A 56546-nucleotide genomic window follows, 5' to 3' on the forward strand; every position below is an offset into this window, starting at 1 on the left:
GCTGCGGCTGAGTCTGCGCCGGTTGCCCTGACGGCTCCTGCTATCAACGCCTAGGCTTAGCGTGGGCCTCGCCGCGAGGTCTGAATAAGTGAAGGCGAAAAGCTCTTCCCGCCTGGGGAGGGCTTTTTGTTTGGGGGGTGCGATCGCGCGTTCTGATTTTGATGGGGACGCGATCGCTCACTGCAATGGGGATGGCTTCCCCGTTGTCGCCAAGCACAACGTAGGTAGAGCTGATACTGAATGGATCAATCGTGCCGTTAGTCATTAGCCTGATTCCAGATTTTTCGACTTAAACCTGATAAAGCTGTATCAGGTTTCCGCAAGTATCATCCAAAACGGCAGTGGCTACCTCACTGGCTGTTGTGTCGTCACTAGCATCCCCATAGCGGCAACACAAACCACTCGAAGCTGGTCTTTGGGCTGAAGGCGAGATATAAATTTATACAACAATTTGCTCCAGTCGCTGATATGGCTCCATAATGAAACCAGCTGATGTTTTTCTCTTCAGCTTGGTTTTGCCATTCCATTGCCGCTTGGGAACTGGAGTTTTTTTGCAATCTTGCAAGATTTACTTTATGCTTTTCAGCCTAGAAAGGTAGCGCAATGATGGATCCTAAAGTCTTTGACCAACTGTCTTTGACGACACTTGCAACCCTAAAGGGAGCCAGTCCTAGGCAAGTGACGAGCCTTTTTTTGTCGTGGCTGACCGAAGTCGCCAGACCAGACAGAGTTAATTACGCCGTCGCCGGCTTAGTACAGGTCGGAATCGAAGTCCGGGGATTGGACAAAGCGGTCTTTGAATGGTGCCAGGAAGACCCGGAACAGAGGCTTGAGTCCGCAGCCAGCTTCGCAGGGGAGTACTGGGCGTCTCAAAAAGAGGTCTTTCCTCCCCTTGCCGAACAGATTATCGCGCGACTCGAGAAACCTTCCCCACGGCTCCAAAGTGATGAGTTTGAATGTTTGAAGGCGGCGATTTCGCTTTATCGGCTTAACCCTGAATTCCGACCTGGATTTCAAAGCGAGAACCTAAAAAGGTTGCTAGAAAGCTACGAACGAGAACTCCGGGCGATTGGGAACCAACTTGGGCTACTGAAGTGGCTACAGATTGTGCTGGGCGAAGCAGAGGCGCAACCTCCTGTGACTACTCTTGAAATGACTTCGCAAATGTTTGACCACCTCTACGATAAAGACCTGCCGCAATTAAGGAGAGCTGACCCAGAGCAGGTTAAGCAGCTGTTTTTATTGTGGCTGACCGACCTGGCTCACAAGCGGAGACAAAGTGATAATGCCTTCTTCACCGGCTGCGCCTTAGGAAATAGTGGGATCTCAGGATTAGACGAGGCGGTTTATCAGTGGCTTCTGGAAGATCTAGATTGCAGACTGATTTACGCGGCTGACTTTGCTAGGGGCTATTGGGGTTTTCAAGAAGACGTGTTTCCTCCCCTTGGCGCAGTGATCATCGCCCGACTCGGACCCGATAAGCTGGACGAAAGTGATGAAGAGATGTCTTGTTTGGAAGCGGCAATGGTGCTTTATCGAAAGCCTCTGTTTCGCGGCGAAAGACTCAAATCGTGGCTTCACTATTATGAGCTAATCTATGATTACTCAGATCGACAACCGGGGTTGGTAGCCGCTATACGTAGAGTGCTTTACGAAGATCGAGATGCCAATGACTGCTGACACCCGCTAGGCTCAAGCAGGCCAAAGCTGCTTCACCTTTAGACCCTCGGGCGTCGATAAGACACACCTAGAGAGGTATTATTTTGTGCTATGCTCTAGCAGAATTTCCTGTGAAGCTGATCCAGTCCCGTCCCTGACTGCTGGTCGCAGGGGTATGGGTGGGGTTTACTTCGTCCCAATTTGCACAAGCGATCGCAGCTCAGTTATTCGTCAGCCTTGCAGTGGACAAATGGCAGGCTCGTAATATCTACAGCAAGCTAGGGGTGAATGACCGCACCCAAGCGACCGTCAAAGCGACCGTCAAAGCCACTGTCAAAGGTAGAGAGCTGACCCTCTTGCCGTCTAATACAGCTCTTAGAAATCAACCCTAATGCCCCTCGATTCAGTAAAATAGACCCATCAACCGTAAGGCAGCACCCATGGTTCAAACGCCTCCCATCCCCCAGGTTTTGTATCCAGACTCCGACGGTAAACCCATGGCTGACAATACCGTCCAGTATCGTTGGATTGTCCGTCTGGTAACTAATCTCAAGCAGCTCTTAAAAGATCAAACTGCTTTTTCTCGCAGGGGATTTGCTCTGGTACACCGTCAAAGTTGAGGTTCCATCTGTGCCTGCGCAAGCGCCAGATGTGATGGTCGTGCTAGGGCGTCCGTATGGGGACCGTGGCAGCTATAAACAATGGGAGGAAGCCGACATTGCCCCGCAGGTTGTTTTTGAGATTCTTTCACCTAGCAATAGTGCCAGAGAAACGCTAGCAAAGCAGGCATTCTATCGGCAGTACGGGGTTCTAGAGATGTTCTTTTATGACCCAGACTCCCATGATTTCTGGGGATATGTGCGTGACCGTCAGACGCAAGGTTTTTCCCTGATTACCCCGCTTAACTTCCCGTGGGTTTCGCCGATATTAAACATTCGGTTTGAACTGTTCGAGAATGACCTAATGGTGCTTCATCCCAATGGCGAACGATTTAAAGAACCCGGAGACTAAATTGAGGAGCGCAACCAGACCCAGCAGGAGCGTACCAGGTACAGCACGAACGCGATCGCGCCTATGCCAGGCTTCGCGAACTGGGGATTGATCCCAGTCAGCTTTAAGCGATTTACTTGATGCTCATTCACTTTATCCACTATTATTGGAGGGCGAACCCTGATCTCAGTTTCTTCATTTAGCGACGGACTGTTTCCAGCTCTGACCTCAGATTTGGCCTCAGATTTGGGAACTCTGGAAGCTGAAATCAGAGCAAGTTCGCCATGCTGAAACGCCTCCGAGCATTCTTTTCTTTTAGACCAGACCGGCTGGTTATCCGTAGCAAAGGCCAGCAAACCTGCGGCGTTTCCAGGGCGCAAATTCGAGCAGTGATCGAATGGCTGGGCTTGCGAGCCACGGATTATGGCGCCATGGCACATCTGATTTGGGACAACCCGGAGATTGCGATCGCGGATTTGGACGCCAGGGTTAAAGATGGTCTACAACGCAAGCAGCCGATTTTCCTCTATCGCTGCGGCGATCGCCCGTCAGTGACTCCACCGGCAGGCTACGACTGGCGGCTTGTACCGGAGTATCCCAGCCTGCGATTGTATCGGCTGGAGAAGGATGAGTGATAGATGAGATCGCGCTAACCTGTTACTGCAGCAGAGGATGACTTGGGATGGATAGTAATGCTGACTATGTGATCTGGCTGGACAGACTCACCCATCGGGATGTGGAGCGCGTCGGCGGTAAAAATGCTTCGCTGGGAGAGCTGACGACGGCCCTCCAGCAGGAAGGTGTGCGGGTACCTGAGGGGTTTGCGACCACGGCCAGCGCCTATCGGGCCTTTATTGAGACCAATCAGCTGGCGGCAGAGATCCAGGCTCAGATGTCTGCGCTGGAACAGGGCAAACAGTCGCTAGAAGCCACGGGTAAGGCGATTCGCCGACTGATCAAGACAGCGGACTTCTCAGAGGAGCTATCTAACGCCATTCGGCAGGCCTATCGCGAGCTGAGCCAGCGCTACGGTCGGGATGAGGTAGACGTAGCGGTGCGCAGCAGCGCCACGGCGGAAGATTTGCCAGACGCTAGCTTTGCCGGTCAGCAGGAGACCTTTCTCAACATCAGCGGCGAGGCCGAGCTGTTGGAAGCCTGCCGCAAGTGCTTTGCCTCCCTGTTTACCAATCGGGCCATCAGCTACCGGCAGGAAAAGGGCTTTGACCACAGGGCGATCGCGCTTTCAGTCGGCGTGCAAAAAATGGTGCGGTCTGACCGGGCCTGTGCCGGGGTGATGTTTTCCATCGATACCGAGACCGGCTTCCCCGATGCGGTGCTGCTCACCGGGGCCTGGGGGCTGGGTGAAACCGTTGTCCAGGGCAGCGTCACGCCGGACCAGTTCACCATCTTTAAGCCGCTGCTCCAGTCGGGGCAGTTTCGGCCAATCATCGAGAAAAAGAAAGGCTCGAAAGCCAAAAAGATGGTCTACTCCAGTGAGGGCACCAAGACGACCGTGGCGACCATCGGCACCAGCGGCAAAGAGCGCCAGGCGTTTGTGCTGGACGACGATGAGATTTTGCAGCTGGCCCGCTGGGCGGTGCTGATTGAGCGCCACTACGGCGGCCCGATGGATATGGAATGGGCTAAAGATGGCGATAGCGGCGAGCTGTTTATCGTCCAGGCCCGGCCGGAGACGGTGCAGTCGCAGCAGTCCGGCGGTCTGTTAAAAACCTATAAGCTGAAGGAATCGGGGCCACTGCTGCTGACCGGGTTGAGCATTGGCAGCGCGATCGCGGTTGGGAAAGTCTGCCGGGTGCTCCATCCCAAAGACATCGATAAAGTGGAAGCGGGCAGCATTTTAGTCACCGAGATGACCGACCCCGACTGGGTGCCGGTGATGAAGAAAGTCGCAGGCATTGTCACTGACTACGGCGGTCGCACCTGTCACGCCGCCATTGTTAGCCGCGAGCTGGGCATTCCCGCTGTCGTCGGCACCGGCGACGCCACCCGGCGGCTGTCCTCTGGGCAAGAGGTGACCCTCTCCTGTGCTGAAGGCGACCAGGGCCAGCTCTATGCAGGCCGACTGGACTTTGAGTCGATTGACGTCGATCTCAACGATATTCCTGAAACCCGCACCCAGATTATGATGAATATCGCCAGCCCGGCGGCGGCCTTTAACGGGTGGCAGCTCCCGGCTAAGGGGATTGGCCTGGCCCGGATGGAGTTTATTATCAATAATCTGATCAAAATTCACCCAATGGCCCTGGTCCACTATGACGAGCTAGAAGATCGCGACGCCTGGCAGACGATTCGCGACATGACCCAGGGCTATGACGATAAATGTGAGTACTTTATCGACCGGCTCTCCCAGGGGATTGGCAAAATCGCCGCGTCCCAATTTCCCCATCCGGTGATCGTGCGGCTCAGTGACTTCAAAACCAATGAATATGCCGACCTGATTGGCGGCCACGCCTTTGAGCCGAAGGAATCTAACCCAATGCTGGGCTTTCGCGGCGCGGCCCGCTACTACAGCGATCGCTATCGGGCCGGGTTTGCGCTGGAATGCCAGGCCCTGAAGCGGGTACGAGAGGAAATGGGCTTCGATAATATTGTCATCATGGTGCCCTTCTGCCGCCGCTTAGATGAAGCCGACAAGGTGCTGAAGATTCTGGCTGAGCAGGGGTTAGAACGGGGTAAAAACAACCTACAGATCTACGTCATGTGTGAGATTCCAGCCAACGTATTGCTGGCAGACCAGTTCGCCGAACGCTTCGACGGCTTTTCCATCGGCAGCAACGACCTGACCCAGCTGATCTTGGGCGTTGACCGCGATTCGGCGGAGCTGGCCGACCTGTTTGATGAACAGGATGAGGCGGTGAAGACCGCAATTCGGCAGGTGATTGAAAAGGCCCACGCCGCCGGGCGCAAGGTAGGCATCTGCGGCCAGGCCCCTAGCGACTATCCCGAGTTTGCTCAGTTCTTGGTGGAAGCGGGCATCGACTCAATCTCACTCAATCCGGACAGCGTCGTCCAGGTGAAGCGGCGAGTCGCCGAGCAGGAAGGCTAGACCAGCGCAATATCACTCGCCCTCATAGCCTGTCTGACAGGCTGCGTTTGTCTACCCAAATTTAGCCCAAATCTATGTCTGGGCTAAATTTGGATATCTTGTATCAGACGGCTAAGGCGTTACCAACGAAGCATGATGCTGGCTTAAATGGTCCCCCAAGGAATCATGATCCCAGTCGCTCTCTAAATCCCGGAAAGAAGCATGTACGTGATTTGCTTCGACCTCGCTACTCACCACCCCAAAAGTATTGGACTGAAGGAGCTCAATCAAATAGCGGTCGCTTTGAACACGAATATAGAGTTCGCCATGCTCATCATCGCGATCGCCAAACCACCAGACGCGAGATTCAGCTAGTGACTGCTTTAAGGCTTCCTCATCCACTTCATGATTGGGCTGTAGCTCCAAAAACTCATAGGCATAATCCCAAAGGAGCCTTTGCTGTATGGGACTCAGCTCAGCCACTGGGATGCCTGGCTTCTCACCTTCTAGGTAGCTGGCCGCATCTAAAGGAACATCGGCTCCACCTGCTAATACCACATCGGGTAGCCTTGACCAGGCCCCTTGTTCCATCGCTTGCGCGTCTAAAGCCTGCAAAAATGAACGGGCTAGCCAGGCTTCTCGATGGAGCATTTGCTGCCCTTCCTGGGCTTGCCACTGGCGATACTCTCCTTCCTCAGGCGATGGACTTGCAGGCACGATCATTGGACTTGATCCAAAAAACATAGGCATTGCGCTAACCAGCGGCTGAGCCCCTTTGCCATCGAAAGTAAGATTGAAGCTGAGGTGATGTCCTTCAAATCGAATTCCCCATGGCTCGGCCAACAGGCGACTGTCAGCGGCGTCAGGTTCTCCAAAAATAGCGACGAAATACTCAGATCCATCGCGATAAGGGGGTGGGGTCCACTCGGGCACCAAAGGACTGCCGACGACCTGATATTTCTCAGGATTAGCCCGATGGGCATTTTCCATTTCTCCAATCAGCCCTTCGTTGTTCATCGTTTGAATAGCCCTTGAATACCCTGCGCTGCTGAGACTTTTCATTAACACATTGTTCAGCGCAATTTTTTGGATGGGGCTGAGTTGCGACATCCGTAGACCGACATAGTCGTCTTTGCACCGGGCGAGCACATAGCAAAAGCCTCGGGTTCGATAGGGATTGTCGAAGGACAAGGTAATCGCTGTCCGCTGCTCTTCGTCTAGCAAGGCCAAGAAGTCCTGGGTCGCTGCGACTACTTCTCGATAGCGAACTGATTCAATGGATTGAGATGATTGAGATAGTCCTGGATCAAAAACATTGAGAGAATTTTGGAAATAGCTTTGAGTGTCTGTCTGATGGGAGTGACTTTGGTAATTTGACTCATTATGATGATTAAACCGGTCTGCATAACGGATAGTTCCTACCGCTAAAAGCGAAACGGCTAAGTACAGAGATGTTTGTAAAGGCGAGAAAAGCGAGAATTTCATAGTTGAGGCTAACTTCCTGATTTATTCAATGATTGAGTCATCAGCAAACTAATAGCGATAAATATGCATTGGTTTGCTGCTGGATTAAAAGCCCCCAGTATTGAGGGCTTGAGGGCACACGTAGACAGACAACCTGTTTGACTTTCTTGAACCCATGATGTTGACCTACTTAAGCATGGCTACTTAAAACGCAATCTGAAATATCAAGTTTTCCCTTGCAATTTCCAGGATTGCGGGGCTTGGGAAACGCACGCAGAGATACTCACTAATTGAGTCAATCTATCGATTAACCTTTGTTTCGTTTATAACAGTTTGCGCTTAATCTATGAGAAGAAAAACAAAAGTTAATCCGGCTTGTAGGCTGTCATTTAAGGAAACGAGCAGCCAGCTGAATACTTACAAGTATATACCTGAAATTGTGCGTCTCCAGCTGAGAAATTAAAGATCTAGATAAAGCAATAGTAATAATTACAGCATGGGTAGTTTGGCTCGGCAGAGAACACTTAATTGCTGAGCGATGGTAGGTAATTTACCAGCCCTGGAAAGGCGATAATCAACACCAGCACGATCAGCTGCAAAGCGATAAACGGCAGGACGCCCCGATAGATATTGCCCGTTGTGACTTCTGGCGGGGCTACCCCGCGTAGGTAAAACAGGGCAAAGCCAAAGGGCGGCGTTAGGAATGAGGTTTGCATATTGGCCCCCACAATTACGCCATACCATACCAGGCCGCTGAGGCCATACAGCTGCTCGGCAATGGGCGCAAATAGGGGAACGACAATAAAGGCAATCTCAAAAAAGTCAATAAAAAATCCCAGCAGAAAAATGGTCAGCATGCTGACCAGCAGAAACCCAACCTGACCGCCCGGCAGCTGGGTGAGCGCATCAAAAATAAAGCGATCGCCCCTGAGCCCGCGAAAGACCAGGCTAAAGGCGGTCGAGCCGATCAGGATAAACGTGACCATGCTGGTGGTTCTCAGGGTACTGTCGCAGACCTCCCATAGCCCTCTCCAGCTCAGCTGACGGTTGATTAGCGCCAGCAGCAGCGCCCCCAGCGCTCCCAGCGCGCCTGCCTCAGTCGGCGTCGCGATGCCAAAAAAGATACTGCCCAGCACCAATAAAATCAGCACCAGCGGCGGTATCATCACCTGCACTACTTTGAGCAATAGGCTGCGCCCTTTGACCCGCAGCAGCTCCACCGGCAGCGGCGGCACCAGTTCGGGACGAATCACAGCAATGACCGCAACGTGGGCAATAAACGCCAGCGCCATCAGCAGTCCGGGAATCAGGGAGCCGATAAACAGATCGCCGACGGAAATTCCCAGCTGGTCGGCCAGCACAACCAGCACAATACTGGGCGGAATGATCTGCCCTAGCGTACCCGAGGCGGCAATCACGCCTGCCGACAGGTCCTTGCTATAGCCGTAGCGCAGCATGGTGGGCAGCGAGATCAGGCCCATGGTGACGACGGTAGCGGCGACGACGCCGGTGGTGGCCGCTAGTAGGGCACCGACAACGATAACCGCGATCGCGAGTCCGCCCCGCAGCCGACCAAACACCTGACCCATCGTCTCCAGCAGGTTTTCAGCAATGCCCGATTTCTCTAGCATCGCCCCCATAAAGATGAAGTAGGGAATGGCCAGCAGCGTGAAGTTGTTCATGATGCCGAAAATCCGCTGCGGCATCGCGGTGAGAAATACCGGGTCAAAAAGGTCCAGCGATATGCCAATCAGGCCAAACAACACTGCAACGCCACCCAGGGAAAACGCCACCGGATAGCCCAGCGACAGCAGCAGCAGCGCCCCGACAAACATGCCCGGTCCGAGCCATTCGGCCATCAGGGGCGGCCTCCCGGCGGTTCGCGATCGGTCCGGGTTTCAGGCCCGGTTTCAGGCCCGGTTTCAGGTAAACTTGCAGGCGGACTGGCGGGTGGATGAGCCGGGCGATGCCCCGTTAAAATGGCTAAATTCTTAATCGCTTCTGAAATACCCTGGCCAATCAGGGCTATAAAGCTGATTAGAATTAGGGACTTAATCGGATAGCGCGGCAGCCCGCCCGGGTCGGGCGACAGTTCTGAAATGCGCCAGGAGGCCAGCACCCACTTCCAGGAAAAGACCAGCACCAGCGCACAAAAGGGCAGCAAAAATAACAGCGTTCCCACCAGGTCGGCCAGCGCCCTGCGCCTGCCGCTCCAGCCCGACTGAAATATGTCTACTCGCACATGATCATTGCGCCGCAGCGTATAGGCTGCCCCCATCAGAAACACCACGCTGAACAGATACCACTGGGTCTCAATTAGGGCATTGGAGCTGAGATTTTGGCCCACGGCCTGCCCAACGTAGCGGCCAATCACATTCCAGCAGCCGACCCCGATCATCACCAGCACCAGCCAGCCTGCTAGCCAGCCAATGGCCGAATTGATGCGGTCGATCCAGCGCGAAAGGGTGAGCAGCTGATTCACCGGCTATGCGTTACCTTGATTCACAAATCGATTGAAGCTCAGCTCGTTGATCCGATTCCAGCCATAGACGTTTTCGCGGAACGCGGTCCACTGATCGTAGATTTCCTTGAAGGTGGCATCGCGGCTAGCGTTGGCTTCGTAAATTTCAAAGGAGGCTTGCTCCGCCGCTTTCATAATTTCGTCGCTGTAGGGGGTGAGCTGTACCCCTTTATCCACCAGCCGCTTCAGCGCCGCCCCGTTGAGCGAATCATACTTTGATAGCATATTCAAATTGGATTCAAAAGCCGCCGTTTTGAGCACTTCCTGGTACTCGGTCGGCAGGCTGTCCCAGGCTTGTAGGTTGACCTGTAGCTCTAGCGTAGCCCCGGGTTCCCACCAGCCCGGGTAGTAATAATAGTCAGCCGCATCGGCCAGCCCCAGCTTTTCGTCATCGTAGGGGCCGACAAACTCAGCCGCGTCAATGGCATTGCGATCCAGCGCCAGAAAGATCTCCCCGCCCGGCAGCACCTGCACATTCACCCCCAGCGCCGCCATCACTTCACCGCCTAAGCCAGGAATGCGCATTTTGAGCCCTTGCAGGTCAGACACCGAATTGACCTGACGCTTGAACCAGCCTCCCATCTGGACGCCGGTATTGCCTGCTGGAAAGTTAATCACGCCAAAGTCTGAATAGAGCTTGTGCATTGCTTCCAGGCCGCCGCCGTGGTAAAGCCAGGCGTTTTGCTGCTGGGCGTTGAGGCCAAAGGGAACGGTGGTGCCAAAGGCCAGGGCCGGGTTCTTGCCGACGTAGTAGTAGCTGGCGGTATGGCCACATTCGACGGTCCCAGCCTGCACCGCGTCCAGGACTTCCAGCCCCGGCACGATTTCGCCGGCGGCGTAGGGCTCGATGCTAAAGCGTCCGCTGGTCATTTCGCTGACCCGATCGCTGACCGTTTGGGCCCCGCCGTAGATGGTATCGAGCGCCTGCGGCCAGCTCGTCGCCATCCGCCAGGAAACGGTCGGCAGTGAAGCCGAATCGCCTCCACCTTGGGCGACCGTGGATGGGGAACCATCGCCACAGGCAGTGAGACCAAGCGCAGTGCCTGTGCCGGCTGCCAGATAGTTGATGAGATGACGACGTTTCATAGCGGCCTTTAAAGAGAGGATTTGTATTGGCTGATACCTATGAAATTATTGATCAGGCACTTGAGCCGCCCTGTCAAGCCGTCAAATGTTAAGAACCAATAATCTCCAGTTTTTGAATAAAATTAAGCGCTCTCTAAATGTTGAATGCCCAAAGTGTAAAAGTGTAAGGTGAGTTCTGTGATCAGTATTGTTCTGTCGCGATCGCGACTGGCTACAGGACAAAGTAAACCCTTAGACCAATATCTGGATTTAGAGTTTCTTGAAATATCTAGCCACTGGGAACAGCTCGAAGCCTACTTTTTCATAGGTGTGACGGGCCGGGGCATGACCGGGATCGGCTCCGGTCTCCACCATCGCAATCGACATTCCAGCCTCTTTCAGCCAAGCCAAAGCAAACGCTATCAGCTCGCTGCCAATGCCGCGTCCTTGAAAGTCTGGATCGACTGCAACCATGTAGATTTCACCCATACTGTCATCCGAGTGTTGTTTCACGGCTATAAAGCCCACGGCAGAATCTGCATCAACAGCAACCCATACCTTTGTGTCTGCCGCCGCGCAAACATCTTCGACAGCCTTTTGCTGGCTTGCCCGCCAGCTATCGGGATAGAAGGTCTGATAGACATCGGCGTTCATCGCTTTCTGAAGCGAATCAAAGACTGGCTCCCAAGCTCGAAGCGAAAGCCGAATGACGGCATCCAGCTGCTCAGCCGCGTAAGGTTGAATCCGCATGCTTGTATGAATCCTGATTGATTAACTTCAGTCATATACCATCATCGGTCCCTACAGCTAGGCTGGCTCAGTCTGATGGTTTAGGTGCACCAGTAAGGACATTGGCAATGTCCCTACTGGTGCGATCGCGCCTCGCCTATTTGCTGCCACGGCTGTCCCGGTTGTGCCGAATCAGGTCAATAAAGGTTGCATCCTCGGAGATTTCATCAGCAGAAGAAACCTGCTGATCCTTCGTAGAATTCTCCAGGATAGCAATAGATTTCGATCCGCCCCGGTCTAGCACTTCATAACGGCGCTGCTGGAGGCTGTCAGACTCAAATTCAGCAGCGTTGGCAGCCGGGATGGTGCCAGCAGCGGCAATGGTCAGGGCAACAGCGGTAAAGAAATAGCGTTTCATGATGGGTCTCCTTAAGTGATAGGGATTTCGATTGCTTCGATACCCACTACCCTAAAGACCAATCGGGAAGTTCCAGAGATGGTGAAATTTCTTTTCTGATGGCTAGCAAACCTGTTACCTGAGGTTTATGCTGTAGTGCAGGCTCGCTCTTGGCCTAAACTGGGTCTCAAAAGTGCGATCGCGCTGTCTCCTCGTCGATCTGGTACGACATAATCGACGGGCGCGAAATAAAAATTAGTCCAGCCCTATACGGTCGTTCGAGGAGATTGCGATTGCTAGCTAGAACGACCGCATATCAAAGGCTGGAACCTTTTCCTCCTGCATGACCGCGAGCGAAAACGGCTGACTTCTTTCACTGGCCAGTTGCGATTGGGAAGGGGTAGCTCCGGGGGGCAAGAAATTAGCCTGCAATCACGACTGAAAACTTCTAGGGAACCGAACTGCGTCTTTATAAAGGGCAGAATACTATAGAGCTAGAAGTCTAGTAGCCACACAGGGCAGAGTTTGAGCAGTTGCACAGTGCTGCCCTCGTAAGCTAACAGAAACTGGCCAAACGGGTCCAGGCAGCATGGCATGAGCTGACGCGCAATGAAGCTCCCTACTAAGACTTCTCTTCCTCAAGTCTGACGGGGCTGTGTTGCGATCGCACCCCCCATTCATTCTTCTGCTCCATCTGACCTTGGCTATTAACAACGAGTCGGTCTGGCTAGGAAGAAAACAATGCTCGAAGGCGTCTTAGCATAGGGGACTAGATCTGGGTTCAGCATCCAGAGTCTCTCTAATCTTCTTGCCACCGTTCCTGGCTGAGTAAATCGATGACGCGATCGCGCAGTAGAAACTCATGTTCTGCCAGGTTTAGCTCTACGCATTCCCACTCTCGCCCGGTGATGTAGCGGCATAGAGCATAGAGCGGCTGCTGGCGATCGATGAGTCCCTGCTGAACTAGCTCATAGGCTTCATCGCGAAGCATATCGAGGGAGTAGAGTTGCTCGTACGGCGTGGTGATCATAGTGCGGCCTGAACGATGATAGCGCGGGAGAGTTACTGCTCTCTAACCCTCAAGATAGGCAGCAATAGTGAGGAAATCATGAAGAAATGGTATAGATAAATACCGTTTCCCCGCCTACTCGCCGTTTAGGCTGTCATCCGGGCGTTGCGCACCAGATAGCGATCGCCAAACAGAATTGGTAGCGGATCGCCGTCTAGGGGGGCGGCGGCACTGCCGGGGCGTTGCGCGTGGATATGCAGATGGGGTTCAGACGTACTGCCAGAATTGCCGACGTTTCCCAGCGGCTGTCCCACTGTTACCGGCTGCCCAGGGGCGACCTTAACGCTGCTCTGCTGTAGGTGAGCCAGCAGCACATCGGCGGTTTCACAGCGCAGCAGCACATGGTTACCTTCTCGATGGACCGAGTCAGCCTGGGGGGGAATCAGGTCGGGTAAATCATTGGCCGTCGCAATCACACTGCCGCCGCAGGGCGCATAGACGGCCTGGCCATAAATCTCATAGTTAATTAAATCCTTCGGCAAAATCCCGGGGCTGCGGACGCCGAACGGATTTAGCTTGGTGAGGTCTATGCCGTAGCTCTGGCCTCGATAGTCGCGGGCCTTGGCCGCCGCTAGCGTTTCGAGATGGGCATTCACTAGCAGATTGCTGCCGCCATTAGCCACGTAGTAGGTGCCATTTTTGAGCGGAAACGTCAGCGAAATAGGAGCGGCGGCGGGAAGCCGATAGCCCAGGGCCGCTTGCAGCGTCACGGCCCAAAATAGTCCGGTCAGCAGGCCGCATCCGAACACTCGGCTCAGTATCCAGGCATTGCGTTTGGGCCAGCGGCTCTGGCGTCGAGCGTCGAGCAGGGTCAATATCGCCAGCACGCCCCAGACCGCCCAGTAAAAGTAGGGCGTCCACCAGGGTAGCAGCACGGCCCAAAGGCCAATTAGGGTAACCGCGCCCAGGTATCCAGCCACCATCAGCGTTTTGAGCAGCCAGCCCAGCAGGCTTTGGGAGCGGGAATAGGCCTGCCAGAGCAGCAGGCTGAAGGGAATCAAACCCTGGGTGATGAGAATTGAACTGTCCATGGCTCATGCGATTTCTCAGACAATCGGAAACCCGGCCTCGGCTATGAGCCTGAGTCTTGATCACCTGACGCATCCGGCCCCTGACGCTCAATCACAACGGTGAGATGAGCGACCATGGCCCCAATCACGCCCGCAGCGGCGACGACTGGAAAAACGGCGGTGCCGATCGCGCCGCCAATCACCCCGACCGTGAGGGGAATCTCGATCAGCGTGCGACCCTCTTCGTTTTTGATAATGATGCGGCGAATATTACCCTGGTGAATCAGATCTTTGACCATGGCGACGAGCGAATCACCGGAAATTTTAAATTCCTCTACGGTCACTTTTTGATTGGGGTCTACTGGGGGCTCAGTAGGCGCGATCTCAGATCCATCGACTGCCGCTGCACCCGTAGGTTGTTCAAGGTTCGTATCCATAGCGGTTTCTAAGCGGGCTACTCCTCTAGGCTACAGGGTACTTATGAGGAAGTTATGAAGGCTGAAGCTGTCTCCAGCGCAGAGCACCAGCTATTGGACTGCTTTCAAGATAGAGACTTCGAAAGGCGCTAGCCGCTTGGGTAAGGCAATCACCTGGCCGGGCGCTATGTCCGTCGTTGACAGTAAGACCTGCCAGCGTTTGGGCTCAATTGGCTGGTCGGTGACCAGGTCTTTGTCGTAGGAAAAATTGATCACGATCAGGACGGTCTCACTATCGGTCTCTCGCAGATAGGCTAAATGCTCATAGGGATAGTGAATCAGACTGCGCCAGCAGCCTTGGCGGAGGGCCTCATGCTCTTTCCTCAGCCGGAGCAGCTGACGATAGAAGGTTAAAATCGAATTTTTTTGATCGATCTGAGCCTTGACGTTGAGGGTCATGTAGTTAGGGTTGACCGGCAGCCAGGGCTGAATAGCTTTACCAAAGCTAAAACCGGCTTGGGGGGAAGCATCCCACTGCATGGGGGTACGGGCGCCATCGCGGGAGGGCAGGGATTCGCCGTCCACGTTTAGCACGGCCTGGTCTCTAGCCTGCTCTGGGGGAATGTCTTCGTGGTTGACCATGCCCAACTCTGCGCCGTAGTAGAGGATGGGGGTCCCACGTACCGTCAGCAGCAGGGCCGCTGCTGCTTTCGCGATCGCGGTTGAGTCGATACAGAGGCTGCATTCGATCCACCGGGACAGGTGCCGGGGAATGTCGTGGTTGTCGAGAAAGTAGGCAGGCCATTCGCCTGGGGGCGTGACAATCTCCTTCTTCTCGATTTCCCGCTGAAGATAGCCGGGATACCAGGGGCTAAAGGCAAATTCAAAGGTGAGGGGAAGGTGGAGCTCATTTCCTTCGGCCCCGTAGAAGATTGTAGAATCATACAGGCGGCTGTCAATGAAGGTTTCGCCAATGATCACCCGCTCATCGTATGATTCGACCACTGCACGCATCTCCTGAATGATGCGGTGGTTTTCAGGCAGATTTTTGTTGTAGAGATGGTACTGGTTGTTGTAGTCATTGCGATCGGTCGCTTCAAACTTGACCGGATTGTTTCGAAATAGCTCATCTTTACTGTAGACGCTAGAGGCATCTAGGCGGAAACCATCGACCCCTTTGTCTAGCCAGAAGCGCATCATGGCGTAAATCGCGGCTCTGACATCGGAGCTGTGCCAGTTGAGGTCGGGCTGGTTGGCGTTGAAGGAGCAGTAGTAATACTGCTGCCGGGTTTCATGGAAGGCCCAGCCAGAGCCACCAAAATAAGACAGCCAGTTGTTCGGCGGCCCTCCGTCCGGGGCCGGATCGAGCCATAGATACCAGTCACTTTTCGGATGATCCTGGCCGCTGCTTGACTCCAAAAACCACTCGTGCTGATTGGAGGTATGGTTGACAACCAGGTCTAGAATGACTTTGATATGACGCTGGTGGGCGGCCTCCAGCAGGGTTTCAAAATCCTCCAGGGTGCCAAAGGTGGGGCAAATATCATAGTAGTCGCTCACGTCGTAGCCGTTGTCGATCATCGGAGATTGATAAATCGGTGAGAGCCAGATCGCGTCAACGCCTAATGCCGTCTGACTCTGGGGATTACCATCATTCAGGTAGTCCAGCCGCTGAATAATTCCTTGTAGATCGCCCAGCCCATCTCCGTTGCCATCGGCAAACGTAAGGGGATAAATCTGATAGATCACGCTATGCTTCCACCAGCTAGGCGCTCGGAACGACATTTTTGCTCCTCATACAGACATTCTCTTAACCTATCATCTAACCGATAGAATCTGGTCCGAAGTTCCTGAGAAGAGGCTAAGGAGAGGCTAAGGAGAGCATAAAAATTTGTTATGCTCTAATTCTCCTTTTAGAGGATAGAGAAAAAGTTATTGCGAGTAGAGGCACCCAAGCCGTTGATGAGTTGCTCAATTCTCAGCATTTTCTTATGGCGGCTTAACCTGGGTAGCAGCAAGTCAAAGTAATTTAGAAGATACAACTGCAACCCGTTGTCAGGCAAGGTTCTCGCTGTACTAAGCAGGACTCAACCGGGTGAGCTGTGTTTGTTAAAGACAATCGCTATGAATATGAGAAAGATGACCATTGGAGCGCTGGCGGCTACCACACTGTTAGCGACTGCTGCCATTGCGCAGGCGGGAGGATGGGAAAACTTTAAGCTCAGGTATTTCTCTCTGACCCAGATTTTCCACGATCAGAGTCGGGAACTGGGCGATCTGCGTCAGCAAAACGTTGTACCGGAAGACAACAGCCGCATTGATTTAGATCAGCTCCTCAATGGCGGACCGCCTAAGGATGGTATACCCAGTATTGACGATCCTCAGTTCGATGCGGCTGAGGCAACGCCGTTTCAGGCAGAGGAGACCGTCATTGGCGTTGTGATCAATGGCGAAGCGAAGGCCTATCCCTTTAACGTGATGAACTGGCATGAAATCGTCAACGACAGCGTGGGCGGGGTTCCCATCACCGTATCTTACTGTCCCCTCTGCGATACGATTGTGGCCTTTGAACGGGGCGAGACCACCTTTGGGGTATCGGGTAAGCTCTATCAGAGCTGCCTGGTCATGTATGACCGGGCGGACGATACGCTGTATGCCCAGCCTTGGGCTACTGGAGTCGTCGGTCCTAAGGTGAACCAAATACTAGATCGGGTGCCTGCGGTAAAAACGTCCCTGGGTGAATGGCTCGCCCAATACCCCGACAGCCAGATTCTGTCTACTCGTACCGGCTACAGCCGGGACTACCAGGGCTATCCCTACGGGACTTACTATACCAACGACCAAATTCTCTTCCCTGTTCGTAATCAGGAGCAGCGGGAACGCCATCCCAAAGCGATTGTCAGCTACGTGTGGGAGGCTAATGATCAAACCCCCCACAATCAGTTTTCAGGCGATAGCCACTCGTTTGCCCACGAAGCACTGGCGCAGATTGGCAGCCAGGAAGTACAGCTCGCCGGGCAAACCATTCTAGCCCGCTGGGATCCGGCCCTGTCTACGGTTGTGGTAGAAGCAGCGGACGGGACTGTGGTCCCGAGCACCACCGCCTTCGCCTTTGTCTACCCGGCATTTTTTACGGGAGATGAAGGATTGGGGAGAGCCGATGAGCCTTGAGTACTGGTTTATGTTTCCGATTTCGGTGCTGATTGCCGCGCTTTTTTTACTTCCCAGCGACGTGCTGAAGGGCGTCTTAGGCGTCGGGCTGTTTGCGATCGCGACCCGTTTTTTGCGCTCTCCCGAGCCAGATGACCTGGCGACAGCAGACAAAGGTATCCAGGCCCACCAGGCTAAGGACCCCCAGACCTGCATCACCTCAACCGCAGGAGAAACCTTCTGCTACACGGTCGCCAACCGGACCGAGGGCCGTCTGCTGTCGGGCATTGGAGCGCTATTTATCGGTATGGTTTCCACCGGCTTAGGCGAGCTCAACGGCTATTTCTTAATTCAGCGCTGCCGGGTTCCGAGCAAGGTGGCTGTCGCCACCAGCGTATTCATCGTCGCGATTACGGCCCTGGTCGCATCCATCGGTCACGTTGTGCAGTTTGCCCAGGTGGGCGGCGAAACGCTGGCAACGGTTCTGAGCCTGGTCATCTTTACCGCCCCCGGTGTCCTGATTGGGGCGCAGCTGGGCTCGATGGTCGCCAGTCGCCTGCCGCAAAGGGTGCTAGAGCGCAGCATGGGAATTTTATTCATTCTCGTGGGCACGACTGTACTTGGGGAAATCTTGCTGCAAAGTTGATCGCCTGAGAAACTCACGCCAGTATCAGAGCACCGAGGCCAAGGAAACCGGCCTCAGGCAGCTATCTGCCTCTACGTCCGACAGCTGCCGATGACTTTCCTCGGTCTACTGTGGCTAATTCAGGCGGTGAAAGCACTCAATCCAGTCAGGTCAGAAGTCGGCTCAGCTGGCTTAGTCACTATGAAAGTTAGCTAGGTCATTAGCCTATCGAGGTTCATAACCCAACGTCGTTGGGAACCTTTAGTCAGGGGCGTATGTACGCCTCGCCTGCCAACAGATACCACTACGCTCACTCGTTAGCTTTACGGATTAATAGCCCTATGGAATCTACCAGTTTTCGTTCTCTGACGACCGTAGACCAGCAGCAGCACTGGTGGGTTGAGATTCAAACCCAGGTGCCTGCCTGTACCTATTTCTTTGGCCCCTTCGACAGCGATAGTGAAGCCCTGCTATTGCAGGAAGGCTACATTGACGATCTGGTTCAGGAAAGCGCTCAGAACATTACAACTGAGATCAAACAAATTCAACCCCAGATGTTAACTATCGATAACAACGGTTAAATTCTAAGGCGTCGCAAGATGGAAGCAGGTGCTCGAAAGCTAGACTCGTCAGCGCATTTGGCTAAAATAACACGGGCTGTCGCGCTGGCCTGCGACTATCCCAGCGAATATGACTACCGCAAGTCAGTTCATTTTGTGCCTGCCGGTAGCCTAAGCATTATTCATCCTGGCGAGATGCATTCTGGGACGGGGCGGGATATCGGAGATCGCCAGACGCCTGCTATATTTCGCATGATGTATGCTGAACCTCGGGCTGTCAGTCAGGTCTTTGCCGATGCGTTTGGGCAGAGCAGCCTGCCTTTCTTTACCAGCTTAATCATTTTGGATGATGCGCTAGCCTCTCTATATCTGAGATTTCATCAGGCGTCCCAGGGAAAAGCCTCACGGCTAGAGCAAGATGAGCGGCTTCAGGCGTTTTTGACAGAACGGAACTAGGCGGGCCACAGACTGAGGAAGCTAGATCAGAAGCTGACGAATGGCTGATAGCTAACTACCACCAGCTACCGGTAGGACTGCTAGAACCCGAAGACATCGCTGGAATCGTCATTTTTCTCGCCTCACCAGCGGCTCAATACATCACGGGCATTACTGTAGATATCGCCGCAGGTGCTAACGCCAGATATACTGCTTGAGATATCTTGGTCTGTTATAAAACCTTAAGCGGCTTTGCGGAAGGAATAAGGTGAGTTTGATATTTCGGCCCCTTGAGAGTGAACAGGCGCTAGCAATCCTTTGCTGGCGCTACCCGTCTCCCTATGACTGTTACAATTTTGATGTCAACAATACAAAAGGAGACTTGCTCTATCTACTTGACCCAAACAACGCCTTCTATGCAATCTTGAACCTACATGGAGCGCTAGAAGGCTATTGCTCTTTTGGGATAGATGGTCAAGTGCCGGGCGGAGACTACAGCACTGAAGCTCTCGACATTGGGATGGGAATAAGACCCGATTTGGTGGGACTGGGCCGCGGAAAGCATTATGCTCAAGCGATAGCAAGGTATGGAGTTTGTCAGCACGGGGCACAGGTGCTGCGGGTAACGATAGCAGCGTTCAACCAGCGAGCGCAGCAAGTATGGAAGCAGCTAGGATTTGAGCAAGTCGATCAATTTGTCAAGATCGGTAGCAAAGAAAGATTCGTAGTTATGGTCTGTGCAGGAACTCAATGGCTTGCTGACTAGACGCAGCTACTTTACTCAACATCTTCGAGCGACATTTGCCTTTCAACATTAGGCAGAGGTCTCACGTCAATGTAATCCTGAGCGAACCTTCTGAGACCTATATCTTCGCTGTAAATGCAATCTGCGCCTCTGGCAAGTGCTGTGGCAGCAATCATAAAATCGGCTTTCATTTCTGATCTCGATATTCCGTTTTCCTGGATTCGCTTTTTATTTCTCCATAGCTCTGCAAAGCGAAGCGCGGCCTGCGTATCAAAAGGTGGAACGACAAACCGGCGGTGCATCAATTCGCTGACATTGCTATGCAGTCTAGGCTCTAAAGCACATAAAATTTCTGCAACAACTACAGACAGTACCATAATCTTGACACCGTCCTTCTCACATTTATTGATTAGGTATTTAGCTTTCTCAATATTATTTTCCTGGCCAGCGGTCGCTTCCCCTCTGATACCCCAGATAATGATATGTGTATCAAAACAGACCAACTTCATCTACGCCTCCGAGCGTCCATAGCGTATCTCGGAGATAAATTGATCTACATCGTTAATCTTGTCAAAAGAATCACCAACCAGCTCGGCCAATTCTTGAAAGGCTACCGTTGGTAAAGCCTCTTCATAGTCAGAAATGTCATTGATGTGAAAGTTCTCAACCTCATGTGTTTCAGAATTCCATTCTGCAGTGCCGTGCAACTCTACCTTGGTATAGAGTTTTGTACCTGCCTTCTTAGCCATGGGCTTGCTAATACTGCAATAAATAGTCTTGTTGTCTAAAGTTTTAAACTGGACTCTGGGTTCGGCTCCGCCAACGCGCGTTATTTCTCCATGTATAGTTGTTTCTCCAGACAGCGGATAGCTATCAGGTATTTTAGTTTCCGGGGTAAGAACGGCTAGCGATTCTAGTTTGCCATTTTGAGTGAAAAACTCAGCGTTGCACTGGTGCCGCCGCGTAAAGGTAGAGAGCTTTCTCAAAGAGCTGATCGTGCTGATTGGCAATGCGCTGAAGTCATTCTCGGCAATTGATTGGGTAATGCGAAGGGTCGCAGGCAAAGTTAGTTCTGGCAAATTTGGACAGAACTCTAGGCCAATACTACCTTGATGAATGTTCTGTAAGCCTATGACGATACGTTCTTTTTTTAGATCTGGGTGATCGCGAAGCACCATAGAAGCTATCATCTCCTCTACGGATTCAATCAATTCCGCAACTTCCTTGGAGCGGATTTTGCCTGGTGACATTCCCTCACCAGTCAGCAGTATTTCGACAGTTGTATCGTGAGCCATGCAGCGATCTCACCACCTTATAGGTATAAAAGTATTATATAGTTCTAACGTATTTATGGAACACAAGGCAGCTCAAGTTTCTATTACCGCCTGGGCATCGAACGGCATTTTGCTAGAGCGATATGCCTATGGGGCGGGTGCCGTGGAGCCGTTGCCAAAACATGCCCACGAGGAGTATCAATTTGGGCTGAGTTTTGACTGTCAGGGCGAGTATCGCTATCGAGGGACGCGACATGCGATTCCGACTGGGAGCCTGAGCGTCATTCATTCGGGGGAAGTGCATGCGCCGAGCGATCGCACGTCCCTCCCAAACCCAGCTCATTTTGCCATGATGCACATTCATCCCGGTTGGCTACAGACCGTTTTGGCTGAAATGACTGAAAAATCTGCGGCGCTGCCCTTCTTTCCCGCGGCATTTTTCACTGACGCAAAGTTGAATCGGCTGTTTCTGGCCCTAGCGGCGGCGGATTGGCAAAATTCCAAACTGGAACAGAATGTCGCGCTTTGGGAATTCCTTTCCCATCTGATTCGGCACTACGCCTCAGACCGTGCTGCCGTCTCTTCCTCTCCGCCCGCCCATGGCGCTGTGGAATTAGCCCGTGACTATCTACATGCTCACTACGCCAGCGATGTTTCGCTAGAAGAGCTAGCCGCGATCGCGGGTCTAAGCCGCTTCCATTTCTGCCGTGTTTTTCATAGAAAAGTCGGCGTATCTGTCAGCGCCTACCAAACTCAGCTCCGCATTGCCCAGGCCAAAAAGCTTTTGCTCCAGGGCTTGCCGATTGCTACGGTGGCCACAGCGACCGGCTTCTACGACCAGAGCCACTTTGGCGGGCAGTTCAAGCGGCAGGTCGGGGTGACGCCCGCCAGATATGTCAGCAGATTAGCAATAATTTCCTAGACGCTTCTCAGGCTTCTACCCTATGCTGAGCTGATCGTCAGTGTTGAAGGGGTGAGATACATGTCAGCAGTCAGTCGCCGTCAGATACTTACGGTTGGGGCGCTGGGAGCCGCAGGGTTGGCAGCGGCACAATCGGCTCGGGCCAATACTCAAAATCCGCCTGAGCCTCAGGCTAGCGTCAATCCCGATGGGTGCTTCGCAGGCAAAGTCGTCCTGATTACCGGAGCCACATCGGGGATTGGTGAAGCCACTGCCCGAGCCTTTGCCGCTGAGGGAGCCGCCGTACACTTTGCGATCGCGCCAGGTGCCGTCGATACCCCCATGCTCCGACGCGCTTTAGAGGCTTGGAATACGGACTTTGAAACGGTTTCTCAGGAATATCCGATCAGGCGAATTGTCATGCCCGAAGAGATCGCCAGAAGCGTCATGTTCCTCTGCTCTGACCAGGCCAGCTGCATCACAGGCATGGATTTAGACGCAACCGGCGGCTATTTGACAAAGTAGATCAGGCTAGAAAAGGTGTTAGCCACCTGAACTTATAGACCTCAAAAAACTGGATCTATCGCGATGAAAAAACTTTTAATGCTTGGGCTAGCCGCGCTGTGTATCTCGTTTTTGACGTTAGGACAAACGGGACTGGCCAGCGAATCTGACATCAGCCAGGAACAAGCCAATATTCAGGTGATTCAAGACTACTACGCGGCCTATGCGGAAGGCGATCTTGAAAAAATCAAAAGCTTCTTTGCACCTGATATCGTCTGGCGAATTCCTGGCCATCATCCCTTGGCTGGGGAGAAGCAGGGACCCGATGAGGTTGCTGCTTTTTTTACTCAGCTGGACAAGGGAAACTTCCAAGCAGACCCGATCTTCTTTCAGTCTCAGGGCGACTACGTGGTAGATATCCATCGCGGCTGGAGTAACGTTGAGGATGGCGGCGCTCAGGTCGATCAATTGTTCACCCTGATGTTCAAAATTGAGAATGGCAAGATTGTAGAGGCGCAAAATTTTCTGAGCGATCAGCACCAGGCGGATGATTTTTTCTGGCGGGTCTATCCTCTCAAGCCTTTACCCGAACGGCTAGCACAGTAGAAGAATATCCAAAACAGCAGAAGCTAAAGGAGCAGCGAATTTATGGACTATTACACCCTGGGAAATACAGGTCTCAAAGTCAGCCGCTTGGCGCTGGGCACGATGACCTTTGGCGATGACTGGGGCTGGGGCGCAGATGCCGCCAATGCTCGCCAGATATTTGACACCTATCTGGAAGCCGGAGGTAACTTCATTGATACCGCTGATATGTATACCAACGGTAACAGTGAGCGGATGCTGGGTCAGTTTGTGAAAGAGAGTGGAAGTCGCGATCGCGTCGTCATCAGCACTAAATTTAGCTACAACGCTGAGCCGGGCAATCCCAACGCGGGAGGCAACGGACGTAAAAACATCCTCCGAGCGGTGGAAGGCTCTCTAGAGCGGCTGGGTACGGACTACATCGACGTTTATATGCTGCATACCTGGGACCAGGTGACCCCGGCGGCGGAGGTCGTCAGCACGCTCGATAGCCTGGTAAGCTCGGGCAAAGTGCGCTATGTTGCTCTGTCAGATACGCCCGCTTGGTATGTCGCTCAGGCTCAAACTCTGTGCCAAGAAAGACATCTAGAACCGATCAGCACCGTGCAGCTGGAATATTCCTTAGCAGAGCGCAATATTGAGTTTGAGTATGCGGCTCTGGCCAAGGCGCTGGGCACGAGTATTATGGTCTGGTCGCCGCTGGCTAGCGGCCTGCTGTCGGGTAAATATAAGCCTTCTGAAAATGGCACAGAAGGGACTGGGCGTCTATCGATGCTGGCTGATAGCGGCAACCCGGCTTTTGACAAATTTACGGAGAAGAACTGGGCGATCGTCGCTGAGCTGGAGCAGGTTGCCCAGGAACTCAGCCGCTCTATGGCTCAGGTTGCGCTCAACTGGGTCGTGAATCGCCCCGTCGTTGCTTCAGTCATCATCGGAGCCACTAAGCTCCACCAGCTCAAAGACAATCTCGGCGCTTTAGAATTTGAAATTCCCGCCGAGCTACAGCAGCGTTTAGACCAGGTCAGCCAGCCCGAAGCGCGGTTTCCCTATACCTTTTTCGACGATAGCCTACAGGGCATGATCAACGGTGGGGCAACCGTAGGGGATAAGCCTGCCAGCTATCACCAGCCCATCCGAATTGAGGGGGCTGGAGCTGGGGTGACAGGCGCCCATGGAGTTTCTTCCGGCTAATGTCTTCCTTTGCGTATCTCAGTCAGCTGCCCGTAGACTATATCAAGATTGATGGCAGCTTTATCAATAAGCTCAATGATCCCATCAACTATGCCATCGTGGGCTCAATCTGTAAAATTGGGCAGGCTATGAATATTCATGTCATTGCAGAGTGGCTAGAAGATGACGCAGTCGGAGCGCAGCTCCAGACGTTAGGTGTGGACTCCGTCCAGGGCTATGGCGTCGCCAAACCGGCTCCATTTTTCCTCAGCTAGCGTTAGGGGTGCTTAGGTCGAAGGTTATGCTCGCCCCTTCGCTAGCGCCCTAGAATTTGACTTTTATCAATGATATATTTTTTTTGATAGACTTTAGTATATGATTCTAGAGGTTAGCGTCTAGGGCTTTGTCTCTGAATAGAGCGACACCTGGCCCGTCCTACGGCGCTATGGAAGTTGAGCAGCGGAGAGAAACAATGCAGCAAGCAGCGACCCTACTGGAAGCATGCGTCTTTGCGACGATACTCTGCGGATTTTTCGGCATCATTCTCAAAAAGAACCTGATGATGAAGATCATCTCGATGGACGTTATGAGTACGGGTGTGATTGCTTACTACGTCTTGGTTTCAGCCAGAGCGGGACTGCTGACGCCCATCCAGGCGGAGGCTAAGTCTGGAAGGTATGCCGATCCGGTGCCCCAGGCGGTGATCTTAACTGCAATCGTGATTGGCTTTTCGATTCAGGCGCTGATGCTGGTCGGGGCGATGAAGCTGGCCCGAGACAATCCGACACTGGAAACGAGCGAAATTGAGCGGCACTATACGCCATGAGTACCCTGACGCTGTTTGAAGGCGCGCCTGCCGCGATCGCGTGGATTGCCCTTCCGTTTTTAGCCGGATTCAGTATCTATCTTTTCCCCAGAGCAGACCGCTACCTGGCATCGGCGGTAGCGCTGATTTCGTTTGGCTATGGGTTCCAGCAGCTATTCATAGGGTCCCGGACCTTTGAGCTGCTAGATCATTTTGGCGTTACCTTGGCGATTGACCCGCTCAGCGGTTTTTTCATTTTGACCAATGCGCTGGTGACGGCAGCGGTCATTGTTTACTGCTGGAATGGAAATAGAACGGCTTTTTTCTACGCTCAGATGATTATTTTGCACGGTAGCGTCAACGCCGTTTTTATCTGCGCTGATTTTATCAGCCTATATGTGGCCCTGGAGGTGATTAGCGTTGCGGCGTTTCTGCTGATCGCCTATCCGCGCACCAACCGTTCGATCTGGGTGGGGCTACGCTACCTGTTTGTCAGCAATACGGCCATGCTGTTTTATCTGGTGGGCGCGGTGCTGGTCTATCAGTCTAGCCATTCGTTTGCCTTTGCTGGGCTGAGGGGGGCACCGACCGAAGCGATCGCGCTGATTTTCCTCGGCCTTTTGACCAAGGGCGGCATTTTTGTCTCGGGCCTATGGCTTCCCCTAACCCACTCTGAGTCCGAGACGCCCGTGTCGGCGATGCTGTCGGGGGTCGTCGTCAAAACCGGTATATTCCCGCTAGTCCGCTTTGCGCTGATGGTGCCTGAGCTCGATCCCGTCGTCCGCATCTTTGGGGTGGGGACGGCGCTCTTCGGCGTCGGCTATGCCGTTTTTGCTAAAGATACTAAGCGGATGCTGGCCTTTCACACCATCTCTCAAATCGGCTTCATCCTCGCGGCTCCTGAAGTGGGGGGCTTCTACGCTCTGACCCACGGTCTGGTCAAGGCGGCCCTGTTTATGATTGCCGGCAATCTGCCCAGCCGCGAATTCAAAGTCTTGAAGCAGCAGCCGATCCCAACTTCGGTCTGGATAGTGCTGGTCGTCGCCAGCTTCTCGATCTCAGGCTTTCCCCTATTGTCTGGCTTTGGGGCAAAGGTGCTGACGATGAAAAACCTGTTGCCCTGGCAGGTGATTGGGATGAACCTCGCAGCGTTGGGAACGGCAGTCTCATTTGCAAAATTTATTTTTCTGCCCCACGGCGGCAAGGAGAAGGTGGGGCCTGGTTTTTGGACCGCTATGGGGCTGTTACTCGGTGGCCTTTTCGCAGCCAATGTAGGCTATTACGAAGCCTATACGATTGCCAATACGATCAAACCGCTAGCGACGATTGGGGTCGGTTGGCTGGCCTATCTTTTAATTTTTCAGCGGGCGACCCTCAAGCTGCCCCGGATGATGGAGCAGTTTGAGCACCTAATCGGGGTGATGAGTCTGGTGTTAGTTCTGGTTTTCTGGATGGTGCTGGCATGATTGGTTACCTGGATTTACTGCTGCGGTTGACGATCTGGTTTTTGCTCACCGCCGACCTGAGCCTGGCTAACATTGTCATTGGCGTTAGCGTTGCCCTGCTGCTGCCGCGTAGCTACACGTCACTGGCGGTATTAAAAGACCTGCTGCGGATACTGGGAGAAATTATTATTGCGATTCCAAAAGCTTATTTCGAAGCGTTTGAGATGATGTTTCGTCCGCACGGTCGAGAAGATATCATCATGGAGCGGGCCAAGCCCCGACGGACGCCTGGGCTGATATTTCTGGATATTTTTCTCATCACGTTCACGCCAAAAACGATTGTCTTGAAATATCACGAGGACGGGTGGTATGAGGTGCATCGGGTAAGGAGGAGAAGAGGCAAGAGGGAAGAGGCAAGAGTGAAGGGAGGGACTGGGTAATGGTGTGGGGCTAGGTTTTTCTATTCGTGCAGCAAGGGTTTCAGGTAAGAGGCGGTCGATGGGGTAATGGATGATGGACTGGGTGCTGTTGGCGATGATTTTGGCATTGTTGATTCCGATTTACGAGGCCTGTCAGGATGAAGACATTTGGCAGAAGATGTTGGCTTTTGCCAGCATTGCGACGAAGACGTCGATGATGATTTTGGTAGTCTCGGTACTGCGCGACGACTGGATGATTGGGGTAGTTGGCGTGCTGATTTTGAGCGTCGGGAATGCGGCTTTGATGCTGTTGGCCCACGTTCTCAGGCGGATGAACCTGGGGCGGATGAATCTCGGACGGATGAATCTCGGGCGGATGAGCGAACGATGATCAATATCTTGAGCAATATTTGTATCGGACTAGGACTGGTTTTTTGGTTTTGGGGAACGTTTCCGCTGCTGGGCGAGCGCTCTGTCCTATTCAAACTGCACAGTCTTTCCATCGCCGATACGCTGGGTTCAATGAGTATCATCGTCGGTCTGCTGTTCAGGATTCCCCGAGAATGGCCGCTGCTGATTCTGGCGCTGATTTCTTTGGCAATCTGGAACACGGTACTGGGCTATGTGCTGGCCTACTGTTCGAGCACTGGAGGAGAGAATGCCTGAAGATTGGTATATGGTCGCGATCGCGGCTCTACTGCCCCTGACGGCCTGTATGCTAGTTCTACAGGTCAACCCTTACCACGCGCTAGTGATTCGCGGCATTTTGGGCGCTGTTGCCGCTCTGGTCTATGCCCTCTTTGGCGCTGCTGATGTGGCGCTGACTGAAGCATTGGTGGGCACGATGCTGTCAATCACCCTTTATGCAGTGGCGGTGCGGTCGTCTATGAGTATGCGACTGGGTGTTCTAGAACCGCAGGCAGACCCACCTGAATCCCTACTGATGGCTTTGCGTGAAGTGCTGAGACAGCATCAAATGCGCCTTGAGCGGGTGCCTTACGCCAATCTGTCAGCCTTACGAGCGGCGTTGGAAGCCCAGGAAATTCACGCGGCCTGTATTCCAGGTCTTTCGGTAGCACAGTCGATGGCGGAAGAGGAATCTACCCCGCTCTCACAGGCCGATCGGCTTCCCCACCTGCAAATTCGAGTCCGGCGGCTTCACGACATTATGCAGGCAGAGCTGCCGCCGGGTCAGACCCGGCTCATTGATACAGCCCCATTCAATTTGGCTAAATCATCAGACATTAGCACTGCTGACTCTATTGGGGGACAGCTATGAAGTGGGTCTACGTGGTCGCAGGAATAGCGCTCTATATCAAGATGCTGGTCTTTCCCGATTTGGCTATGGACGCCGCCGACCTACCTGCAGTGGAGTCGGTGGTGCAGGATAGCGGCGTCCCCAATGCCGTATCTGGCCTGATTTTCAGAAATCGGCTTTACGATACCATCTTTGAGGTAGTGGTTTTTACAATCGCTATTATGGGAGTCCGATTTTTGCTATCCGATGAACAGCCCTCGCGCATCGTCTACCAGTTTACCGATCATCCTTCCATTGTTTTGGCTCGCTTAGGTGCCACAATTGCGGCACTGATCAGTATTGAATTAGCGATTCGAGGGCATCTGAGCCCAGGTGGCGGCTTTGCAGCGGGGGTCGCCGGTGGAACGGCCATCGGGCTGGTTGCAATTACGTCGTCGTCAGAATGGATGGAGGCCATTTACCAGCGCTGGCATGCCTCAGTCTGGGAAAAGGTTTCAGTACTCATTTTTATTGTGCTAGCAGTCTTGACGCTGATTGGGATGGAACTGCCCCATGGAGAGTTGGGCACGCTGGTAAGTGGCGGTTGGATGCCGCTGCTCAATATTCTGGTGGCGGTCAAAGTTGCGCTGGGTTCATGGGCTGCGATTTTGCTCTTTATTCGCTACCGAGGGCTTTTGTAGGGTAGCGTTTGCTGTATTGAGTTGCTACAGCTTCATCACCATGGGTGCCAGACGCTCGCATTCTACGCAGAAGAGCTGCCTGAATTTTAGCCTTAAAGTCAGGATCGTCAGCCAGAGCCCAGTTGCTACATTGCTATGTTTCTGGTTTAGAGGTGATTCAAGCAGAGTAGGATAAAGCTGTACTGTGTTGCTCAATGCCGATATGCGCTTTTCCTTCCAGCTTCGAATATCTCTATCTCGTCGCATTTGGCGGGTCTGGCTGTGTCTAGCGCTATCGCTGGCTCTGCTGCTGTCTGGGCTGCCGGGCATGCCGACGGCGCTGGCCGGGCGCGAGGACGATAATTACGATGGCAACATTTTTGCGCTGTATGCCGGGAATGGTTCGCTGGTGCCGCCGCGGGTCAGCCTGGCCCAGTCTATCCAGTATGAAAAACCGGCGCTGGTGTTTATCTACGTCGATGACAGCAAGGACTGCAAGCAGTACGCACCCGTGATCTCGCAGCTTCAGGCACCCTACGGACGGGCGGCGAGTTTCATTCCGATTATGGCCGACGCGATTCCCCAAAAGGCATCCTATGAGCCGTCAGAGCCGGGCTACTACTTTGACGGTGTGGTGCCGCAGACGCTGGTATTTGATCAGTCGGGGGAGGTCAGGTTTGACCAGGCAGGCGCGATCGCCTATGAAGAAATCGACGATGTCCTGCGGGAGGTCTTTGACCTGCTGCCCCGGTCTGAGTCGGTGGAGCTGCGCCGTCGGACGCTGAATGAGGTAACGACTGAGCTGGTGCCGGAGGAGTGAGGGGGGTAATGGGTAGATAAGTAGGGGTAGGGTCTCCCTGCCCGTGCAGCAAGGTCAAACGGGTGAGCTTTAGGGTGGTGCGTGAAGAGGTGATGGGTTAGGGTTTAAAGCTAGGGCTGGCGATCGCGAGCAAAATCCAGCCCAGGATAAAGGCTGCGCCGCCTAAGGGGGTGATGGCTCCAAGCCATCGGATGCCTGAGAGGCTGAGGGCGTAGAGGCTGCCGGAGAAGATGGCGATACCGATGATGAAGCTCCAGCCGGTGGCGGTGAGCCAGGGACTGTCTGGGCTGCGGCTGAGCAGGAGGGCGACCAGCAGCAGCGCCAGGGCGTGATACATCTGATAGCGGATGCCGGTTTCAAAGGTGCTCAGGGCCTTTTCGCTGAGCTGAGATTTTAGCGCGTGGGCGGCAAAGGCACCGCCAGCGACGCCGGTGGCGCCGAGCAGGGCCGCGATCGCGATAAATAAACGGGCGGTCATAGGCGCAGTTTCTTAGCGGGTGGCTTCGATTAGGCGGGAAAAGTAGAAGCGGGTTTTATTCATCGCCTTGCGCTCAATCTGCCAGCCCTGGGTGGTTAGCGCTTTGACCACATCTGCTTCAGCGTGCAGGTAGGCCCGAGTCGCCTTGCTCGGGCCGGGAAAAAATTCACCCACTTTCTTCAGGGCGCTATAGAAGGTCGTTTTGGGCGCAAAGCTGAGGATCACCCGCGACTCGGCTAGCGTGCTCAGGTGAGCAATCATACCGGCGGCTTTGTCCTGGGGATAGTGAATGAGGACGTCCAGACAGATGACGGTGTGGTAGCGGCCCCCGATCTGCTCCAGGTCTTTAGCCTCAAAGGTTGGGATTTGCTCGGGGGAGAGTTCGGCGGCAGCCCGCTCCTGGGCTTCACCCACCATCTTTTCAGAAATGTCACTGGCGTAGACCTGCGCCCCGGCCTGGGCCAGTGGAATACTGAGACTGCCGACGCCGCAGCCCGCGTCGCAAATTTTTAGGTCTGCCAGGTTACCGTCATCCTGAAGCCAGCCGAGGACGGTATTAATCGTCTCCTGGTGGCCCTTGCGAATATCGAGCTGAACCTTATTCACCTCGCCCTCGCCATAGATGCGCCGCCAGCGGTCGAACCCTGTGGCGTTGAAGTAGTCGCGGACAATCGTCTTGTCGTCGGTGGCGCTGGTCATAATTTTCCGCTGGTTTTAGGTTGCTTTTAGAGATAGGCTCAGGCCTGATTTTATCGTGGCGAGGGGAATGAAGCGATAAAATCCGACCTATGGGAGACGATCGGGCCGGGCTGGGGTGAGATCCTTGAGACAAGCTTGAGGATCAAATCATGAATACGCAGGAACGGGAACCCAGAGAGATTGCAACTCGCTCAACCGGTGCCGTCATTTTAGGCGTTCTGCTAATTATCTTAGGGATTATCGCGATCGCAGAGCCGGTCTTTGCGTCTGTCGTGATTGACTTGTTTTTAGGTTGGCTCTTCGTTATTGGCGGCATCATTCAATTCATCTACGCCTTTAAAAGCCGCCATACGGGCGCTGCCGTGCTTAAGATACTGGTCAGTTTGCTCGCGATCGCGGTAGGCGCATTTCTAGTGCTGAATCCACTCAGAGGCGTCCTTTCTCTAACGCTGATTGTAGGCATCTATTTCTTTATTGACGGTGCGCTGCGGGTAATTACGGCGTTTCAAATCAAGCCTAGAGCACGATGGGGCTGGATGCTCTTGAGCGGTATTTTGAACATTATTTTAGGCATTTTAATCTGGTCCCAGTGGCCTTTTGAGGCAGCCTGGATCATCGGTCTGCTGGTCGGTATTAGCTTGGTCGTCAATGGCACAGCGGCAATTCTGTTGGGCACGGTCCCCCAAGCCGCTGCTCGATAACTTTGGGGCTATCGATCTAGGAACGGCGAACAAGGTGATCGCCCAGGCTTAACTCGCTTAGGACAGTTATGATGCACTGAGCCGAATTTTGAGTCTTGTTTTACCCTAGAATTTGAGTCTCGTTTTACCCTAGAAAGAGCGGTGCTATCAAGTTTGGAAAATATTCATGAGGAGAAGCTTTTGGCTGCTGGCCTGGGGAATTGCGATCGCGGTCGTCCTGCTCTGGGGCAAGCCCCTGGCGAATCCCAACCGTCTGCTGGGGGCCGCTAGCTTCGCGTCGATGCCCCGGCCGGTAGTAAAGGTCGATGCCGAGCGGCTGATGGCGGATGTGAGCGCGATCGCGGTGCCGCGACAGACCGCGGACGCGCGGGCCGCAGCACGGGCCTACCTGGTCAGGCAGCTGATTGAGGCAGGCTGGGTTCCCCAGCTCCAGCCCTACGAGAATGGCGATACCGGTGATACGGGTGTCAACCTGATCGCGACTCGGCCCGGTAGTCGCACCGGTGCAGGCAGTATTTTAGTCGGCGCCCATTATGATAGCGTCGCCGACTCTCCCGGAGCCGACGACAATGCCAGCGGCGTTGCGGCGGTGTTAGAGATTGCCCGCCTGCTGGCCAACCAGCCGACGCCGAGAACCCTCCAAATCGCCCTGTTCGACCAGGAAGAAGAGGGGCTAGTCGGCAGTCTGGCCTACACGGCCGCAGCAGACCTGAGCCAGCTGCGGGGCGTCGTTATTTTAGAAATGCTCGGCTATGCCTGCAATACGCCCGGCTGCCAGAAGCTGCCTGCGCGGCTGCCGCTGCCCAATCGCCCCGACAAAGGTAACTTTCTCGCCGTCATCGGCCTGCGAGAACAGTCCAATCTGATCGACGCCTTTCGCAGGGCGGCCCTGCCTGTGATGACGCTGCCCGTCCCTACCAGCGCCCTACGATTTGTGCCCGACCTGCTGCGCAGCGACCATGCCCCTTTCTGGCAGGCTGAGGTGGGCGCGGTGATGGTGACGGATACGGCCAATTTCCGCAATCCCCACTACCACCAGCCCAGCGATACGGTCGATACGCTCGACCCCAGCTTCTTTGCCAAAGCCACCCAGACAGCAGCCGATGCGGTGGTCACGCTGCTGATGGAGAACTGAGTGCGTCTGCTGGAGCTGACGGCATCATTTCGCCTCAAACGCCATCTGCCAGAAATCGGCTTCTTGCTGGGCAACCTCCAGAAATATTGCTTCGGCCTGCTCGGTAGTCGCCGCATCGGCCCCTTGCAGCGCCTGGTCGGCCTGCTGCGCCAGCAGCTTCACATAGTCGGTAAAGGCCGGATTGCCCCAGCGATCGGCAAATTCGGTATAGGGTTCAGGCATGGGGCTGTGTTTTTGCCAACCCTGATTGTAGGACAGCTCAATGGCCCAAAAGGCCGTCGCCTGGACGGCATAGGATTGGCTCGCTAGGTCGGTCATCAGCTGGCAATAGGCCTGACAGTTGGGCTGGATCGCGACTGCCAAATCGAGGCTGCGCTCTGCCGCCTTGGCCTGAAACCAGTTGAGCTCATCTTGCAGCGCGGCTATCCCACTCAGCAGCGGATTGAAATGGTCGGCGGGCGCTGCCGCCAGCAGCCGCCCTGCCATTCGGGTAAAGCCAATTACAAAATGATAGTCCTGCACCAGCCAGGTATTAAACTGTCCCGGCTGAATCGTGCCCGCCTGGCAGCGCTGCAAGAAAGGATGCACCGTCGCCGCCCGCCAGGCGTCGGGATGCTGGTCGATCAGCTGTTGACAGGTCAAAGGCATAGGGTTTGCTTGTAGGTCTAGCTGAGTTTAACAGCCTAGCAGGTCACCACTGGCTGAGACCTAAGCCATTGTACGGATTACGGTAGAACTGGGGCAGAAGGTTAACCTAAAATTAAGCGAGTCACCTGTAGGCTGTTCACCATGACCTTCAAACTCGACCTTAAACCAGAAATTGAAGACCGGTTGATTTCTCAGGCAGCTGCGCAGAGGATTTCTGTCAGCCGCTATCTCGAACTGCTGATCGAACGTCACTTTGCAACTCAGGAAGAGCCCCACTGGAGAAAGGTTCTCGATCAGTTGGGTAGGAGTCCTTCTTTGACAAGAGCACCGCTGCTGTCGGATGAAGCGATTAGCCGCGAAAGCATCTACCGGTAATAATTATGAAAATTACCATCGAACTAACTCCAGATAGCGAAACTCGCCTGATTGCCCGTGCAAAAGCCCAAGGGGTTTCCATAGAACACTATCTCAATGCACTAGTTGAGCACAATTTGGCGACTGAAGAAAAGCTTTTCCATGAAACTGCAACGACTGAGGCATGGGTAGATGCCTTTACAAGTTGGGCAAGCGGACATTCGACCAACGTTCCGCCACTTTCAGATGAGGCAATCAGCCGTGAGAGTATTTACCGTGGCTGAAATTACCGCGATCGCGCCGGGCGAAATTCTGACAGCGGACGCGACCGAATAACATCAATCCGACGGAAGCGCTGACAGATACTCATGCGTTGTCCAAATGCTGATCCAGCCAGGCCAGCAGGTCGTGGATCACCTGCTGGGCGTCTAAGTCGTTGTGGGGCTCGTGGTAGGCCCCTGGATAGAGGCGCAGGCATTTGTCAGAGAGCTGTATCTGCTGAAAAATTTCGCGGCTGCCCTGGGGGCAGATAATTGGGTCGGCTTCACCGTGAATCAGCAGCATCGGCAGGCCCAGCTCGGCGATATGCCGCTTCACCCAGGCAATCGTCTTCAGCGTTTCGCTACCCCAGCGCAGCGTGGCGTAGGGATGCACCAGCGGGTCGGCTGCCGCTTCCCGATTGACCTCGGGATCGCGGGTCAGGCCGCTGGTATCAATGCCCACTTTTAGCGAAAAGCGGGGAAAGATGCCTGAGAGCAGGCGCGCGATTGCAACCCGATAGGGCTTGGCCACGCCCACCGGGCGAATCGGCGGCGCGCTGACAACCAGCCCCCGCAGCTGGCTGACTTCTGGCGCATCGGGATAGCGTAAGACATAGTCCAGTACAATCAGGCCGCCCAGGCTGTGACCCATCAAAAAGAGCGGTGCCTGGGGCTGCCGCTGCCGCACTAGCTGTAAGAACGCCCGCAGATTTTCCTGATAGTCCTGCCAGCTATCAATATGGCCGCGCTGCCCTTCGGACTGGCCGTGGCCCTGATTGTCGAAGGCGCAAACCGCATAGCCCGCCTGGGTAAAGTCAGCCGCGATCGCGGCATAGCGACTAGAGTGCTCACCCAGACCATGCACCAGCGCGAGAATGCCGAGCGGCGTTCTCGCCGGGCACCATGCCTGATAGTAGAGTGACAGCCCATTCGCGCCGGTGAAGGTGCCTTCAGTCTGAGTCAGCTGAGTTGAGGTCATTGGGAGCTAGAGAATAGCAAACCGAGCCCTAGCTCCAGCCGATCGGGACGGCAAAGCTCAAGGACAGGTCGCCGGAGTGATTTGGACGACTTAAACTGTTTGTATTATCTCATCTAAAGAATTTCGATGGTACCGTGCCAGCCATCTAATCGTACCCGCTGGCCGTCAGTCAGGGACTGGGTCGCTGCCGTCACATCCATGACCGCTGGAATGCCGTATTCCCGAGCGACGATCGCGCCATGGGAAAGCTGTCCGCCCACCTCAGCGATCAGGCCGCCCGCCCGAGCCAGCAGCGGCACCCAGCCGGCATCGGTATAGGGCACCACCAGGACAGTCTGGCGATCGACTTCAGCCGTCATATCAAGCCGGGTGAGGATGCGAATCGTTCCCTCCACCAGACCGGGGCTGGCGCCAATGCCTTTGAGGCTGCTGCTCGGCAGCGCCGCTAGCGATTCATCAGGCGTAGGTGGATGAGGACCAGATGAATCGCCATAGACCAGGTAGGGCACCTGAGCCAGGGCCGCATCGCGATCGCGACCGGCCCGGCGCTGAGCAATCTCAGCCTGAGCGGCAGGCCAGTCTGGCTGAGTTACTAAGCTCTGAACTTCGGCCCGGGTCAGAAAGAAGATATCTCCCTCAGCCTGGAATTTCCCCTGCCTCAACCAGCCCTGCTCTAGCTCGATGAAACAGGCCCGCAGCGCTGCCAGCAGGCGGTTATAGACTTCGGCGACGCGGCCCTTGAGGTCGAGCCGGGTCTGGACCTGACGGACTTTCCAACGAGCCGCCACCGGTTGAGCACTAGTATCAGAACTGCTATGAGAACTAGCATCTGCACTGACCGTTGCTTCGGCGTCTGGACCTGAGGCCATCTGCACCAGCAGGGCTCGAACCTGGTGGGGTGCTTCTCGCCAGGTGGGAACTGAAATATCGGTTGCCACTTCGCTGAGGTAGCCGTAGCGGTCCAAAAACCGATCGACCTGCTCAAACACCGGCTGAGCTTCTGGCTGCTCTGACAGGGTGGCCCAAGCCGAGCTCGGTTCGGGGGGCGAGTCGAGCCGACTGAGGAGCGGACGGAGCTGGGTCGCGATCGCGCTGAGCTCTGTCATCGACTGGACTTCAGGATTGCTGCGGCTGCTGAGTTCGCTGGCGTCTACCTTGAGCAGCGCCTGCCGCAGGGCCAGGCCGAGGGGTGCCAGAATGTTGAAATAGGTCGCCTGCTCTAGCAGAGCTAGAATCGTTTCGACCCGCTGTAGCCAGTCCTGGGGCGATGTTTCCCCAGCCGCTTCTATCCGGGCTAAGGCTGGCCCAAACTGCTGCTGGTCAGCCCGGGCAAAGTCCTGGGGTAGCCGCCATTCCTGTCGGGCCAGCCGTAGCAGCCCTGGCAGGTTGCGCAGCGTTGCCGTCAGCGGCGGGCGGCTAAACCCAGCGCCGCGGGTGAGAAAATCTAGACTTTCGGGCGGCAGCCCCATGCGGCGGAAGAGATCGCCCAGCAGGGTGGCGTTGAAGTAGGCTCGGGAATAGCGCAGGCTGGCGGTCTGCTCAAAGTCGATGCCTGCCGCCCGCTGCTTCAGTACCAGGGTAAACAGCTGCCCCCAGACGCCACAGGTGAGGGGGCGGTTAATCGACCAAGTGAGGGGCGGGATGACGCCGGGAATCACCTCGGCGGCAATCTTACGGGTCCAAATCGGCGATAGGTTAGTGATCGGTCGGCTTTGCAGCACCCAGAGCTGCTCGCCGTCAAAACTCCATTCCACGTCCTGGGGCAGGCCGTGATACCGGGCTTCTAAGTGACGGGCCAGAAAGGCGACCTGCTGTAGCAGATTGGCAGGAACCTGGCCGTGGCCCTGGATTGCCGGAGTTTGTTCGGCGGGAGGCAGCCAGGACTGGTCGGGGTCGATCAGCCGGTCATCGATGCTGACCCGGTAGCGTTCTGGCGTCACCTGGCCAGACACCACCTGGGTGGCAGCCCCGGGCAGAGCCTCGATCACGACGGCATTGCCGGCCTGGGCAACCGGATCGCGGCTGAAGGCCACGCCGGAAAAAACGCCCGGCACCTGCCGCTGTACCAGAACGCTCATGCCGCCCTCTGGCAGTCCTCGGTCTCGGCGGTAGCGGCGGGCGGCGGGGCGGTTATAGGCATTGAAGCAGGCCGCGATCGCGGCTTCCAATTCTTCTCCACTGGTCAAATCCAGTATCGACAGGTACTGACCCGCCGCCGAAGCGGTCAGCAGGTCTTCCCCTACTGCTGAAGACCGAGCGACGACGGGCTGGCTGGGCAGCGGATTGATCAGCTCAACCAGCAGGGTGGGGTCGTCTCCAGCGGGCAGCACGTAGCCCGGCGGCACCGGGTAGCCCCAGGCCGTGAGCTGAGATAGCGTCGCGGCCTTAGTGCCCACTTTTTCAGGTCGAAGCTTTTGACTCAGCGGCTGCAGCGCCCGCCCGCCGCGAAAAAATTGAAACATCCGCCGTGACTCTCCAGCTTGTTCGGGCAAATCTAAATCATCGGACAGCTGCTGATAGATCCAGGCCAGCAGCCCGGATAGGCAGGCGACCGCTAAGACTCGCGAGCCATCGCCATACCGCAGGCCGGTGAGAATTGGGAGTAAAATCAGCGGCACCAGCCGTCCCTGATGGCGGAGGCGAAACAGCGTAAAGCTGACCAGGCTGATCAGCAACGTCAGCCCTGCGATCACTGGGTCGTAGAAGATGAATCCCCAAGTCACGTTAGTTGCCCCCGCACCGCGACCCATCCAATAGCGGCCCATGACTAGAGCAATCAGCGCCAGTATGGGCCAAACCGGGTCAGCTCCAAAAAAGTATTGCGCGATCGCAACCGCCCCAATCCCCTTCAGCGCCTCAGCCACGACCGATATAACGCCAACCGCCGTCCCCCCATGGTAGAAGGCTGCCGAAACGCCCACATTGCCAGTCCCAATCTGAGCCAGCCGTTTTCCTGTCAGCCCGCGCACGATCCAGCCGCTCAGAGGCAGCCCCCCTAAGATCGGGCAAAAGATAAAAATCAGCAGCGCGCCATACACCTGAGCCATATTCAAGCCTACGCCATTCCCCTCAGATACCCACCCCATCACCCCTAACGCCTAAGGAGCGCTTCGCGAACACCCGATCACTCGATCACCCCATCACTCTCCCATTCTCCTCGCTCGGGCAGCAGCTCAGCAGCCCTCTCCGAATTTGCAGCCAGATAGTCCCGCAGCCAGGTCCGCCCCTGCTGAATCAGTGATTCCAAGCATCCATTCCAGATCCAAATTGTATTGTCACTCGCTACGGCCAACCGTTCACCCAGCGGGTCAAAATCGATATCCGAAATCGGACTGCGATCGCGCTGAATCACCTGAATTGACTTTCCGTCTCGGCTCCACAGCCGCACGGTCTGGTCGTCACTGGCCGAGGCTAAGACCTGGCCGTTTGGGCTAAAGCAGAGGCGACGGACGCGATCGCGATGTCCATGGAGCTGACGCCGTTCCCGCCCGGCCAAATCCCACAGCCGAATGGTGCCGTCGCCCCTCGCTGTCGCAATCCGCTCGCCGTCCGGGCGGAAGCGAGCGCAGCAGGCACCACCGTCGTGTCCGCCAATGGTCCGTATTAGACCCTGGGCGAGCTGCCACAGTCGCACCGTACCATCTTCACCCGCTGAAACCAGGTGCTGACCGCTGGGATCAAAGGCAACATCCCAAACCGTGCCGTCATGTCCAGTCCAGTGGCTGACTAAGGTGCCATCTCGCTGCCACAGCCGCACGGTGCCGTCGGCTCCCGTCGAAGCAATCAGCTGGCCGTCGGGGCTAAAGCAAACCTGCCAGACTGCGTCGTGGTGGCCGTAGAAGGTGCGCAGGAGCTGGCCGTCTCGCTGCCACAGGCGCACCGTATGGTCGGCGCTGGCGGAAACCAGCTGCTGACCGTCGGGACTCCAGCTGAGGCTGTGAATGCTGCGTCGATGGCTGCCTAGCGTCTGAAGTAGCTCGCCATCCGCATTCCATAGCCGAATGGTGTCATCCTCACTGGCGCAGATCAGTCGCTCTCGGGGATGCCAGCAAATGCTGTGAATGGGGCCGCGATCGCGCTCATAGCGGGTCGGCGGCAGACCGACTAGATCCCACAGCCGCACAACCGGGTCTTCTCCGGCGGAAACTAGGTGACGTCCGTCCGGATGCCAATCTAGACTCGAAATGCTGCTAGGGCTGCGTAGGGTTTGCTGCGTGCCCCCGTCGAGATCCAAAATGGTGACCTGCCGACTGGCGCTCACTGTGCTCAGCCGCTGACCGTCGGGGCTAAAGCAGAGGTCGCGAACGCGGTCATGACCGACTTCAAAGGTCTTCAGCAACGTGCCGTCTAGCTGCCACAGCCGCACCCTATGGTCTTCGCCACCGGAGGCAATCAGCTGGCTATTGGGGCTAAAGACGGCGATTGAGATGCCGCCCCGGTGACCTTTCAAGGTCTGAACAGTTTTGTCTAGCAGATTCCAGAGCCTCAGTCTGCCGTCTGTACTCGTGGCCAACAGCCGCCGCCCGTCAAGGCTAAAGCGAACCCTCTGCACCTCGCTCTGGATTTCTAGGGTTTTGAGCAGCTTGCCCTCCAGGTTCCAGAGGCGAACGGTGCGATCGCGGCTGCCCGAGACTAAAAGTGCGGCCTTGGGATTGAAATGAACGCTGCTGACGCTGTCGGTATGGCGGTTGAGCTGATGCAGTAAGGTGCCGTCACGATGCCACAGGCGGACGGTGCGATCGCGGCTCGCGGTTGCCAGCTGCTCTCCATCGGGGCTAAAGCAAACGTCCAGCACCGCTTCCCGATGGCCGGTTAGGGTTTGTAGCAGTCTGCCCTGACGGCCCCAGAGTTTGACCATCCGGTCTTCACTCGCGGAGGCAATCAGCTGACCGTTGGGACTGCAGCAGACTCGATGTACTCGGCCCCGATGGCCCACCAGCCGATTTTTCTCGTGAATACCGCGCAGCACCTGTTCCAGTGCCTGGCTGATCTGAAGCTTCACCGTCGCACCGGTCTCTGTTTCTTGCTTCGCATCCACAAATGTATCGGACGCAGCCTGTTCAGCCCCCTGAAGCGCCGCCATCAGCGCCCCCAGCCCGTCGCCAGACTCCATTAGCGCTTGGGCCGCGATCGCCCAGGCCCGCACCGCTGCGATTTTCGTCTGCTGGCAGGACTGACCAAGCTGGGCCAGTGTTTGAGCCTGTTCGCATAGGGTGCTTTGCAGCTGGGCCTCAGGGCGGGGCTGCCGTCGCCGCTGGGTGGGGAGAACTTCAGCTAGACCGGCCTGCGGCGGGAGCAGGTCTCCCAAGGTACCGTGAACAAGCTGATAGCGTAGGCCAGACGGCTCAGATAGGATAAACAGCAGCCCAGACTGGGTGAGGATTTCTAACACCAGGTCCAGCTCATCGGCAGAAATGCCTGCTAGGGCAAGGGCGTCTTCCAACTCAGAACGAGTTTTGCAAGATGGGGGGGCATCTTCGCTCAGCAGATAGAGAATAGCCTCAGCCAAAGTTGCGTTTTCTGGTCCACAGTCCTGGATCGCCGCTTTGAGGAAGGTCTGTAACAGTATGGCTTTTGGCGCTTCGCCCAGCTGCTGATACTGACTTAAGGTGGTGATTCCCTGCCGCTGGAGCTGGGTTCCGATAGTCTGCATTGTCAGCGGGTGAATCTGCCCGTTGGCGTCGGCCAGGTCCGCTATCAGGGCCGAAATCAGGTCGTCCTCCAGGTAGACCTGAGCCTGGTCTGTAAGCTGACGGATGGCAGCAGCAGCGGCGTCCGGCTGAAAGGGGCGCAGCTCGTATCGAATTTTTCGGCTCAGAACGTCACTATTGATTGGGTCTACAGCAATCTGGCGACCCCACTCTAGCAGCTGGGGCAGCGTGTCCTGCCGCAGCGAGAGCAGCACTTTGAGATAGGACTTTTGCAAACCGTCGCTCAGAAATTGATAGAAGCTGAGCCGCTGGGCCAGCCGCTGCTGAAAAAAATCTTCAAACTGGTCGAAGATCAGCACGATTTGGTCATACTGCTTCGCTAGCTGCTGTAGCCGCTGCTGTGGAGTTGAGGTATCGTTTTCGAGGGCTTTGGGCTGGCTTAGGGCCTGCGCGATCGCGCTTTCCCAAGGGTCATACCAATCGATCAGGATCGGCAGCAGCGTCCGGCGGCTGTCTGCCGGCGGGGTTCGCAGCTGAGGCAGCAGACCGGCTCGAAGCAGCGTACTTTTGCCCACGCCCGGCAGCCCGTGGAGCACCGTCAGGGGATGGTCTGAGCGCAGACGGGCGACTAGCGCCTCTACTTCTGCCTGCCGCCCTGCTGCTGAAGTCTCTAAAGTGGGGCTGGCGTCAAGTCCTGAGTTCCAGCTGGGAGGTTGCAGAGCGGGAAGCGGTGAGGCTCCGATGAAAGCCTGCTGCCCCAGTTGATACTCCACCTGCTGCTGCTCTCGTCGCAGCTCAAAAGCGCGGCGGTAGTCCTTTTGATCAACGTATAGCTGCCGTAGCAGCTTCAGGATCTGCCGATACAGAACCCGATTATCGGCGGGGTTAGTCTGCTGCTGAGCCAGTTCGAGCTGTTCCTGGGCGACGCTGGTTTTTCCCTGGAGCAGCAGCGCCCGGCCCAGCAGTGCATGGTAGGAACTGCGGTGTTGAGCAGTTTCAACCCCCGTTTCGGAAACGCTGCGGTCTTCCGGCCCAGAGAGTTGTAGAGCCTGTTGAGCATAGGCTTGAGCCGCCGCCGCCGAAGCGGGTGCGGAGTCGCCCAGCTCGACCCTGGCCAGATAGCCATAGTCTCGCGCTAGCCGAATCGGGTCTGACTGATGCAGCGCTTTGCCCTCTTGGGCTACCTCAGCTAGGGCAGGCCAGTCCTCTAGAATTTGCAGCACCTCGGCTAAGGCGTGGATAAAGCGTCCCATCCGCGACTTCTGGCCCAACTGCCGCAATAGCGTCAGGCCGTCGGCAAAATAGTCCCGCGATCGCTGATAGGACGAAACCTCAGTGGCCCGTTTCCGCGCTGCCTGACTGCACCACCAGAGCCCCAGATGAAACAGCAGAACAGCCCGTTTGGCCTGGCCCGATGGCGTATCCTGCGATCGCCAGTAGAGCAGGCTGCGTTCGTAGCGATCGCGGGCCGCCTTTTGCCGCTGACGATGTGCCTGGCGGCCTTCGGCCAACAGCAGGCTGGCCCGCAGGTCTTCATCGATGGACGAGGCAAATTTTTCTAAATCGGCGAGGGCGAACGGCAATTCTGCCTGAAGCAGGGGCCGGCCGATGTCTCCGGGCCACAGTGGCGCATTCGGCCAGACCGGGGCATTGTCGAGAAAATGGCCAAATAATGTCTCCAGCTCCTGCTGCAAAGCTGACCTTAGGGCAGCCTGCGGATATTCAAACCGAATGGGCGCGGCGGCCAGCCGCTGGAAATCCGGCGCATCCTGACTGAGCTGCTGGATTTCAGCGTCGTTTACCCACAGCACCAGGGGATATTTGAACGTATGGGGCCACTGGTGGCGTTCTTGGTTAGCTGCTTTTAGGCTAGACGACAGCTCGGATAGCTGCTCCAGCCCGGTCACCAGCACTAGCTCGGGCTGCGTTTCGGCAGTCTGTTGAACAATGGCCTGCCGCAGCCCCGGCCCCAACGGCGACAGCGTTACCCTTTGAAACTTCAGGGTTTCTTGCAGTTCGGCGATGAGAAACTGCCGCAGCTGGCTGTAGTTCGCCCGCGCCAGAATCAGCGAAAACTGCCCCGCGCCGATGGTCGCTGCCCGCCTCAGACTGTGCAGCGCGTTTTTGTTGTAGGTAATGATGTCAACGGATTTGGCAGACGGCATCAGGAGACCGATCGGCTGACTCAGCGTGGCATCTTAAGATACCGCCCTGACCGCAATCCTTCAACTTACTGGGCAACTGATCGAGCCAGCCTGCTGTTGTATCTACGAGCCAGCCTGGGGCGGGTGCTCCGCTAAGACAGTCTTCAGGTACTGGCCGGTATAGGATTCGGACGACTGGGCAATGGTTTCGGGTGGGCCAACGGCGATCACTTCGCCGCCGCGATCGCCACCTTCCGGTCCCAGGTCAATCACCCAGTCGCAGCAGCGAATCACATCCAGGTTGTGCTCGATCATGATCACCGAATTGCCCTTGTCCACCAGCCGCTGCACGACGTCCAGCAGCTTGTGCACGTCGTAGAAAGACAGGCCGGTGGTGGGCTCGTCAATCAGATAGAGGGTCTTGCCGGTGGAGCGGCGGGCCAGCTCGGTGGCCAGCTTCATCCGCTGGGCCTCGCCACCGGAGAGAGTCGGAGCCGTCTGGCCCAGGCGCACGTAGCCCAGGCCCACATCCACCAGGGTCTGGAGCCGACTGGCGGCTTTGGGAATATTTTGGAAGAAGTCGAGCGCTTCCTCCGCGGTCATCTGGAGCACGTCGGAGATGGTCTGGCCCTTGTACTTCACCTGGAGGGTTTCACGGTTATAGCGAGCCCCCTTGCAGACCTCGCACTGCACATAGACATCGGGCAGAAAGTTCATTTCGATCACGTTCACCCCCTGGCCGCCGCAGGCCTCACAGCGTCCGCCCTTGACGTTGAACGAGAACTGGCCGCGCTTGTAGCCCCGCGCCTTGGCCTCAATCGTCTCGGTGTAGAGGTCGCGGATCACATCGAAGACGCCGGTGTAGGTGGCCGGGTTGGAGCGGGGCGTGCGGCCAATCGGCGACTGGTCGATCACGATCACCTTATCCAGGGCCTTCAGCCCCTTCACCGGCTCCATTTCCTTCGGTTGGGGAATCTTACTGCCGAAGTGGTGGCGCAGGGCCGGGTAGAGCAGCTCGTTAATCAGAGTCGATTTACCCGATCCCGAAACGCCGGTAATGCAGACAAACTGCCCCAGGGGAATCTCGACGTCGATGTGCTGGAGGTTATTGCGGTGGGCGTTGCGAATCAGCAGACTGCGACCGCTGCCGGGTCGGCGCTCGGCTGGGGTAGCGATCTGGCGACGGCCCGAAAGGTAGGCCCCCGTAAGTGACGCTTCGGCGGCGAGAATGTCGGCAAACTGACCCTGGGCGACAATCTGGCCGCCGTGAATGCCCGCTCCCGGTCCAATGTCTACCAGGTAATCCGCCGCCCGGATGGTGTCTTCATCGTGCTCCACCACGATTAGCGTATTGCCCAGGTTGCGCAGCCGGGTCAGGGTTTGCAGCAGCCGCTCATTATCGCGCTGGTGCAGCCCGATGCTGGGCTCATCCAGCACGTAGAGCACGCCGCTTAGCCCGGCCCCGATCTGAGTCGCCAGACGAATCCGCTGGGCTTCGCCGCCCGACAGGGTCATCGCCGTCCGGTCGAGGGTGAGATAGTCGAGCCCCACATCGATTAGAAAGGTTAGTCGGGCCTTGATTTCCTTCAGCACCAGCTCGCCGATCTGGATCTGGCGCGGGCTCAGCTTGGGGGCCGCACCGTTTTCACCCACCAGGTCGTAGACGCGATCGCGGCAGTCCCGAATCGAAACGCAGGTAAAGTCGCGGATGGTGTAGGGACCGATCCGCACCGCCAGAGACTGGGGCAGCAGCCGCGCCCCGTGGCAGGTTTCACAGGTCTGGTCGATCAGGTATTTTTCCAGCTTTTGCTTGTAGGTTTCCGAGGTAGACTCGCGATACTGCCGCTCCAGCATTGGCAGGACGCCCTCATAGCGGCGGCTATAGCTCTTCGTCTGGCGGTAGCGAGAGTCGGTTTCAATGTGAATTTTTTCTTCTGAGCCGTGCAGGATGATCTGCTGCTGCTCTTCGGTGAGCTTTTCCCAGGCGGTTTGCAGCTCAAAGCCGAAGGCCTGACCGACGCTGTAGAGCAGCGAGAAATAATAGGTGTTGTCTTTTTCTGACCAGGGCGCGATCGCGGCATAGACCGGCAGGCTGGGGTCGGGCACGACCAGCTCGGCAGCGAAGGTGCGCAGGCTGCCCAGGCCGTGGCAGGTGGGGCAGGCCCCGTAGGGCGAGTTAAAGGAAAACAGCCGGGGCGACAGCTCATCCATCACCGCGCCGTGCTCGGGACAGGCGAAGTTCTCTGAGAACACGAGCTGCTGAGGCACTCCGTAGCAGCCCTCGGGTTCGGCGGCCATGGGCATCGGGTCAGCATTACGGTCAGCTCTGCGGCTAGACCTGCGGTCAGACTGGGACTGCTCAACCACCCGGGACTGGGGCAGCACGTCGATCACGGCAATGCCGTCAGAGCGTCTCAGGGCAGTGCTCAGGGAGTCCACCAGCCGCTCCTGCAAATCGGCTTTTTTGACCAGCCGATCGACGACAACCTCGATGTCGTGCTTTTTGTTTTTATCCAACTCCACCAGGTCGTTCAGCTCGCGGGTTTCGCCGTCGATCTGGACTCGCACAAAGCCCTCCGCCGCCAGTCCCGACAGCAGCTTTTGATGGGTGCCCTTCTTGCCGCGCACCACCGGGGCCAAAATCTGAAAGCGAGTGCGGTCCGGCAGCAGCATCACCTGATCGACCATCTGGTCGATGGTCTGGGGGGCGATGGAGCGATCGCAGATCGGGCAGTGGGGCTGCCCGGCCCGACCGTAGAGAAGCCGCAGGTAGTCGTAAATTTCCGTCACCGTACCCACAGTCGAGCGGGGGTTGTGGGAGGTCGATTTCTGATCGATCGAGATCGCCGGGCTGAGCCCCTCAATCGCATCTACGTCGGGCTTATCGACCTGGCCCAGAAACTGCCGGGCATAGGCGCTGAGCGACTCGACATAGCGCCGCTGGCCCTCGGCAAAAATCGTATCGAAGGCCAGAGAAGACTTGCCCGAGCCCGACACGCCGGTAAACACCACCATCCGATTGCGGGGCAGCTCCAGGTCGATATTCTTGAGATTGTGCTGACGCGCCCCCCGAATCTGAATCAGGTCGTCTGAGAGATTGGGGAGATTGGGGAGATTTGGCAGCTTTCCCGGCAGTTTGCCATTGCCCCCGGCGAGGGACGTCGGCTGAGCGCGGCCTGGCATTTTCGAAGGTTTAGATCGGGGCATGGGGGAATCGTTTAGTCGCTGGGCCTGCTCGTCATATTTTTTAATGATAGTAAACCAGTTCGCGCCTGGCTGGGGCTAGGTGACTGGGGCTGGCTGGGCAAGCGGGCTGGATAGGTAGGGCTAGGTCGATGAAGACGGCCAGGTGACGGCGGGCGGCGTGGTTTCGACCAGCAGCTGGCCGCGGGAAATGACGTAACGGACGGTGGCCCGCCGCTGGATCGCCTCGTAGCAATTCTGGGCGTCGAGCACAATCAGATTGGCGGGCTTACCCACCTCAATACCATAGTCTTTTTGCATCCCCAGCGTCCGAGCCCCGCCCTGAGTCACCATCTCGTAGCAGGCGTCGATCTCATCCGGGCCGGTCATCTGACAGACATGCACCGCCATTGCCGCTACATCCAGCAGGTTGCCGGTGCCCAGGCTATACCAGGGATCTTGAATGCAGTCGTGGCCCAGGCTGACGTTCAGGCCGTTCTGCCAGAGCTCCTTCACCCGGGTAACGCCGCGACGCTTGGGATAGGTGTCGGTGCGGCCCTGGAGGGTGATGTTAATCAGCGGATTGGCAATGAAGTTGATGTCGGCCCGGCGCAGGGTGCCCATCAGCTTCAGGGCGTAGGCGTCGTTGTAGGAGCCAAAGGCGGTGGTGTGGCTGGCCGTCACCCGCGAGCTGAGGCCGCTGCGAATGGCGCAGGCCGCTACGCTTTCTAGAAAGCGGGACTGGTCGTCGTCGATTTCATCGCAGTGGATGTCCACCAGCCGCTCGTACTTCTGCGCCAGCTCAAAGACCTTTTGCACGGAGCGCACACCGTCTTCCCGAGTCAGCTCGTAGTGGGGAATGCCGCCGACCGCATCGGCACCCAGCCGCAGCGCTTCCTCCAGCAGCTCCAGATTCTGCGGGCTGCCGTAGACGCCGTCCTGGGGAAAGGCCACCACCTGGAGGGTAATCCAATCGCGCACCGCCTGGCGTACCTCCAGCAGACCTTGCAGCGCCGTCAGCCGGGCCTCGCTGACGTCGGCATGGCTGCGGACATACAGTACCCCCTGGCTGGCCTGCTGCCGCAGCGAGCGGATGGCCCGCTGCTTCACGTCGTCAAGAGTTAAAGACTGTTTGCGATCTCGCCAAATCTCAATCCCCTCAAACAGGGTGCCGCTCTGGTTCCAGCGGGGCTGTCCGACCGTCAGGGCCGAGTCTAGGTGAATGTGCGATTCTACAAACGGCGGGCTGACTAGCTGGCCGTTGACCGCGATTTCCTGAGGGGCGCTGAGGTCGAGCCGGGGCGCGATCGCGGCAATCGCACCGTCGGCGATCGCGATATCGACTTGCTCGTCTGGCTTCAGAGTAGACAGACGGCACTGCCGCAGGATCAGCGTTGGAGTAGTCATGGACTGGCCATAGCCGGATAGACGACCTCAGCCAATCTTAGTGCAAGCCTTGCGCTATGTGACATCTGGTGAGCGCGATCGCGTTCAGGGATAAAATGTGCTATGGATTGCAGAGACAGCAGGATTGCAAAGTCAGAACTGCAACGTTCAGACCTAAAAGATAAAGATATAGATATAGACGGGCAACGCCATGGATCTCCAGCAGCGCCTCAGCCGCCAGCGCATTCAGCATATTGTAGACAGCTACTCGCTGACGGCCGATCCGCCGGCCCGGGCCTATCTCGAAGCGCTGATCGGCCAGTATCCCCATCCCTTAGTTGAGCTAGCGCTGGCTGAGACGTTGGCGCAGCAGTGGCTCACCGTACCGATGGTCAAAGGGGTCAGCTTTCTTCAGCGGTCCCACGGGCGGCTTAAACAATGGCAAACCCAGCCTATCTTTAGCGCCATCACCCCCCGCCAGTTCGAGCAGATTACGGGGCTGGATGCCAGGCCAGTCTTTGGTCCGAATGCGGGGCTGGAGACGCCGATCAAGCCTGCGGGCGTGACGCCGCAGCCCGGTCCAGATTAGCTCTGGCAACAACGCCTATACCGCAAACTTGCAGTCCGGCCTGGTTAATGGCAAAGGTAGCGGCATGGGCGGTGGTGCCGGTGGTGTAAATATCGTCGATTAGCAAAACCGGTCGGTTTCGCTGCTGTGCTGTCCAGGCTGGCCCCACCTGAAAAACGCCCTGGAGGTTTTGCTGGCGCGCCTGCGGTCCCAGCTGGTATTGAGCGGTCGTGGCCTGGGTGCGCAGCAGCCCCGTTGCCAGCAACGGTAAGCCTGTCGCCCGGCAAAAGGACTCGGCGATCAGGGCCGCCTGATTGTATCCCCGCTCTCGCAAACGGCTGGTATGGAGGGGAATGGGAACGACCAGCGGCAGTGAGCCACTCGACAGCGATTGGGCCTGCCAGTGCTGTCCCAGTCGCCAGCCTAGCGGAGCCGCTACGTCAGGGCGATTGCCATACTTGAGGGCGAGGATGGCCCGCTTCAGAGCACCGGTATAGGCTCCCACAGCAATCACAGGTAGGCCAGAAGTCGGGCCAGAAGTCGGGCCAGAAGTCGGGTCGGAAACTGGGCTAGCGGGTAGGGCCGGCTGGGCTGGCTCAAGCTGGCGATCGCAGTCTAAGCAAAAAACCTGACGGGTCGCCCGCTGACAGATTGGACAGGGGCGGGTTAAAAAAGTGCTGAGTAAGGGCTGGCAAACAGCCTGAGGCCGCTTTAGGAGTCGGGTTAAAAGGGACATGATGCTCAGTCCGCCGGCTGCTGGACGACGTGACCATCGGGGTAGACCAGGCAGATGTTTTCGGGGTTACGGCTACTGCCTGAACGGCTGGAGCGCCGGGTGTGGGTTTCATCGTGGGCTGGATCTACGGCTGAGGGCTGTGCAGGTCGGTCGGTATTCATCGGTTATGCAGGTTTGGCCTGATCGGCCGGAGAAATAAATCATTTGCTTACGCTGATCTAACTTTCCGCGATCGCGGCGGCCTCTGCCGAGCGTAGAAGCAGCGAATTATGGAATTGAAATTTGATGAAGCGCCTCCCCCTGATTCAGTAGTTTTAGGCCAACTTGGTAAAATTTGTTTAAAGCGACTCGCAAATCGCCTACGCCAGATAGCCCAGTCCTGTCTCAATTGCTGCGATTGAGACAGGACGATGGCGGTATACTGATTGAGCCCGTTCCAGATCCGTATAAACGCGACAGTCCGGTCGGCGTCCTAATTCTTAGCAAGCATTTTGGGTGTAGAACTTCGCAGCTACGTTTACATTGACAACCTCCAGCCGCAGCATGCCGCCTATATCGGTACCGTCTCCATCGGGTTTTTGCCCCTCCCCACCAACGCCTCCCTCTGGATCGAAATCTCGCCCGGGATTGAAATCAACCGGATTACGGACGTGGCGATGAAGGCGGCGGTGGTGCGACCCGGCGTGCAGGTGGTCGAGCGGCTCTACGGCGTGCTCGAAATTCACGCCGACAAGCAGGGGGAGGTGAAAGCCGCTGGGCGGGCTATCCTCGATATCCTGGGCGTGAACCGACGCGACTGCCTGAAGCCGCGGCTGATCGCCAGCCAGGTGATTCGCAACCTCGACCCGCACCATGTTCAGCTGATTAACCGCACCCGCCGCGGCCAGATGATTCTGGCCGGGCAGACGCTCTACGTGATGGAGGTCGAACCGGCGGCCTATGCGGCCCTAGCGGCGAACGAAGCAGAAAAGGCGGCGCTGATCAATATTTTGCAGATTTCGGCCATCGGTAGCTTTGGCCGGCTCTACTTGGGCGGTGAGGAGCAGGATATTCTAGCGGCGGCCCGAGCCGTAGAGGCGGAGCTAGGTGCGCAGCCCGGGCGCAACCACGACGATGACCGCCAGGAGAACGAGTAGCCGCGATGTCCTCCCCGCGTCTCCACCCCGATACGATCGACGCCGTCCGCCAGCGGGCCGATATCGTCGATATTGTTTCCGAACGGGTGGTGCTGAAAAAGCAGGGTAAGGACTTTGTCGGGCGCTGTCCCTTCCATGACGACCAGTCACCAAGCTTTAGCGTCAGCCCCAGCAAACAGTTTTACTACTGCTTTAGCTGTGGGGCTGGGGGCAATGCCTTCAAATTCATGATGGAGCTGGGCCAACGGTCGTTTGCCGACGTCGTGCTGGATCTGGCCCACCGCTACCAGGTGCCGGTCAAAACTCTGGAACCGACTCAGCAGCAGGCGCTGCAGCGACAGCTGACGCTGCGTGAACAGCTCTATGAAATCGTTTCGGTAACCGTTAAGTTCTACGAGCATGCCCTGTTCCAGACCGACGGGCAGGCGACCCTGGCCTACCTGCGGCAGCAGCGCCAGCTCTCAGACGAGACCATCCGCCAGTTTCAGCTCGGCTACGCGCCGGATGGCTGGCAGACCCTATACGGCTATCTAGTCGAACAAAAGCGGTACCCGGTCGAGCTGGTTGAACAGGCCGGGCTGATTGTGCCCCAGCAGAAGAGCAGCGGCTACTATGACCGGTTTCGCGATCGCCTGATGGTGCCGATCCACGACGGCCAGGGGCGGGCGATCGGCTTTGGCGGGCGGGCGCTGGGTGAAGCCAAGCCCAAATACCTGAACTCACCCGAGACGGAGCTCTTTGATAAGGGCCGTACCCTCTACGGACTAGACCGGGCCAAAGCCGCGATCGCAAAGCGGGACCAGGCCATTGTCGTCGAAGGCTATTTCGACGTGATTGCCCTCCATGCCGCCGGCATTCTCCACGCCGTCGCATCCCTGGGAACGGCCCTCAACGTGGGGCAGGTGCGCCAGCTGCTGCGCTACACCGAGTCGAAGCAGATCGTGTTTAACTTTGACGCTGACGCGGCGGGGGTGAGGGCCACCGAGCGGGCGATTGGGGAAGTGGCTGAGATGGCCTACCGGGGCGATGTGCAGCTGCGGATTCTGAATATTCCGGCGGGCAAGGACCCGGACGACTACCTGCGCAGTCACCTGGCCGAAGAGTATCTGGCCCTGGTCGATGCCGCTCCGCTCTGGCTCGACTGGCAGATTACCCAGACCATTCGCGATCGCGACCTGAAGCAGGCCGACCAGTTCCAGCAGGCGGCCCAGGCCGTCGTTGACCTGCTCAGCAGCATCGCCAATGCCGACAGCCGCACCCACTACATTCGCCACTGTGCCGAAATTTTCAGCCAGGGCGACAGCCGCCTGGTGCCGCTGCTGGCCGAAAATTTTCTGGCCCAGGTGCGTCGCAAGCGCCGTCCGCAGGCGGCCAGCGGTTCTTCTCCAGAAATCCAGATTAGACAGCGCAGCTTTCTGGAAGAGGCCGAGGCGGCCCTGCTGCGCGTCTATATCCACGCTGAGGAGCAGCGTCAGGCCGTGCTAAGGGGGCTGGAGGAACGCGACCTTCAGTTCAGCTTTTCGCACCACCGCGCCCTCTGGCGGCTGCTCATCCAGCTCCAGCCTGCCCAGCCTGCCCAGCCTGCCCAGCCTGATAGCCAGAGCCTGCTAGAGACGCTGCGCAATCTGGCTGCCGAGGGCACCGGCCCCTGCTCCCAGGTGCAGCATCTGCTCTACCTGGACGAAAAGCACCAGCGCGACGTGCTGCGCGGGCCGCTGGTGGTGCGCGCCGCGATCGCCTGCCTAGAGAAAAATATGTGCGAAAAGCGCTATCGTCATTTTCTCAATCTCTGGGCCCAGACCGAAATGGCCGACCAGCCCGACCAGCACGCCTACTACCAAAAGCAGATCTATGCCGAAAAGCGCCGCATCGCCGACCTAGAAAAAGAGCGCACCGTCGATTTCAAAGACCTGGCCGAAGTCCCCTGGGTCGGCGAATTTTACGCCACCTTAAAGCTTTAGAGCACAGCTAAGGGACTCTGAGGGACAAGACCTGGGAATCCTAGAGCAGTCCTAAACGGCTTTACCCCATGACCGATCGCGACGCAGCCGAACTGGGCAGCTATGGCGAAGACCTAACCGCAACCTGGCTGATGCGGCAGGGCTGGCGCATTTTGCAGCGGCGCTGGCACTGCCGCTGGGGAGAAATCGATCTGATTGCCCAGGGCTACAACGCCCAGGCAGGCGGACGGTTGAGCAGCCCGATGCTTGCCTTTGTTGAGGTGAAAACCCGCAGCCAGGGCAACTGGGACGCCGACGGGCTGCTGGCCGTATCTCGCAGCAAGCAAAAAAAGCTCTGGACCACCGCCCGCTATTTTCTAGTCCGCCATCCCCACCTAGCCGAGCTGCCCTGCCGATTTGATATTGCCCTGATTGCCTGCCTGCCAGAGCCCCCACTCACAGCTCAGGCCAGCCGTCAAATTCCCAATCGCCAGCGCTATATTTTCATTCAGGACTACCTGGTGAATGCCTTTGACTATACCGGGCGCTAAGGGGGGGTGGGCGCTGGAAAGGCAGCCTGACTTCAGGCCAGGGTCTCGGGACAGTAGCCCAGCCCCGTCACAAACTGCTGCCTGAATTCTTCAATCTCGTGGCGGTCGGGTTTGCCATGGGAGACGACGGCAATCTGATAGCGGCGCATCACATCCACCGGCGACTGGCCAGTCTCTAGCCCCCAGAGCGCCATCCGCACCCGAATACCGGGCTCATAGACCACGCCTAGCTCACGCAAAAAAGCCTCAAAGTCACCCGCCGCCCGCGGCGTCACGCTATCGTGCAGTTTCACCTTAACAATCCAACCGTTAATTTGATGAATGACCGTAATAAACTCCAGGGGGAGCTGTGTCGGACAGAGCAGCCGTTCGACCGTACGCAGGGTTAGACTGGCGTTAGCAAGGTAATAGAGGTATTCCATCGTCCATGATTGAGCGAATGTGATAAGCCTTTTGTCAGGCTACCAGCGTGCAGCGGCGTAAATTGTTGAGCTAGGTAAAAATTTCCTAAAGCGGCTTAGGCAATCGGTGCAACAGGCTATCCGGGCTAACATTCTAGCTAATGCCAGACAACTCAGGTTTCCCCAAATGAACCGTCTTTGAAGCATTTTCTCATCCTCAAATTGAACGATCCATGTATCCGACTGCTTCTAGCTCAGACCTTTCCCTCGCTGCCTATCGCTATCATCTGCCCGAGGCGCTGATTGCCCAAAATCCAGCGGCGCCTAGGGATAGCGCTCGGCTGCTGCTGGTCGATTCGCCCAAGAGCTATCAGCATAGACGCTTTAGCGACCTACCCGATTTACTCCAACCGAAAGATTTACTGGTTCTTAACAACACCCGGGTCATGCCCGCGCGCCTCCAGGGGCGTAAGCCCAGCGGCGGTGAGGTCGAGGTACTGCTGCTGGAACCGGCTAGCGCTGACTGCTGGCTAGCGCTAGTGAAGCCGGGGCGGCGACTTAAACCGGGCAGCCTGATTGAGTTTGGCGAGTTGCCTGAGGTTCCCTTGCTAGTCGCTCAGGTGGAAGACTGCGATCGCGCTACCGGTGGCCGCATTCTCCGCTTTGAATCGCAATGCAAGTCTGATGTAGAAAGCCTGCTCCACCAACTGGGCACCGTGCCGCTGCCGCCCTACATTACCCAGTCTCAGTCTCAGCCCGAGCAGTATCAGACCGTGTTTGCCCAGCGGCTGGGATCTGCCGCCGCCCCGACGGCGGGTCTGCACTTTACCCCCGCCCTGTTCGACCGGCTGAAAACTAAGGGCATTCAGACCGCCTTTGTCACGCTGCATGTCGGCGTCGGCACCTTTCGCCCGGTCGAGACCGCCGACATTACCGCCCACCAGATGCATCGAGAATGGGCTGAAGTCCCGGCTGAAACCGCTGCCCTGGTTCAGCAAACAAAAGCAAATGGCGGCCGGGTAATCGCTGTGGGGACGACTTCGACCCGAGCTTTGGAAGGCGCCGCTCACCAAAAGCCGATGGGTCAGCCCTTCCGGGGCCGAACCGATTTATTTATCTATCCCGGCTATCGATGGCGGGTGGTCGATGGGCTGGTTACTAATTTTCACCTGCCTGAATCTAGCTTACTGATGCTAGTTAGCAGCCTGATTGGTCGAGAGCGGCTGCTCCAGCTGTATCAGGCGGCAATTGAGTCTCAATATCGGTTCTATTCCTTTGGCGATGCGATGCTGATTCTGCCGGAAGCCGTTCTGTCGCCCCAGCATTAGCTCATGACATCAGAAAGTGATAGGGAACATGCGCCTACTCGACCCCGTCAAATGTTACGTCCCCCACGGAGAATCCGGTATTTCTTCCTGCCTCGTACAGCAGAAATGCCGTTCTCCCTTCCTCACAGTGATGCATTGCTCTTTGGGGAGACGCCACCTCAATTTTTCTACGAATGCAAAAAGCCCTCCCTGCTTTAGGGAGGGCTTTACTTTTGCTGATTCAGTCTTCAGAGGAAAGCCTTTACTAAGACTCCATCACTTGGCCCTGCAAATCAATTTCTAGTAGGCCTACTCGTATTACAACTGCAGTAGCACTTCAAGTCGGAACGAAACTAGAGACCTAATCTGTAACCCTACGGATGCCATTGGCTGATTGGGCTGCAATGTGTTCTGTGCGACCTTATTTTGTTCAATATTGCAACATAACTTGATGGAAACTTGCGTACAACTACCGAAGGGAAATTGCTGAGTTAGGCCGTAGCATTATCAGTCGTAGGGCAGCGTTTTCCCCATTTCAGCCCGCTGCTGCCCTTAGTCTTCTACCGAACTATAACCCCCTGTTCAACAGCTGTCTGCTGTTGGACCTAGAGCCTACTGGTAAAGCGAGTGGTTACCCATGAATCAGCCGTTGCGTGCAGATAGACAGGATTCCTTTGTTCCTGGTCTTCCCTGGGAAGAGGGCAACTTCCTCTTCCCCACTCTACAACCTGCTGGCCCCACCCTAGGACAAGACCAGATCGGTTTAGCCGCTGCGCTCAGCACTGTAGAAAGTCAGCTGCACTCTGACCTCGAGGTATCCAAAACGGCTTGGGTTAACTCAAATTCCAGCCCACTTAGGCAGACGGTTACCATACCAGACATCCTCACCGGCAGCGTAGCGACCGTGGACGCTTTGCTCAGTCGAGCGACCAACCCAAAAGCCCACTCAAACTTACCCGACCTCGTCGATGCCGCTGGCGACCTAAACTTCGATAAGGACACTGCTAATAAACCCGGTAAATCCAGTAAGTTCAAGGTAAAGACTACCAGTCAAGGAGAGGCAGAGACTGCTGGAACGAGCAAGCTAAAGCTCTTTTCCTCGTCAAAGAAGACACTAGATTCTACCGCTATTGAAGTTGGTGAGGTGTCAACCCAGCTGAAGCTAAAGCCCAAACAGTCCAAAACAGTTTCAGCGGATATTCAGCTTCCAGATACCCTCTCCGACAGCTATACCCTCTTTGCCGCTGTCGATACAGATGACGCCATTTCAGAGACAAATGACTTTAACAACATTTCCATACCGTCTGCGAGCCTGCTGTCTGAGCCGAGGACAAACTCAGATGGGTCAGGCAGTAGTTCCTCTAGCAACGCTTTAATTAGCGGATTGGGTACGCCTGCGGCGTTTCAAGGTCAGGCCAATCCGCCTGAGTTTGGCGAAAACTACCTCGATAGAAACGATGATGACTCCAGCGATTTTATCGATATCACCTCTGTTTTTGAGTCTGGTATCAACTTCTTTGGCACCACCTACACCGGCTTCTATATCAACAATAACGGCAACATTACGTTTAATGAGCCGCTATCTTCATACGTCCCCTTTGCGCTGACGGGAAATACGGGTGTTCCTATCATTGCGCCGTTCTTTGCTGATGTGGATACTCTAGGCGGCGCAGTTCCTCCTTCAGCAGGTGGAACTTCCACCGGTTCAAACCTGGTCTACTGGGACCTAGACCCAGTCACAGATACCGTCACCGTGACTTGGGATGACGTAGGCTCCTACAGCTTAGGAACGGTTCCAAATGCGTTTCAGGTACAGCTCAAAGACCGGGGTAACGGCAACTTCGATATGGAGTACATCTACGAAGCCATTGATTGGGTTTCGGGTGATGCTTCCAATGGGGTCGTCGCCCTGGCCGGGTATTCCGCTGCCAACGGCGTTAACTTCTACGAGCTGCCTGAGTCAGGTAACGCCTCAGCCATGCTGGAGCTTGATACAAACGGCAATAGCTACCAGTTCTCATTCGAAGCAGGCTCAGATAATCAACCACCCGTTGAACCACCCAGCACCCCTTTGATCTCTGGATTAGGTACGCCTACTGAGTTTCAAGGTCAGGCCAATCCACCCGACTTTGGTGAGAACTATCTCGATAGAAACGATGATGGCTCCAGCACGCTCATTGATATCACCTCTGTTTTTGAGTCGGGCATCAACTTCTTCGGCACGACCTACACCGGCTTCTATATCAACAATAACGGCAATATCACCTTTAACAGTCCAATCAGTACCTATACGCCCTTTGCGATGACAGGGAACACGAATGTCCCTATCATTGCACCGTTCTTTTCCGATATCGATACCCAGGGTGGCCCAGTCACGCCCTCTGCTGGCGGAACTTCGACCGGCTCGAACTTAGTCTACTGGGACCTAGACCCGCTCAGCGATACGGTGACCATCACCTGGGATGATGTGGGTGCCTATAGCTGGGGAACTGTTCCGAACGCCTTTCAGCTGCAGCTGAAAGACCGGGGAAACGGTGACTTCGGCATGGCGTTTATCTATGAAGCGAT

Annotated in this window: 54 protein-coding genes and 1 pseudogene (1 of these 55 running past the window's edge); 32 read left to right on the top strand and 23 right to left on the bottom strand. The window is 56.1% G+C overall.

Annotation, left to right across the window (positions count from 1 at the left end; genetic code table 11):
- The first annotated feature begins 603 nt into the window (after positions 1 to 603).
- The 4 genes and pseudogenes from IQ241_RS00005 to ppsA all read left to right on the top strand — a co-directional run bounded on the left by IQ241_RS00005 (position 604) and on the right by ppsA (position 5716).
- Entirely contained in the window at positions 604 to 1680 is a 1077-nt protein-coding gene (locus tag IQ241_RS00005) for a hypothetical protein (RefSeq protein ID WP_193904362.1), read from the top strand.
- Between the two features lie 419 nt (positions 1681 to 2099).
- Positions 2100 to 2777, top strand: a pseudogene (locus tag IQ241_RS26250) (Uma2 family endonuclease).
- Between the two features lie 156 nt (positions 2778 to 2933).
- The gene (locus IQ241_RS00015; RefSeq protein WP_193904363.1) at positions 2934 to 3284 is read left to right on the top strand and encodes a hypothetical protein; all 351 of its coding nucleotides are present in this window, start codon (positions 2934 to 2936) and stop codon (positions 3282 to 3284) included.
- A 47-nt stretch (positions 3285 to 3331) separates the two neighbouring features.
- Positions 3332 to 5716, top strand: coding sequence for a phosphoenolpyruvate synthase (gene ppsA / locus IQ241_RS00020; protein ID WP_193904364.1), 2385 nt, complete (start codon positions 3332 to 3334; stop codon positions 5714 to 5716).
- A 111-nt stretch (positions 5717 to 5827) separates the two neighbouring features.
- Here the strand turns inward: ppsA and IQ241_RS00025 are convergent, their stop codons facing one another.
- The 10 genes from IQ241_RS00025 to IQ241_RS00070 form a co-directional block, all read right to left on the bottom strand.
- On the bottom strand, positions 5828 to 7180 hold the full coding sequence (locus tag IQ241_RS00025; protein WP_228021229.1) for a DUF3500 domain-containing protein: 1353 nt from the start codon (positions 7178 to 7180) through the stop codon (positions 5828 to 5830).
- A 503-nt stretch (positions 7181 to 7683) separates the two neighbouring features.
- Positions 7684 to 9018, bottom strand: coding sequence for a TRAP transporter large permease (locus tag IQ241_RS00030; RefSeq protein ID WP_193904366.1), 1335 nt, complete (start codon positions 9016 to 9018; stop codon positions 7684 to 7686).
- Positions 9018 to 9641, bottom strand: a complete 624-nt coding sequence (locus IQ241_RS00035) for a TRAP transporter small permease subunit (RefSeq protein ID WP_193904367.1) — start codon at positions 9639 to 9641, stop codon at positions 9018 to 9020. The genes IQ241_RS00030 and IQ241_RS00035 overlap by 1 nt, the downstream gene beginning before the upstream one ends.
- A gap of 3 nt (positions 9642 to 9644) precedes the next feature.
- A complete protein-coding gene (locus IQ241_RS00040; protein WP_193904368.1) occupies positions 9645 to 10766 on the bottom strand; it encodes a TRAP transporter substrate-binding protein in 1122 nt (373 codons plus the stop codon).
- A 249-nt stretch (positions 10767 to 11015) separates the two neighbouring features.
- Entirely contained in the window at positions 11016 to 11495 is a 480-nt protein-coding gene (locus IQ241_RS00045) for a GNAT family N-acetyltransferase (protein ID WP_193904369.1), read from the bottom strand.
- 136 nt (positions 11496 to 11631) lie between these two features.
- Positions 11632 to 11892 carry a hypothetical protein gene (locus tag IQ241_RS00050; protein WP_193904370.1) on the bottom strand — a complete coding sequence of 87 codons (261 nt, stop codon included), beginning with the start codon at positions 11890 to 11892 and terminating at the stop codon, positions 11632 to 11634.
- Positions 11893 to 12670: 778 nt separating this feature from the next.
- Positions 12671 to 12901 carry a DUF4327 family protein gene (locus IQ241_RS00055; protein ID WP_193904371.1) on the bottom strand — a complete coding sequence of 77 codons (231 nt, stop codon included), beginning with the start codon at positions 12899 to 12901 and terminating at the stop codon, positions 12671 to 12673.
- 125 nt (positions 12902 to 13026) lie between these two features.
- The gene (locus IQ241_RS00060; protein ID WP_193904372.1) at positions 13027 to 13971 is read right to left on the bottom strand and encodes a M23 family metallopeptidase; all 945 of its coding nucleotides are present in this window, start codon (positions 13969 to 13971) and stop codon (positions 13027 to 13029) included.
- 41 nt (positions 13972 to 14012) lie between these two features.
- The gene (locus tag IQ241_RS00065; protein WP_193904373.1) at positions 14013 to 14387 is read right to left on the bottom strand and encodes a DUF4342 domain-containing protein; all 375 of its coding nucleotides are present in this window, start codon (positions 14385 to 14387) and stop codon (positions 14013 to 14015) included.
- 90 nt (positions 14388 to 14477) lie between these two features.
- Complete coding sequence (locus IQ241_RS00070; protein ID WP_193904374.1) at positions 14478 to 16151, bottom strand: alpha-glucosidase; 1674 nt, start codon at positions 16149 to 16151, stop codon at positions 14478 to 14480.
- A gap of 339 nt (positions 16152 to 16490) precedes the next feature.
- Here IQ241_RS00070 and IQ241_RS00075 point away from each other — a divergent pair, with 339 nt between their 5' ends.
- From IQ241_RS00075 to IQ241_RS00100, 5 genes are all read left to right on the top strand, one after another.
- A complete protein-coding gene (locus IQ241_RS00075; protein WP_228021230.1) occupies positions 16491 to 17537 on the top strand; it encodes a DUF3179 domain-containing protein in 1047 nt (348 codons plus the stop codon).
- Complete coding sequence (locus tag IQ241_RS00080; RefSeq protein ID WP_193904375.1) at positions 17527 to 18162, top strand: sulfite exporter TauE/SafE family protein; 636 nt, start codon at positions 17527 to 17529, stop codon at positions 18160 to 18162. Before IQ241_RS00075 ends, IQ241_RS00080 begins: the two co-directional genes overlap by 11 nt.
- A gap of 320 nt (positions 18163 to 18482) precedes the next feature.
- On the top strand, positions 18483 to 18722 hold the full coding sequence (locus tag IQ241_RS00085; RefSeq protein WP_228021231.1) for a DUF1816 domain-containing protein: 240 nt from the start codon (positions 18483 to 18485) through the stop codon (positions 18720 to 18722).
- Between the two features lie 18 nt (positions 18723 to 18740).
- Positions 18741 to 19157, top strand: a complete 417-nt coding sequence (locus tag IQ241_RS00090) for an AraC family ligand binding domain-containing protein (RefSeq protein ID WP_193904377.1) — start codon at positions 18741 to 18743, stop codon at positions 19155 to 19157.
- Positions 19158 to 19404: 247 nt separating this feature from the next.
- Positions 19405 to 19902, top strand: a complete 498-nt coding sequence (locus IQ241_RS00100; protein ID WP_193904378.1) for a GNAT family N-acetyltransferase — start codon at positions 19405 to 19407, stop codon at positions 19900 to 19902.
- Between the two features lie 11 nt (positions 19903 to 19913).
- Here the strand turns inward: IQ241_RS00100 and IQ241_RS00105 are convergent, their stop codons facing one another.
- Together IQ241_RS00105 and IQ241_RS00110 are read right to left on the bottom strand one after the other, a co-directional pair.
- On the bottom strand, positions 19914 to 20390 hold the full coding sequence (locus tag IQ241_RS00105; protein ID WP_193904379.1) for a type II toxin-antitoxin system VapC family toxin: 477 nt from the start codon (positions 20388 to 20390) through the stop codon (positions 19914 to 19916).
- The gene (locus tag IQ241_RS00110) at positions 20391 to 21176 is read right to left on the bottom strand and encodes a hypothetical protein (protein ID WP_193904380.1); all 786 of its coding nucleotides are present in this window, start codon (positions 21174 to 21176) and stop codon (positions 20391 to 20393) included.
- 55 nt (positions 21177 to 21231) lie between these two features.
- On the opposite strand from IQ241_RS00110, the gene IQ241_RS00115 reads away from it, so the two are divergent.
- The 13 genes from IQ241_RS00115 to IQ241_RS00175 all read left to right on the top strand — a co-directional run bounded on the left by IQ241_RS00115 (position 21232) and on the right by IQ241_RS00175 (position 29721).
- A complete protein-coding gene (locus IQ241_RS00115) occupies positions 21232 to 22077 on the top strand; it encodes an AraC family transcriptional regulator (RefSeq protein WP_193904381.1) in 846 nt (281 codons plus the stop codon).
- Between the two features lie 60 nt (positions 22078 to 22137).
- Positions 22138 to 22581, top strand: a complete 444-nt coding sequence (locus IQ241_RS00120; RefSeq protein ID WP_193904382.1) for an SDR family oxidoreductase — start codon at positions 22138 to 22140, stop codon at positions 22579 to 22581.
- A 63-nt stretch (positions 22582 to 22644) separates the two neighbouring features.
- Positions 22645 to 23166 (top strand): nuclear transport factor 2 family protein, encoded by a 522-nt coding sequence (locus tag IQ241_RS00125; protein ID WP_228021232.1) that lies wholly within the window; start codon positions 22645 to 22647, stop codon positions 23164 to 23166.
- Positions 23167 to 23208: 42 nt separating this feature from the next.
- Complete coding sequence (locus tag IQ241_RS00130) at positions 23209 to 24336, top strand: aldo/keto reductase (RefSeq protein WP_193904383.1); 1128 nt, start codon at positions 23209 to 23211, stop codon at positions 24334 to 24336.
- Positions 24336 to 24590, top strand: coding sequence for an EAL domain-containing protein (locus IQ241_RS00135; protein ID WP_193904384.1), 255 nt, complete (start codon positions 24336 to 24338; stop codon positions 24588 to 24590). Before IQ241_RS00130 ends, IQ241_RS00135 begins: the two co-directional genes overlap by 1 nt.
- A gap of 197 nt (positions 24591 to 24787) precedes the next feature.
- Positions 24788 to 25141, top strand: a complete 354-nt coding sequence (locus tag IQ241_RS00140) for an NADH-quinone oxidoreductase subunit K (protein WP_193904385.1) — start codon at positions 24788 to 24790, stop codon at positions 25139 to 25141.
- The gene (locus tag IQ241_RS00145; RefSeq protein ID WP_193904386.1) at positions 25138 to 26586 is read left to right on the top strand and encodes a cation:proton antiporter; all 1449 of its coding nucleotides are present in this window, start codon (positions 25138 to 25140) and stop codon (positions 26584 to 26586) included. The genes IQ241_RS00140 and IQ241_RS00145 overlap by 4 nt, the downstream gene beginning before the upstream one ends.
- Positions 26583 to 27005, top strand: coding sequence for a Na+/H+ antiporter subunit E (locus IQ241_RS00150; RefSeq protein ID WP_193904387.1), 423 nt, complete (start codon positions 26583 to 26585; stop codon positions 27003 to 27005). Before IQ241_RS00145 ends, IQ241_RS00150 begins: the two co-directional genes overlap by 4 nt.
- Positions 27006 to 27078: 73 nt before the next feature.
- Positions 27079 to 27375: a hypothetical protein gene (locus IQ241_RS00155; protein ID WP_193904534.1), complete on the top strand. Its 297-nt coding sequence runs from the start codon at positions 27079 to 27081 to the stop codon at positions 27373 to 27375.
- A complete protein-coding gene (locus IQ241_RS00160) occupies positions 27372 to 27650 on the top strand; it encodes a monovalent cation/H(+) antiporter subunit G (RefSeq protein ID WP_193904388.1) in 279 nt (92 codons plus the stop codon). The genes IQ241_RS00155 and IQ241_RS00160 overlap by 4 nt, the downstream gene beginning before the upstream one ends.
- A complete protein-coding gene (locus IQ241_RS00165) occupies positions 27643 to 28263 on the top strand; it encodes a DUF4040 domain-containing protein (protein ID WP_193904389.1) in 621 nt (206 codons plus the stop codon). Before IQ241_RS00160 ends, IQ241_RS00165 begins: the two co-directional genes overlap by 8 nt.
- Entirely contained in the window at positions 28260 to 28922 is a 663-nt protein-coding gene (locus tag IQ241_RS00170; RefSeq protein WP_193904390.1) for a Na(+)/H(+) antiporter subunit B, read from the top strand. The genes IQ241_RS00165 and IQ241_RS00170 overlap by 4 nt, the downstream gene beginning before the upstream one ends.
- Before the next feature lie 202 nt (positions 28923 to 29124).
- Positions 29125 to 29721 (top strand): thylakoid membrane photosystem I accumulation factor, encoded by a 597-nt coding sequence (locus IQ241_RS00175; RefSeq protein WP_193904391.1) that lies wholly within the window; start codon positions 29125 to 29127, stop codon positions 29719 to 29721.
- Between the two features lie 97 nt (positions 29722 to 29818).
- Here the strand turns inward: IQ241_RS00175 and IQ241_RS00180 are convergent, their stop codons facing one another.
- Positions 29819 to 30199 (bottom strand): DUF423 domain-containing protein, encoded by a 381-nt coding sequence (locus IQ241_RS00180; RefSeq protein ID WP_193904392.1) that lies wholly within the window; start codon positions 30197 to 30199, stop codon positions 29819 to 29821.
- Positions 30200 to 30211: 12 nt separating this feature from the next.
- Positions 30212 to 30898, bottom strand: coding sequence for a magnesium protoporphyrin IX methyltransferase (bchM, locus tag IQ241_RS00185; protein ID WP_193904393.1), 687 nt, complete (start codon positions 30896 to 30898; stop codon positions 30212 to 30214).
- A gap of 149 nt (positions 30899 to 31047) precedes the next feature.
- Between bchM and IQ241_RS00190 the strand changes: the two genes are divergently transcribed.
- Together IQ241_RS00190 and IQ241_RS00195 are read left to right on the top strand one after the other, a co-directional pair.
- The gene (locus tag IQ241_RS00190; RefSeq protein WP_193904394.1) at positions 31048 to 31599 is read left to right on the top strand and encodes an HdeD family acid-resistance protein; all 552 of its coding nucleotides are present in this window, start codon (positions 31048 to 31050) and stop codon (positions 31597 to 31599) included.
- A gap of 166 nt (positions 31600 to 31765) precedes the next feature.
- Positions 31766 to 32734, top strand: coding sequence for a M28 family peptidase (locus tag IQ241_RS00195; RefSeq protein ID WP_193904395.1), 969 nt, complete (start codon positions 31766 to 31768; stop codon positions 32732 to 32734).
- Positions 32735 to 32758: 24 nt separating this feature from the next.
- Here the strand turns inward: IQ241_RS00195 and IQ241_RS00200 are convergent, their stop codons facing one another.
- A complete protein-coding gene (locus tag IQ241_RS00200; protein ID WP_193904396.1) occupies positions 32759 to 33382 on the bottom strand; it encodes a thiaminase II/PqqC family protein in 624 nt (207 codons plus the stop codon).
- A gap of 141 nt (positions 33383 to 33523) precedes the next feature.
- Here IQ241_RS00200 and IQ241_RS00205 point away from each other — a divergent pair, with 141 nt between their 5' ends.
- Entirely contained in the window at positions 33524 to 33757 is a 234-nt protein-coding gene (locus IQ241_RS00205; RefSeq protein ID WP_193904397.1) for a hypothetical protein, read from the top strand.
- 5 nt (positions 33758 to 33762) lie between these two features.
- Complete coding sequence (locus tag IQ241_RS00210; RefSeq protein ID WP_193904398.1) at positions 33763 to 34020, top strand: hypothetical protein; 258 nt, start codon at positions 33763 to 33765, stop codon at positions 34018 to 34020.
- An 82-nt stretch (positions 34021 to 34102) separates the two neighbouring features.
- Here IQ241_RS00210 and IQ241_RS00215 read toward each other — a convergent pair whose 3' ends face one another.
- From IQ241_RS00215 to codA, 5 genes are all read right to left on the bottom strand, one after another.
- Positions 34103 to 34975, bottom strand: a complete 873-nt coding sequence (locus IQ241_RS00215) for an alpha/beta hydrolase (protein WP_193904399.1) — start codon at positions 34973 to 34975, stop codon at positions 34103 to 34105.
- Positions 34976 to 35088: 113 nt separating this feature from the next.
- Complete coding sequence (locus IQ241_RS00220; RefSeq protein ID WP_193904535.1) at positions 35089 to 38022, bottom strand: glycerol-3-phosphate acyltransferase; 2934 nt, start codon at positions 38020 to 38022, stop codon at positions 35089 to 35091.
- A gap of 77 nt (positions 38023 to 38099) precedes the next feature.
- Positions 38100 to 42791 (bottom strand): WD40 domain-containing protein, encoded by a 4692-nt coding sequence (locus IQ241_RS00225; RefSeq protein ID WP_193904400.1) that lies wholly within the window; start codon positions 42789 to 42791, stop codon positions 38100 to 38102.
- Between the two features lie 102 nt (positions 42792 to 42893).
- The gene (uvrA, locus tag IQ241_RS00230; RefSeq protein ID WP_228021233.1) at positions 42894 to 45977 is read right to left on the bottom strand and encodes an excinuclease ABC subunit UvrA; all 3084 of its coding nucleotides are present in this window, start codon (positions 45975 to 45977) and stop codon (positions 42894 to 42896) included.
- A 120-nt stretch (positions 45978 to 46097) separates the two neighbouring features.
- Positions 46098 to 47360 (bottom strand): cytosine deaminase, encoded by a 1263-nt coding sequence (codA, locus tag IQ241_RS00235; protein ID WP_193904402.1) that lies wholly within the window; start codon positions 47358 to 47360, stop codon positions 46098 to 46100.
- A 190-nt stretch (positions 47361 to 47550) separates the two neighbouring features.
- Between codA and IQ241_RS00240 the strand changes: the two genes are divergently transcribed.
- A complete protein-coding gene (locus IQ241_RS00240) occupies positions 47551 to 47928 on the top strand; it encodes a hypothetical protein (protein ID WP_193904403.1) in 378 nt (125 codons plus the stop codon).
- Here IQ241_RS00240 and IQ241_RS00245 read toward each other — a convergent pair.
- Positions 47888 to 48643: a ComF family protein gene (locus tag IQ241_RS00245; protein ID WP_193904404.1), complete on the bottom strand. Its 756-nt coding sequence runs from the start codon at positions 48641 to 48643 to the stop codon at positions 47888 to 47890. The genes IQ241_RS00240 and IQ241_RS00245 overlap by 41 nt on opposite strands.
- A 5-nt stretch (positions 48644 to 48648) precedes the next feature.
- Positions 48649 to 48804: a hypothetical protein gene (locus IQ241_RS00250; RefSeq protein WP_193904405.1), complete on the bottom strand. Its 156-nt coding sequence runs from the start codon at positions 48802 to 48804 to the stop codon at positions 48649 to 48651.
- A 330-nt stretch (positions 48805 to 49134) separates the two neighbouring features.
- On the opposite strand from IQ241_RS00250, the gene IQ241_RS00255 reads away from it, so the two are divergent.
- The 3 genes from IQ241_RS00255 (at position 49135) to IQ241_RS00265 (ending at position 52270) form a co-directional block, all read left to right on the top strand.
- Positions 49135 to 49779, top strand: a complete 645-nt coding sequence (locus IQ241_RS00255; protein ID WP_193904406.1) for a hypothetical protein — start codon at positions 49135 to 49137, stop codon at positions 49777 to 49779.
- A gap of 5 nt (positions 49780 to 49784) precedes the next feature.
- Positions 49785 to 51740: a DNA primase gene (gene dnaG, locus IQ241_RS00260; protein WP_193904407.1), complete on the top strand. Its 1956-nt coding sequence runs from the start codon at positions 49785 to 49787 to the stop codon at positions 51738 to 51740.
- A gap of 68 nt (positions 51741 to 51808) precedes the next feature.
- A complete protein-coding gene (locus IQ241_RS00265; RefSeq protein ID WP_193904408.1) occupies positions 51809 to 52270 on the top strand; it encodes a YraN family protein in 462 nt (153 codons plus the stop codon).
- A gap of 32 nt (positions 52271 to 52302) precedes the next feature.
- Here IQ241_RS00265 and IQ241_RS00270 read toward each other — a convergent pair whose 3' ends face one another.
- Positions 52303 to 52692, bottom strand: a complete 390-nt coding sequence (locus IQ241_RS00270; RefSeq protein ID WP_193904409.1) for a hypothetical protein — start codon at positions 52690 to 52692, stop codon at positions 52303 to 52305.
- 212 nt (positions 52693 to 52904) lie between these two features.
- Here IQ241_RS00270 and queA point away from each other — a divergent pair, with 212 nt between their 5' ends.
- Together queA and IQ241_RS00280 are read left to right on the top strand one after the other, a co-directional pair.
- Positions 52905 to 53999 (top strand): tRNA preQ1(34) S-adenosylmethionine ribosyltransferase-isomerase QueA, encoded by a 1095-nt coding sequence (queA, locus tag IQ241_RS00275; RefSeq protein WP_193904410.1) that lies wholly within the window; start codon positions 52905 to 52907, stop codon positions 53997 to 53999.
- A gap of 616 nt (positions 54000 to 54615) precedes the next feature.
- Positions 54616 to 56546, top strand: the 5' portion of a protein-coding gene (locus IQ241_RS00280; protein ID WP_193904411.1) for a nidogen-like domain-containing protein. The gene runs 235 nt beyond the window's last position; the window shows 1931 of its 2166 coding nt (coding positions 1–1931); it begins with the start codon at positions 54616 to 54618; the stop codon falls past the right edge of the window.

The organism is Vasconcelosia minhoensis LEGE 07310 (assembly GCF_015207255.1).
Classification (GTDB): Bacteria; Cyanobacteriota; Cyanobacteriia; order Phormidesmidales; family Phormidesmidaceae; genus Vasconcelosia; species Vasconcelosia minhoensis.

Bases quoted from the DNA above. Each gene is read 5' to 3' on its own strand.
- IQ241_RS00005 (WP_193904362.1), top strand. From the start codon at position 604: ATGATGGATCCTAAAGTCTTTGACCAACTGTCTTTGACGACACTTGCA.
- IQ241_RS00015 (WP_193904363.1), top strand. From the start codon at position 2,934: ATGCTGAAACGCCTCCGAGCATTCTTTTCTTTTAGACCAGACCGGCTG.
- ppsA (WP_193904364.1), top strand. From the start codon at position 3,332: ATGGATAGTAATGCTGACTATGTGATCTGGCTGGACAGACTCACCCAT.
- IQ241_RS00025 (WP_228021229.1), bottom strand. From the start codon at position 7,180: ATGAAATTCTCGCTTTTCTCGCCTTTACAAACATCTCTGTACTTAGCC.
- IQ241_RS00030 (WP_193904366.1), bottom strand. From the start codon at position 9,018: ATGGCCGAATGGCTCGGACCGGGCATGTTTGTCGGGGCGCTGCTGCTG.
- IQ241_RS00040 (WP_193904368.1), bottom strand. From the start codon at position 10,766: ATGAAACGTCGTCATCTCATCAACTATCTGGCAGCCGGCACAGGCACT.
- IQ241_RS00045 (WP_193904369.1), bottom strand. From the start codon at position 11,495: ATGCGGATTCAACCTTACGCGGCTGAGCAGCTGGATGCCGTCATTCGG.
- IQ241_RS00050 (WP_193904370.1), bottom strand. From the start codon at position 11,892: ATGAAACGCTATTTCTTTACCGCTGTTGCCCTGACCATTGCCGCTGCT.
- IQ241_RS00055 (WP_193904371.1), bottom strand. From the start codon at position 12,901: ATGATCACCACGCCGTACGAGCAACTCTACTCCCTCGATATGCTTCGC.
- IQ241_RS00060 (WP_193904372.1), bottom strand. From the start codon at position 13,971: ATGGACAGTTCAATTCTCATCACCCAGGGTTTGATTCCCTTCAGCCTG.
- IQ241_RS00065 (WP_193904373.1), bottom strand. From the start codon at position 14,387: ATGGATACGAACCTTGAACAACCTACGGGTGCAGCGGCAGTCGATGGA.
- IQ241_RS00070 (WP_193904374.1), bottom strand. From the start codon at position 16,151: ATGTCGTTCCGAGCGCCTAGCTGGTGGAAGCATAGCGTGATCTATCAG.
- IQ241_RS00075 (WP_228021230.1), top strand. From the start codon at position 16,491: ATGAATATGAGAAAGATGACCATTGGAGCGCTGGCGGCTACCACACTG.
- IQ241_RS00080 (WP_193904375.1), top strand. From the start codon at position 17,527: ATGAGCCTTGAGTACTGGTTTATGTTTCCGATTTCGGTGCTGATTGCC.
- IQ241_RS00085 (WP_228021231.1), top strand. From the start codon at position 18,483: ATGGAATCTACCAGTTTTCGTTCTCTGACGACCGTAGACCAGCAGCAG.
- IQ241_RS00090 (WP_193904377.1), top strand. From the start codon at position 18,741: ATGGAAGCAGGTGCTCGAAAGCTAGACTCGTCAGCGCATTTGGCTAAA.
- IQ241_RS00105 (WP_193904379.1), bottom strand. From the start codon at position 20,390: ATGAAGTTGGTCTGTTTTGATACACATATCATTATCTGGGGTATCAGA.
- IQ241_RS00110 (WP_193904380.1), bottom strand. From the start codon at position 21,176: ATGGCTCACGATACAACTGTCGAAATACTGCTGACTGGTGAGGGAATG.
- IQ241_RS00115 (WP_193904381.1), top strand. From the start codon at position 21,232: ATGGAACACAAGGCAGCTCAAGTTTCTATTACCGCCTGGGCATCGAAC.
- IQ241_RS00120 (WP_193904382.1), top strand. From the start codon at position 22,138: ATGTCAGCAGTCAGTCGCCGTCAGATACTTACGGTTGGGGCGCTGGGA.
- IQ241_RS00125 (WP_228021232.1), top strand. From the start codon at position 22,645: ATGAAAAAACTTTTAATGCTTGGGCTAGCCGCGCTGTGTATCTCGTTT.
- IQ241_RS00130 (WP_193904383.1), top strand. From the start codon at position 23,209: ATGGACTATTACACCCTGGGAAATACAGGTCTCAAAGTCAGCCGCTTG.
- IQ241_RS00135 (WP_193904384.1), top strand. From the start codon at position 24,336: ATGTCTTCCTTTGCGTATCTCAGTCAGCTGCCCGTAGACTATATCAAG.
- IQ241_RS00140 (WP_193904385.1), top strand. From the start codon at position 24,788: ATGCAGCAAGCAGCGACCCTACTGGAAGCATGCGTCTTTGCGACGATA.
- IQ241_RS00145 (WP_193904386.1), top strand. From the start codon at position 25,138: ATGAGTACCCTGACGCTGTTTGAAGGCGCGCCTGCCGCGATCGCGTGG.
- IQ241_RS00150 (WP_193904387.1), top strand. From the start codon at position 26,583: ATGATTGGTTACCTGGATTTACTGCTGCGGTTGACGATCTGGTTTTTG.
- IQ241_RS00155 (WP_193904534.1), top strand. From the start codon at position 27,079: ATGGACTGGGTGCTGTTGGCGATGATTTTGGCATTGTTGATTCCGATT.
- IQ241_RS00160 (WP_193904388.1), top strand. From the start codon at position 27,372: ATGATCAATATCTTGAGCAATATTTGTATCGGACTAGGACTGGTTTTT.
- IQ241_RS00165 (WP_193904389.1), top strand. From the start codon at position 27,643: ATGCCTGAAGATTGGTATATGGTCGCGATCGCGGCTCTACTGCCCCTG.
- IQ241_RS00170 (WP_193904390.1), top strand. From the start codon at position 28,260: ATGAAGTGGGTCTACGTGGTCGCAGGAATAGCGCTCTATATCAAGATG.
- IQ241_RS00175 (WP_193904391.1), top strand. From the start codon at position 29,125: ATGCGCTTTTCCTTCCAGCTTCGAATATCTCTATCTCGTCGCATTTGG.
- IQ241_RS00180 (WP_193904392.1), bottom strand. From the start codon at position 30,199: ATGACCGCCCGTTTATTTATCGCGATCGCGGCCCTGCTCGGCGCCACC.
- bchM (WP_193904393.1), bottom strand. From the start codon at position 30,898: ATGACCAGCGCCACCGACGACAAGACGATTGTCCGCGACTACTTCAAC.
- IQ241_RS00190 (WP_193904394.1), top strand. From the start codon at position 31,048: ATGAATACGCAGGAACGGGAACCCAGAGAGATTGCAACTCGCTCAACC.
- IQ241_RS00195 (WP_193904395.1), top strand. From the start codon at position 31,766: ATGAGGAGAAGCTTTTGGCTGCTGGCCTGGGGAATTGCGATCGCGGTC.
- IQ241_RS00200 (WP_193904396.1), bottom strand. From the start codon at position 33,382: ATGCCTTTGACCTGTCAACAGCTGATCGACCAGCATCCCGACGCCTGG.
- IQ241_RS00205 (WP_193904397.1), top strand. From the start codon at position 33,524: ATGACCTTCAAACTCGACCTTAAACCAGAAATTGAAGACCGGTTGATT.
- IQ241_RS00210 (WP_193904398.1), top strand. From the start codon at position 33,763: ATGAAAATTACCATCGAACTAACTCCAGATAGCGAAACTCGCCTGATT.
- IQ241_RS00215 (WP_193904399.1), bottom strand. From the start codon at position 34,975: ATGACCTCAACTCAGCTGACTCAGACTGAAGGCACCTTCACCGGCGCG.
- IQ241_RS00220 (WP_193904535.1), bottom strand. From the start codon at position 38,022: ATGGCTCAGGTGTATGGCGCGCTGCTGATTTTTATCTTTTGCCCGATC.
- IQ241_RS00225 (WP_193904400.1), bottom strand. From the start codon at position 42,791: ATGCCGTCTGCCAAATCCGTTGACATCATTACCTACAACAAAAACGCG.
- uvrA (WP_228021233.1), bottom strand. From the start codon at position 45,977: ATGCCCCGATCTAAACCTTCGAAAATGCCAGGCCGCGCTCAGCCGACG.
- codA (WP_193904402.1), bottom strand. From the start codon at position 47,360: ATGACTACTCCAACGCTGATCCTGCGGCAGTGCCGTCTGTCTACTCTG.
- IQ241_RS00240 (WP_193904403.1), top strand. From the start codon at position 47,551: ATGGATCTCCAGCAGCGCCTCAGCCGCCAGCGCATTCAGCATATTGTA.
- IQ241_RS00245 (WP_193904404.1), bottom strand. From the start codon at position 48,643: ATGTCCCTTTTAACCCGACTCCTAAAGCGGCCTCAGGCTGTTTGCCAG.
- IQ241_RS00250 (WP_193904405.1), bottom strand. From the start codon at position 48,804: ATGAATACCGACCGACCTGCACAGCCCTCAGCCGTAGATCCAGCCCAC.
- dnaG (WP_193904407.1), top strand. From the start codon at position 49,785: ATGTCCTCCCCGCGTCTCCACCCCGATACGATCGACGCCGTCCGCCAG.
- IQ241_RS00265 (WP_193904408.1), top strand. From the start codon at position 51,809: ATGACCGATCGCGACGCAGCCGAACTGGGCAGCTATGGCGAAGACCTA.
- IQ241_RS00270 (WP_193904409.1), bottom strand. From the start codon at position 52,692: ATGGAATACCTCTATTACCTTGCTAACGCCAGTCTAACCCTGCGTACG.
- queA (WP_193904410.1), top strand. From the start codon at position 52,905: ATGTATCCGACTGCTTCTAGCTCAGACCTTTCCCTCGCTGCCTATCGC.